Annotated in this window: 51 protein-coding genes and 1 tRNA gene (1 of these 52 cut by a window edge); 22 read left to right on the top strand and 30 right to left on the bottom strand. The window is 67.6% G+C overall.

Features of this window, described 5'->3' with window-relative positions:
- Positions 1-391, bottom strand: the 5' portion of a protein-coding gene (gene mepK, locus ACFPMG_RS03960; RefSeq protein ID WP_376993919.1) for a peptidoglycan L,D-endopeptidase MepK. 197 nt of this gene lie to the left of the window's left edge; only the first 391 of its 588 coding nucleotides appear in the window; the start codon lies at positions 389-391; its stop codon lies off the left edge, out of view.
- 383 nt (positions 392-774) lie between these two features.
- On the opposite strand from mepK, the gene ACFPMG_RS03955 reads away from it, so the two are divergent.
- The 4 genes from ACFPMG_RS03955 (at position 775) to ACFPMG_RS03940 (ending at position 3,610) form a co-directional block, all read left to right on the top strand.
- Complete coding sequence (locus ACFPMG_RS03955; RefSeq protein ID WP_376993918.1) at positions 775-2,082, top strand: pentapeptide repeat-containing protein; 1,308 nt, start codon at positions 775-777, stop codon at positions 2,080-2,082.
- A 97-nt stretch (positions 2,083-2,179) separates the two neighbouring features.
- Complete coding sequence (locus ACFPMG_RS03950) at positions 2,180-2,461, top strand: rubredoxin (protein WP_376993917.1); 282 nt, start codon at positions 2,180-2,182, stop codon at positions 2,459-2,461.
- Positions 2,462-2,511: 50 nt separating this feature from the next.
- Positions 2,512-2,967 (top strand): Lrp/AsnC family transcriptional regulator, encoded by a 456-nt coding sequence (locus tag ACFPMG_RS03945; protein WP_376993916.1) that lies wholly within the window; start codon positions 2,512-2,514, stop codon positions 2,965-2,967.
- 19 nt (positions 2,968-2,986) lie between these two features.
- The gene (locus tag ACFPMG_RS03940) at positions 2,987-3,610 is read left to right on the top strand and encodes a LysE family translocator (RefSeq protein WP_376993915.1); all 624 of its coding nucleotides are present in this window, start codon (positions 2,987-2,989) and stop codon (positions 3,608-3,610) included.
- Between the two features lie 32 nt (positions 3,611-3,642).
- On the opposite strand, the gene ACFPMG_RS03935 is transcribed toward ACFPMG_RS03940, so the two are convergent.
- Positions 3,643-3,771: a hypothetical protein gene (locus tag ACFPMG_RS03935; RefSeq protein ID WP_376993914.1), complete on the bottom strand. Its 129-nt coding sequence runs from the start codon at positions 3,769-3,771 to the stop codon at positions 3,643-3,645.
- Positions 3,772-4,085: 314 nt separating this feature from the next.
- On the opposite strand from ACFPMG_RS03935, the gene ACFPMG_RS03930 reads away from it, so the two are divergent.
- Positions 4,086-5,141 (top strand): patatin-like phospholipase family protein, encoded by a 1,056-nt coding sequence (locus ACFPMG_RS03930; RefSeq protein ID WP_376993913.1) that lies wholly within the window; start codon positions 4,086-4,088, stop codon positions 5,139-5,141.
- A 6-nt stretch (positions 5,142-5,147) separates the two neighbouring features.
- Here ACFPMG_RS03930 and ACFPMG_RS03925 read toward each other — a convergent pair whose 3' ends face one another.
- On the bottom strand, positions 5,148-6,107 hold the full coding sequence (locus tag ACFPMG_RS03925) for an SAM-dependent methyltransferase (protein ID WP_376993912.1): 960 nt from the start codon (positions 6,105-6,107) through the stop codon (positions 5,148-5,150).
- 9 nt (positions 6,108-6,116) lie between these two features.
- Positions 6,117-7,094 (bottom strand): alpha/beta hydrolase family protein, encoded by a 978-nt coding sequence (locus ACFPMG_RS03920; RefSeq protein ID WP_376993911.1) that lies wholly within the window; start codon positions 7,092-7,094, stop codon positions 6,117-6,119.
- Between the two features lie 201 nt (positions 7,095-7,295).
- Between ACFPMG_RS03920 and ACFPMG_RS03915 the strand changes: the two genes are divergently transcribed.
- Positions 7,296-7,562 carry a (2Fe-2S)-binding protein gene (locus ACFPMG_RS03915; protein WP_376993910.1) on the top strand — a complete coding sequence of 89 codons (267 nt, stop codon included), beginning with the start codon at positions 7,296-7,298 and terminating at the stop codon, positions 7,560-7,562.
- 537 nt (positions 7,563-8,099) lie between these two features.
- Positions 8,100-8,420, top strand: coding sequence for a hypothetical protein (locus ACFPMG_RS03910; RefSeq protein WP_376993909.1), 321 nt, complete (start codon positions 8,100-8,102; stop codon positions 8,418-8,420).
- Positions 8,421-8,438: 18 nt separating this feature from the next.
- Here the strand turns inward: ACFPMG_RS03910 and ACFPMG_RS03905 are convergent, their stop codons facing one another.
- The 3 genes from ACFPMG_RS03905 to ACFPMG_RS03895 form a co-directional block, all read right to left on the bottom strand.
- Complete coding sequence (locus tag ACFPMG_RS03905) at positions 8,439-10,202, bottom strand: sensor histidine kinase (protein WP_376993908.1); 1,764 nt, start codon at positions 10,200-10,202, stop codon at positions 8,439-8,441.
- Between the two features lie 132 nt (positions 10,203-10,334).
- Positions 10,335-10,937, bottom strand: coding sequence for a response regulator transcription factor (locus tag ACFPMG_RS03900; RefSeq protein ID WP_376993907.1), 603 nt, complete (start codon positions 10,935-10,937; stop codon positions 10,335-10,337).
- A complete protein-coding gene (locus tag ACFPMG_RS03895; RefSeq protein ID WP_376993906.1) occupies positions 10,930-12,960 on the bottom strand; it encodes a sensor histidine kinase in 2,031 nt (676 codons plus the stop codon). Before ACFPMG_RS03895 ends, ACFPMG_RS03900 begins: the two co-directional genes overlap by 8 nt.
- A gap of 150 nt (positions 12,961-13,110) precedes the next feature.
- Here ACFPMG_RS03895 and ACFPMG_RS03890 point away from each other — a divergent pair, with 150 nt between their 5' ends.
- The 3 genes from ACFPMG_RS03890 to ACFPMG_RS03880 all read left to right on the top strand — a co-directional run bounded on the left by ACFPMG_RS03890 (position 13,111) and on the right by ACFPMG_RS03880 (position 16,222).
- The gene (locus tag ACFPMG_RS03890; protein ID WP_376993905.1) at positions 13,111-14,121 is read left to right on the top strand and encodes a TRAP transporter substrate-binding protein; all 1,011 of its coding nucleotides are present in this window, start codon (positions 13,111-13,113) and stop codon (positions 14,119-14,121) included.
- A gap of 119 nt (positions 14,122-14,240) precedes the next feature.
- Positions 14,241-14,927, top strand: a complete 687-nt coding sequence (locus tag ACFPMG_RS03885) for a TRAP transporter small permease (protein ID WP_376993904.1) — start codon at positions 14,241-14,243, stop codon at positions 14,925-14,927.
- Positions 14,924-16,222, top strand: a complete 1,299-nt coding sequence (locus ACFPMG_RS03880) for a TRAP transporter large permease (RefSeq protein ID WP_376993903.1) — start codon at positions 14,924-14,926, stop codon at positions 16,220-16,222. The genes ACFPMG_RS03885 and ACFPMG_RS03880 overlap by 4 nt, the downstream gene beginning before the upstream one ends.
- A gap of 91 nt (positions 16,223-16,313) precedes the next feature.
- On the opposite strand, the gene ACFPMG_RS03875 is transcribed toward ACFPMG_RS03880, so the two are convergent.
- The 3 genes from ACFPMG_RS03875 to ACFPMG_RS03865 form a co-directional block, all read right to left on the bottom strand.
- The gene (locus tag ACFPMG_RS03875) at positions 16,314-16,670 is read right to left on the bottom strand and encodes a zinc ribbon domain-containing protein YjdM (RefSeq protein WP_376993902.1); all 357 of its coding nucleotides are present in this window, start codon (positions 16,668-16,670) and stop codon (positions 16,314-16,316) included.
- Positions 16,671-16,789: 119 nt separating this feature from the next.
- Positions 16,790-18,373 (bottom strand): methyl-accepting chemotaxis protein, encoded by a 1,584-nt coding sequence (locus ACFPMG_RS03870; protein ID WP_376993901.1) that lies wholly within the window; start codon positions 18,371-18,373, stop codon positions 16,790-16,792.
- A 70-nt stretch (positions 18,374-18,443) separates the two neighbouring features.
- Positions 18,444-19,187: a hypothetical protein gene (locus ACFPMG_RS03865; protein WP_376993900.1), complete on the bottom strand. Its 744-nt coding sequence runs from the start codon at positions 19,185-19,187 to the stop codon at positions 18,444-18,446.
- Positions 19,188-19,410: 223 nt separating this feature from the next.
- Between ACFPMG_RS03865 and ACFPMG_RS03860 the strand changes: the two genes are divergently transcribed.
- Both ACFPMG_RS03860 and ACFPMG_RS03855 read left to right on the top strand, forming a co-directional pair.
- Positions 19,411-21,462, top strand: coding sequence for a molybdopterin oxidoreductase family protein (locus ACFPMG_RS03860; protein WP_376993899.1), 2,052 nt, complete (start codon positions 19,411-19,413; stop codon positions 21,460-21,462).
- A gap of 48 nt (positions 21,463-21,510) precedes the next feature.
- Positions 21,511-22,674, top strand: coding sequence for an NAD(P)H-dependent flavin oxidoreductase (locus ACFPMG_RS03855; protein ID WP_376994019.1), 1,164 nt, complete (start codon positions 21,511-21,513; stop codon positions 22,672-22,674).
- Positions 22,675-22,684: 10 nt separating this feature from the next.
- On the opposite strand, the gene ACFPMG_RS03850 is transcribed toward ACFPMG_RS03855, so the two are convergent.
- The 3 genes from ACFPMG_RS03850 to ACFPMG_RS03840 form a co-directional block, all read right to left on the bottom strand.
- Positions 22,685-23,722, bottom strand: a complete 1,038-nt coding sequence (locus ACFPMG_RS03850; protein ID WP_376993898.1) for a GGDEF domain-containing protein — start codon at positions 23,720-23,722, stop codon at positions 22,685-22,687.
- Positions 23,723-23,841: 119 nt separating this feature from the next.
- Positions 23,842-24,354: a pentapeptide repeat-containing protein gene (locus tag ACFPMG_RS03845; RefSeq protein ID WP_376993897.1), complete on the bottom strand. Its 513-nt coding sequence runs from the start codon at positions 24,352-24,354 to the stop codon at positions 23,842-23,844.
- Positions 24,355-24,434: 80 nt separating this feature from the next.
- Positions 24,435-24,929 carry a thioesterase family protein gene (locus ACFPMG_RS03840; RefSeq protein ID WP_376993896.1) on the bottom strand — a complete coding sequence of 165 codons (495 nt, stop codon included), beginning with the start codon at positions 24,927-24,929 and terminating at the stop codon, positions 24,435-24,437.
- Between the two features lie 181 nt (positions 24,930-25,110).
- Between ACFPMG_RS03840 and ACFPMG_RS03835 the strand changes: the two genes are divergently transcribed.
- Positions 25,111-25,521, top strand: coding sequence for a hypothetical protein (locus ACFPMG_RS03835; protein WP_376993895.1), 411 nt, complete (start codon positions 25,111-25,113; stop codon positions 25,519-25,521).
- A 66-nt stretch (positions 25,522-25,587) separates the two neighbouring features.
- On the opposite strand, the gene metH is transcribed toward ACFPMG_RS03835, so the two are convergent.
- The 4 genes from metH to ACFPMG_RS03815 are packed head-to-tail and all read right to left on the bottom strand — an operon-like array spanning position 25,588 to position 31,528.
- Entirely contained in the window at positions 25,588-29,079 is a 3,492-nt protein-coding gene (metH, locus tag ACFPMG_RS03830) for a methionine synthase (RefSeq protein WP_376993894.1), read from the bottom strand.
- Positions 29,080-29,139: 60 nt separating this feature from the next.
- Positions 29,140-29,613 (bottom strand): DUF29 domain-containing protein, encoded by a 474-nt coding sequence (locus ACFPMG_RS03825; RefSeq protein WP_376993893.1) that lies wholly within the window; start codon positions 29,611-29,613, stop codon positions 29,140-29,142.
- A 53-nt stretch (positions 29,614-29,666) separates the two neighbouring features.
- Positions 29,667-30,548, bottom strand: a complete 882-nt coding sequence (gene metF / locus ACFPMG_RS03820; RefSeq protein ID WP_376993892.1) for a methylenetetrahydrofolate reductase — start codon at positions 30,546-30,548, stop codon at positions 29,667-29,669.
- Complete coding sequence (locus tag ACFPMG_RS03815; protein WP_376993891.1) at positions 30,545-31,528, bottom strand: ArsR/SmtB family transcription factor; 984 nt, start codon at positions 31,526-31,528, stop codon at positions 30,545-30,547. Before ACFPMG_RS03815 ends, metF begins: the two co-directional genes overlap by 4 nt.
- Positions 31,529-31,936: 408 nt before the next feature.
- Here ACFPMG_RS03815 and ACFPMG_RS03810 point away from each other — a divergent pair, with 408 nt between their 5' ends.
- From ACFPMG_RS03810 to ACFPMG_RS03800, 3 genes are all read left to right on the top strand, one after another.
- Positions 31,937-32,713: an MlaA family lipoprotein gene (locus tag ACFPMG_RS03810; protein WP_109069698.1), complete on the top strand. Its 777-nt coding sequence runs from the start codon at positions 31,937-31,939 to the stop codon at positions 32,711-32,713.
- 93 nt (positions 32,714-32,806) lie between these two features.
- Positions 32,807-33,424, top strand: a complete 618-nt coding sequence (locus tag ACFPMG_RS03805; protein WP_376993890.1) for an MlaC/ttg2D family ABC transporter substrate-binding protein — start codon at positions 32,807-32,809, stop codon at positions 33,422-33,424.
- Positions 33,425-33,661: 237 nt separating this feature from the next.
- On the top strand, positions 33,662-35,143 hold the full coding sequence (locus tag ACFPMG_RS03800; protein WP_376993889.1) for a pentapeptide repeat-containing protein: 1,482 nt from the start codon (positions 33,662-33,664) through the stop codon (positions 35,141-35,143).
- Positions 35,144-35,194: 51 nt separating this feature from the next.
- Here ACFPMG_RS03800 and ettA read toward each other — a convergent pair whose 3' ends face one another.
- Positions 35,195-36,871 (bottom strand): energy-dependent translational throttle protein EttA, encoded by a 1,677-nt coding sequence (ettA, locus tag ACFPMG_RS03795; RefSeq protein ID WP_376993888.1) that lies wholly within the window; start codon positions 36,869-36,871, stop codon positions 35,195-35,197.
- Between the two features lie 123 nt (positions 36,872-36,994).
- Between ettA and ACFPMG_RS03790 the strand changes: the two genes are divergently transcribed.
- On the top strand, positions 36,995-37,462 hold the full coding sequence (locus tag ACFPMG_RS03790) for a YaiI/YqxD family protein (RefSeq protein ID WP_376993887.1): 468 nt from the start codon (positions 36,995-36,997) through the stop codon (positions 37,460-37,462).
- 19 nt (positions 37,463-37,481) lie between these two features.
- Here ACFPMG_RS03790 and ACFPMG_RS03785 read toward each other — a convergent pair whose 3' ends face one another.
- Positions 37,482-38,744: an exonuclease domain-containing protein gene (locus ACFPMG_RS03785; RefSeq protein ID WP_376993886.1), complete on the bottom strand. Its 1,263-nt coding sequence runs from the start codon at positions 38,742-38,744 to the stop codon at positions 37,482-37,484.
- A 149-nt stretch (positions 38,745-38,893) separates the two neighbouring features.
- Positions 38,894-39,577: a hypothetical protein gene (locus tag ACFPMG_RS03780; RefSeq protein WP_376993885.1), complete on the bottom strand. Its 684-nt coding sequence runs from the start codon at positions 39,575-39,577 to the stop codon at positions 38,894-38,896.
- A 404-nt stretch (positions 39,578-39,981) separates the two neighbouring features.
- On the opposite strand from ACFPMG_RS03780, the gene ACFPMG_RS03775 reads away from it, so the two are divergent.
- Positions 39,982-40,422, top strand: coding sequence for a hypothetical protein (locus ACFPMG_RS03775; protein ID WP_376993884.1), 441 nt, complete (start codon positions 39,982-39,984; stop codon positions 40,420-40,422).
- Positions 40,423-40,939: 517 nt separating this feature from the next.
- Here the strand turns inward: ACFPMG_RS03775 and ACFPMG_RS03770 are convergent.
- From ACFPMG_RS03770 to ACFPMG_RS03760, 3 genes are all read right to left on the bottom strand, one after another.
- Positions 40,940-41,015, bottom strand: a tRNA-Glu gene (locus ACFPMG_RS03770).
- Between the two features lie 123 nt (positions 41,016-41,138).
- Positions 41,139-42,938 carry a single-stranded-DNA-specific exonuclease RecJ gene (gene recJ / locus ACFPMG_RS03765; RefSeq protein WP_376993883.1) on the bottom strand — a complete coding sequence of 600 codons (1,800 nt, stop codon included), beginning with the start codon at positions 42,936-42,938 and terminating at the stop codon, positions 41,139-41,141.
- A gap of 265 nt (positions 42,939-43,203) precedes the next feature.
- Entirely contained in the window at positions 43,204-43,488 is a 285-nt protein-coding gene (locus ACFPMG_RS03760) for a helix-turn-helix domain-containing protein (RefSeq protein ID WP_376993882.1), read from the bottom strand.
- 210 nt (positions 43,489-43,698) lie between these two features.
- Here ACFPMG_RS03760 and ACFPMG_RS03755 point away from each other — a divergent pair, with 210 nt between their 5' ends.
- Entirely contained in the window at positions 43,699-43,983 is a 285-nt protein-coding gene (locus ACFPMG_RS03755) for a hypothetical protein (RefSeq protein WP_376993881.1), read from the top strand.
- Positions 43,984-44,150: 167 nt separating this feature from the next.
- Here ACFPMG_RS03755 and ACFPMG_RS03750 read toward each other — a convergent pair whose 3' ends face one another.
- Positions 44,151-45,155, bottom strand: coding sequence for a sensor histidine kinase (locus ACFPMG_RS03750; protein ID WP_376993880.1), 1,005 nt, complete (start codon positions 45,153-45,155; stop codon positions 44,151-44,153).
- A 119-nt stretch (positions 45,156-45,274) separates the two neighbouring features.
- On the opposite strand from ACFPMG_RS03750, the gene ACFPMG_RS03745 reads away from it, so the two are divergent.
- Entirely contained in the window at positions 45,275-45,565 is a 291-nt protein-coding gene (locus ACFPMG_RS03745; protein WP_376993879.1) for a transposase, read from the top strand.
- A gap of 126 nt (positions 45,566-45,691) precedes the next feature.
- Positions 45,692-46,786 carry a glycerol dehydrogenase gene (locus tag ACFPMG_RS03740; protein ID WP_376993878.1) on the top strand — a complete coding sequence of 365 codons (1,095 nt, stop codon included), beginning with the start codon at positions 45,692-45,694 and terminating at the stop codon, positions 46,784-46,786.
- 81 nt (positions 46,787-46,867) lie between these two features.
- Here ACFPMG_RS03740 and glpX read toward each other — a convergent pair whose 3' ends face one another.
- The 6 genes from glpX to ACFPMG_RS03710 all read right to left on the bottom strand — a co-directional run bounded on the left by glpX (position 46,868) and on the right by ACFPMG_RS03710 (position 53,192).
- A complete protein-coding gene (glpX, locus tag ACFPMG_RS03735; RefSeq protein ID WP_014240259.1) occupies positions 46,868-47,860 on the bottom strand; it encodes a class II fructose-bisphosphatase in 993 nt (330 codons plus the stop codon).
- Positions 47,861-47,903: 43 nt separating this feature from the next.
- Complete coding sequence (locus ACFPMG_RS03730) at positions 47,904-49,211, bottom strand: homoserine dehydrogenase (RefSeq protein WP_137102830.1); 1,308 nt, start codon at positions 49,209-49,211, stop codon at positions 47,904-47,906.
- On the bottom strand, positions 49,211-50,485 hold the full coding sequence (locus ACFPMG_RS03725) for an LL-diaminopimelate aminotransferase (protein WP_145701796.1): 1,275 nt from the start codon (positions 50,483-50,485) through the stop codon (positions 49,211-49,213). Before ACFPMG_RS03725 ends, ACFPMG_RS03730 begins: the two co-directional genes overlap by 1 nt.
- A gap of 154 nt (positions 50,486-50,639) precedes the next feature.
- Entirely contained in the window at positions 50,640-51,986 is a 1,347-nt protein-coding gene (locus ACFPMG_RS03720; RefSeq protein ID WP_376993877.1) for a multidrug effflux MFS transporter, read from the bottom strand.
- Positions 51,983-52,435 carry a MarR family winged helix-turn-helix transcriptional regulator gene (locus ACFPMG_RS03715; protein ID WP_376993876.1) on the bottom strand — a complete coding sequence of 151 codons (453 nt, stop codon included), beginning with the start codon at positions 52,433-52,435 and terminating at the stop codon, positions 51,983-51,985. The genes ACFPMG_RS03720 and ACFPMG_RS03715 overlap by 4 nt, the downstream gene beginning before the upstream one ends.
- A gap of 361 nt (positions 52,436-52,796) precedes the next feature.
- Positions 52,797-53,192: a hypothetical protein gene (locus tag ACFPMG_RS03710; RefSeq protein WP_376993875.1), complete on the bottom strand. Its 396-nt coding sequence runs from the start codon at positions 53,190-53,192 to the stop codon at positions 52,797-52,799.
- A 233-nt stretch (positions 53,193-53,425) separates the two neighbouring features.
- Between ACFPMG_RS03710 and ACFPMG_RS03705 the strand changes: the two genes are divergently transcribed.
- A complete protein-coding gene (locus ACFPMG_RS03705) occupies positions 53,426-55,225 on the top strand; it encodes a PHA/PHB synthase family protein (protein ID WP_376993874.1) in 1,800 nt (599 codons plus the stop codon).
- Positions 55,226-55,319: the final 94 nt, after the last annotated feature.

Genomic DNA, 55,319 nt, shown 5'->3' with positions numbered 1-55,319 from the left:
GCAGCCAGGCGTTGGACTCGGGGGAGCGGTAGCCGGAAATGATGTGCACCGGCGTCTTGCCGCCGACCTTTCGGGTCAGCGCGTGCAGCAAATCCAGAAGCTTCGGGTCGATGGGATGCACGGCACCGGTGCGGTGGTCACGCAGCAGGTGGTTGATCTCGCGCAGGCCGTCGCGCTGGTAACGGCCCTTGGACCAGTATTCCGCCCGCACCCGCTCGCCGGTGTGAAGATTGAGCAGGACCAATTGCCGCGGTGGGGCGCGCAACGCCGCCTCCGATACCTCCGGCACCATCACCATCCCGGCGGCGGCCGTCGCCAGACCGATGCGCAACAGTTCCCTCCGGCCGAGCGTGGCAGCTGGGGTCGGTTGGAATTTGGCCTCGGTCATCATGCCTCCATGGGGTCCCGAACGGGGCGGCGCATAGAGCACCCCCTTTTTGTCCGATGACTTTTGGCGGCAGAGCCCCCGCTTCTGTCAAGAAACCAATGGTTAACGTCTTTAAAAGGCCCGTATTTCCTGAACTTGCCAGGGCGGCCATGCGCGCGTCGGCAAGGCAGGGCACCACGTTACAAGGGTGAAACACAACGGCTCGCATTTCCGATTCGCCCCCTGATTCGCCATGCCCCCGTGCCCCCGGAATCGATCGTGACAAGGGCAGGGTAAAAAACAGCAACCATAAGAGGTATTGCCATGGCTTTTACCGTTTAGTCTTCGGTAAGGAATCTACCTCCATAGTTTGGGTAGTGAGAACAGCCCCCGACAGATTGCTGCCCGTGCCCCCCGTCGCCACAGCCCCCGCGCCGGCCCACTCCTATCTTCGGCCCGATCAACTGGCCGAGGTTCTGGACCGGCATGCCCGCTGGATCAAGGGGCAACCGGGCGGCGCGCGCGCCAATCTGGCGCTGGCGGACCTGGAGGGCGCCGACCTGTCGCAGCGCGACCTGCGCGGCGCGCGGCTGGTCGGGGCGAAACTGGCGCGCTGCCGGCTCAGCGGCACCAACCTTGCTGGCGCCGACCTGTTCGGCGTGGACCTGCGCGACGCGGACATCACCCGCGCCAATCTGATGCAGACGGATTTGCGCGGCGCCCGGCTGCGTTCCGCCGACTTCTCGAACGCCAATCTGCGCGACGCGGACCTGCGCGCGGGCACGCTGGAACCGGGGGGCTGCGCCCGCCGCGGCACCGGTCCGGATGCCCAGGACGCCGAGTCCACCCGGCAGACCCACCGGACCGCCCTGGCCCGCCTTCAGGGCGGCGTTACGGTGGAGGGCGGAATCCCAACAGATCTGACCGGCGCGGTGCTGGCCGGCGCCAACCTGACGGAAGCCGACCTGTGCGGGGCGGTGCTTCAGAACGCCGACCTGACCGGCGCGGTGCTGACCGACGCCAACCTGTCCGGAGCGCGGCTTAACGGGGCCAACCTGACCGGCGCCCTGCTGGACGGCTGCACCTTCGACAACGCCGATCTGGTCGGCACGCGGATGGTCGATTGCGATCTTTCGCAGGCCAAGCTCGGCTCCGCCTGCCTGACCCGCCCGATCGACAGCATGGGCTCGGAAATCCAGCGGGCGATCTTCGACCACGAGCGCTGGATCGACAGCGTCGGCCAGCGCGGGGAGCGCGCCGAGTTGGACGGCACCGACCTCAGCCGCGCCGACCTGCGCGGCGTCAATCTGAGCGCGGCCTCGCTGCGCGGCGCCAACCTGTCCGACGCAGCGCTCACCGGCGCCCGGCTGATGATGGCCGACCTGTCCGGGGCCAACCTGGAACACGCGAACCTGATGGGCGCCGACCTGTCCGGCGCTAACCTCAGCTTCGCCCGGCTGACCGGGGCCGACCTGACACGGGTCAACCTCGGCCCGGCGGAGATCAAGGACCCCAGCGGACGGCCCACGGGCCGCTCCTGGGCCGCCAATCTGATGGGCGCCGATCTGCGGCAGGCCATGCTGACCGATTCCCGCATGGTCCAGGCCAACCTGACCGACGCCGATCTGGAGAACGCCGATCTGGACGGCGCGGATCTGGCCGGCGCGAAGCTCCAGCGCGCCCATTTCAAGGGCAAGGCGCCGCGGCGGCGCTGACCCGCTTCCCTTCGTTTCCCTACGCTCCACGACCGTCATCATCCCGCAAAGGATCCCGGGGCATAGTGCGGCACCTCGATCCGCCGGACGGTCCGCCATGCCCACCCTTCTCCGCCCCTTTCAGCGGCGTGGCGCCTTGCGCCTGATTCCCGCCGCCATCCTCGCCCTGTTCGTCCGCCCCACGCGGGCCGAGGACCCGCGCCTGTCCGAAATCTGGAGGTGCGGCGGCGGCGACTGCCCCGGCTACGAGTATCACCCCCGCGACGGCGACCCGGAGCACGGCGCGCCGGCGGGCACCGCCTTCCAGGATTTGCCGGCGGACTGGTTCTGCCCACGCTGCGGCGCCGGCAAACCGGATTTCCGCCGGATGGGCGGTTGATCAGAAAATTGACATTGCCATACCCTGTTACTTCAGCAATTATTGCTGTCATGGACGATACAGACCGCAGAATCATCGCGCACATCCAGCAGGACGGACGCGCTTCCTACGCCGACATCGGAACGGCGGCCGGACTCTCGGTGTCCGCCGTGAACGAGCGGCTGAAGAAGCTGCAGGCCAACGGCGTGATCCAGGGTTGGGGGGCGCGGCTGTCCCCCAAGGCCGCCGGGCTGGACGTGCTGGCCTTCGTCGATGTGCTGCTCGACCGTCCGGAGCATGACGCGCCCTTCCGAGACGCCATGCGCGCCACGCCGGCGGTCCAGGAGTGCCACCACGTCACCGGGGACTGGTCCTATCTGCTTAAGGTGCGGGTAGCTGACACGGAGGCGCTGGAGCGCTTCCTGTCCGACCGGCTGAAGGCCCTGCCCGGCGTCGTGCGCTCCCACACCGTGATCGCGCTCTCCTCGGTCAAGGAAACGCCGATCCTTCCCATCGATTCAGACTGACCCACCCGGAGCATCCGCCATGGAGACGCTGCCCGCCCTGCTGAAGGGCCTGATCATCGGATTCAGCATCGCCGCCCCGGTCGGACCGATCGGGCTTCTGTGCATCCGGCGCACCCTGGCCGACGGGCCGGCGCATGGCTTCGTCAGCGGGCTGGGTGCCGCCAGCGCGGACGCGGTCTATGGCGCCATCGCCGGCTTCGGGGTGGTTCTGGTCACCGACGCGCTGCTGGGCGCGCAGGTGGCGCTGAAGCTGGTCGGCGGACTGATGCTGCTGTGGCTGGGCTGGAGCACCCTGCGCGCCCGTCCGGCGGAGCGCGCCGCGGACGCCCGCGGCGGCGGCGGTCTGGCCGGGGCCTACGCCTCCACCTTCGCGCTGACGCTGGCCAACCCGGCGACGATCCTCAGCTTCGCCGCGGTGTTCGGCGGGCTGGGCGTGTCGGCGGGGGACGGGAGCAGCACCGGCGTGGCCGCCCTGCTCGTCGCGGGCGTCTTCACCGGGTCGGCGATGTGGTGGTTGGGGCTCAGCGCCTCGGTCGGGGCGTTCCGGCGCCGGGTCACGCCCGCCGCCATGCTGTGGATCAACCGCGTCTCGGGTGCGGTCCTGGGAGTGTTCGGGATCGCGGCCCTCGCCTCCCTCCTGTGAGGGGACGGGATACGCTGGTCACCCGGAGCAAATCAGAACAGAATGGTCACCGGGCCGCCCAGCGCGACCGCGGCGGCGATCAGAATGGCCACCGCCGTCAGCTTCTCCGCCGCCGACCAGCGCTGCCAATCCTTTTTGAAACTCTTGAGATCCTGGGCCATGGCAACCTCCGCCATCCCTGACTGTCCGTGTTGAGAGCGACATTGGACGCTTCCAGTTGATGTTTGGTTAACGTCGCCCGGAAACTCTTTCATCCATCGCAATGCCACAGGTAATCGGAAGAAAAACTGATGCAAGTCAAATAGAGGGCAAAAGCGGGTACAATTTTCGGCATCCCCCATGAGGAGGCCCCCTGGCGCGTCCCGCGTCCCCCGGATGGAAGGGTTTCCACCGACGGTCCGATGCCCCAAATCCCTTTGGACACCCATCGACGCGTCGGCGCCGGACAAGCCTGACCAAGCCCACAAGACATGAGGTGCTGGCGGTGAGCGGACTGAAGATCGGACTGGCCCTCGGCAGCGGGGCGGCGCGCGGCTGGGCGCACATCGGCGTTCTGCGCGCGCTGGAGGAGATCGGGGTCGAGCCCGACGTGATCTGCGGAACCTCCATCGGCGCGGTGGTCGGCGCGGCCTACCTGACGGACCAGCTGGACGAGTTGCAGGCCTGGGCGCAGAGCATGGGCTGGCTCGGCATGCTCGGCATCATCGACCTGACCTTCCGCCGCGGCGGGCTGCTGGCCGCCGACCGCACCTTCGACCGCTTCCGCAACCATCGCACCGAAGTCACCATCGATCAGCTGCGCAAGCCCTTCGCCGCGGTCGCCACCGACCTCAGCACCGGTCGGGAGATCTGGCTGCGCGACGGGCCGATGCTCAGCGCGGTTCAGGCGTCGGCTGCCATGCCCGGCCTGTTCCCGGCGGTGCGGCGCGACGACCATTGGCTGGTGGACGGCGCGCTGGTCAACCCGGTGCCGGTGTCGCTCTGCCGCGCGCTGGGCGCGGACGTGGTGATCGCGGTCAACCTGAACAGCGAGCTGTCGCCGCTGAGCCGCCCCTCCGGTCGCGGCGCCGCCAAGCTGCGCAAGGCGGCGGAGGCGAAGCCGGCCCAGATGCAGGCGTCTCAGATGCAGGAGGCCCGGATGCAGCAGGCCCAGCCCGTGCCGGAGGTGGCGATGGCCCCGGCGGGGGACGCGACCTCGCCCGTCTTCTCCACCCTGACCTCGCAGATCGCCTCCTGGATGGGACGGCGTCCGGCGGCGCGCACGCGCTTCCTCGCCGACCAACTGACGCGCGCCCCGGCCTCCGACGTGCCGCCCAACGTGATGGACGTGATGGCCGGGTCCATCGACATCATGCAGGACCGCATCACCCGTTCCCGCCTGGCCGGCGAGCCGCCTGACGTGCTGATCGCGCCGCGCCTCGCCCACATCGGCATCCTGGAGTTCGACCGCGCGGAGGAGGTGGTGGAGATCGGCTACGGCGCTGCCTCGATCCTCAAGCCGGCGCTGGAACTGGCCCTGCGCCGGGCGTAGCCGCATTCAGACGGGAGCCGCCGGCCACATCCAGGTCAGCTCGTGCTTGTTGTGGTTCAGGTGCAGCACCCGCCCGCCGGGGATTGCGGCGAAGGCGCGGGCCGTCTCGTGGTCGGTCTCGGCTTGGAACTTCAGCGTGCAGATGAAGCGCTTGGCCAGCCCGCTCTCCATCCACTGGTTCACCAGCCGCAGCAGACGCGTGGGGTAGCAGATCACGTCGCAGCACAGCCAATCCACCGGCCCGACGTCCTGCGGCTTCAGGCCGAAGGCGCTTTCCTGGCGGAACTCGATGCGCGGCAGGGCGGCGATGGCCGGGTCGAGTGGCGCCTTGTCGACGCTGACCACGCTGGCGCCCAGCTCGTGCAGCACCCAGCTCCAGCCGCCGGGGCAGGCGCCGAGGTCGATGCAGCGGTCGCCCGGCCCCGGCTGTTCGCCGAACAGGGTCAGCGCTTCCCACAGCTTCAGATAGGCGCGGTTGGGCGGCACCGTCCGGTTCTCGATGAAGGTGACCTCGCCATGGCGGTAGGGGCTGGAACAGCGCGCCGCCGCGACGATGGTGTTCTCGTCCAGCAGCGTCCAGGAGCCCAGCGGGGCGGTCGGCAGCGGCGACGGGAAGACCACCGGCTTGGCCGAGACGTGGGGCAGGTTCTCCTGGATCAGGCTGGCCCGGCGGTGATGGCGCAGCGTCCAGAGCGCCCAGTTGCGTTGGATGGAGCGGAGCGCCCGCGCGCCCTCCTTGATCGACGCGAACTCGATCCGCACCGGGTCGTACCAGATGTTCTGCGCCCAGGCCGCCGGACGCGCCGGCCCGTCGGCGAAGACCAGCCGGTCCTCCACCGCCGCCACGTCGCCCAGTTCGGCCACGAGGTCCTGAACAAAGCCTTCGGGCGCCAGATAGATGGTCTGCCCCAGTGGGGTCTGCGCCGGGGTCGGGCGGGCGGGCGAAGTGTCGGATGAGTCGCTCATGCCGAGGGGCTAGCGCCCCTGGCGTTCGATTGCAAGAGCGCGGTCGAAGAAATCGGCGATCTCCGCGTTCAGTCGCTCGTGGAAGGCCGTCCGGTCGAAGCCCGGCGGGTCCCAGGCGGGCGGTCCGACCTCCGCCGCGATGGCGGCCGGAAAGGGCATCAGGAAGGCGAAGTGCCCGGCGTCGCGCACGACCTCGTATTCGGGTGGCACGGGCAACCGGTCACGCAGGCCCTCGACCTGGGAAGCCGCGATCTGCTCGTCCCGTTCCGCCCGGTACAGGCGGATGGGGATCGTCACCCCGGCGAGGCCGTCCTTGGAGAAGGGAACGCCGACCGGCGCCATCAGGACGGCGGCACGGATGCGCGGGTCGCGCGCCTCGATGCGGGCCTGCGTCTCCTCGTTCCCGAGATGGCAGAAACGCTCACCGGCGGGCGGGGTTCGGCAATGGGCGGCGATGCGCCCCAGCTCCGCCACCCCGCCGGCGGCCACCAGAACCGTGTATCCGCCCGCCGAGAAGCCGAGGGCGCCGACGCGTTCGCCGTCGAGGCGGTCGGCCAGCTCCGGTTCTGCCAGGAGGTGATCGAGTGTGGCGGACAGCTGGGCCGGGCGCTTGCGCCACATCCGCTCGGTGCCGGCGTCCCGGTCGTCGTCGAAGGCGTTGCCCCGGTGATGAACCGCCGCGACCACGTAGCCCCGCCGGGCCAGAGCCATGGCGGTGTCCGCGTGGCCGAAGGCGCTCCCCCCAGACCCGTGGGACACGACCACCAGCGGGTGGCTCCCCTCGGCCACCGGCCCGCCCTCCGCCACCTGGAACCTGAAGGGGCCGCGCCGCACCGGCGTTTCCGGCGCGTCCGTCGGATACCAGACCACCGCGCGGGCCATGCCGCCGTCCGCCGGATCGGTGAAGGCCAGCGCGCGCATGCCCACCTCGGCCGCGGCAGCACCAGCCCAGAGGATCGCGACCCCGGCGATCGGCAGCCACCCCATTCGCAGCACCGTATCCTCCCACCGCTTGAAGAAAGGCATCGACTTCCGAGGTAGCCGCATCCCCCGTTCGCTTGGGCTGTGACATTCCGCCGCAATCCGCTCAAATTTGGCTGTCATGATTCAGATCAATTGACAATCATTCTCAGTCGCAGCACATTGCCCCCAGCAAGACCGCACAACATGCACCGCTGCCGGGGGCCCATGTACGTCTGCATCTGCCACGCGCTGAACGACAAGCAGGTTACCAAGGCGCTGGAGAACGGCGCCCGCACCCCGGCCTCCGTGTTCCGGCATTATGAGCGTCAGGTCCAGTGCGGCAAATGCGTTCCGATGATGCGGGAGATGGCCCAAAGCCATTGCGCGAACCAGTGCCAAGCCTGCCCGAGCCACGCCGCAACGCAGCAGCCAGCCCTGCTGCCGGAGCCGGCCAACGCAGAAAGCTTCCCCTACGGCGTCGCGGCGGAGTGACGGGCTTCGCCCCCTACCCCACCAAGTCTCTTCAACAACACCTCGCAGTCCCGCGCGGCGGAAGAACAGCAATCGGCGCCTGATAACCGTAGAGCGCCTTTTTAATCCGGAATCCGCGCGGGCTATTTCGGGAATGAACGGTCATTTGCGCCGTTCTTTTCCGCTTTCCGTAAACCAGACTCTCCCTTTCGGCTGCGACAAATCGCCATAGACTTATACTCCTGACCCGCTTGACGGGGCAGAGCCGATCGTGCAGAAAGAGTCCAACCGGATTCAAGAAATCCGAAGCATTCGGAGCGGCGCGGAACGCTCCTGACTGGACAGGACACAAAAAAAATCAAGTCTTCTGGAACTGGAATTGCTTTTCATATGTCTATGAAAGGCAACCGGTTGGTTTTCTTATTTAGGCGATGCAGCAATGAATTTTTGCAATGCACATACTTTTGAAAACACGATGCAGGTGCGCAGAGCCAACCTGGAACGCCGCCTGGACATCCGGCTGAAGGACCCCGAGCGATCCGAAAGGAGGAGCGAGAGATGAGCCGCCGCAACCGGCACGCCCACGACGCCAAATGCCGTACCCTGCTTCAGGCGACCGCCGACCGGCTGGACCGGTTGCGGTCGCAGGTGGAGCGGTTCGGCCTTGAGGGTCACCAGGGCGTGAGCCGGGACGAGTTGGAGCGCACGCTGGACACCCTGCGCGGCCAGCACAACCGCCTGTCCGCTCGCGTCGAGGCGGCGCGCATCGCCACGGATGACGCCTGGACCTTCGCCCGGGCGATTGCCGACCAGGCGGCGGCGGAATTGACGGACGGCCTCGACGGCATGGAAGCCCGCCTGAAGCGCGTGGCGGCTTGACGCGGCGGCCGGGCCGGTTTACTCGGCCTTGAGCAGCATGACGGCACCCGGCCCGGCCGCCGGAGCGGCCGGCGGCACACCGGGCAGGATGATGCGAACCACCGTGCCCTCCCCAGGGGCGCTGCACAGGTCCAGCCGCCCGCCATGAGCCTCGACGAAGCGTTTGGCGAGCGGCAGCCCCAGCCCGGTGCCGGAATGGGCCTTGGTCATGTAGCTGTTCACTTGGCGGAAGGGCTCCAACGCGATCTGGATGTCCTCCGGCGACATGCCGATGCCGGAATCGGCGACGGTCAAAACCACGCAGCCCCCCTCGTCGCGCACCGCATCCGCGCGCACGCAACCGCCTGCCGGCGTGAACTTGATGGCGTTGGACAGCAGGTTCAGCACGGCCTGCCGCAGACGGATGGCGTCGGCCATCACCGTCAGGCCGGTTTCGACGGGCGCGCTCTCGACCCGCACGCCCTTCTGACCGGCCAGCGCCTCCATCAACTCCAGGCATTCCCCCAACAGCACGGCGACGCGCACCGGCTCCGGATAGAGTTCAAGTCGCCCCGCCTCGACCTTCGCCATGTCCAGCACGTCGTTGACCAGCGACAGCAGATGCTGGCCGGAGGCGTGGATGCTGGCGATGTAATCCTGGTGCTTCGGCGGGCTCGGGCCGAACAGGCCGGACAGCAGAGCCTCGCTGAAGCCGATGATCGCGTTCAGCGGCGTGCGCAGTTCGTGGCTCATGTTGGCGAGGAAATCGGATTTGGCCAGATTGGCGGCCTCGGCATGCTCCTTCTCGGCCTCCAGCCGGCGGCGCTGTTCCGCCAGCATGGCTTCGCGGGCGATGCGGGCCTCGCGTTCCGCGTGGCGGCGGCGGCGGACATGGCGCGTCACCACCAGCGACAGCACCAGCGTCGCCAGACCGGCGCCCGCCGCACCGGCCAGGATGGTGGTCCGCGTCCGGTTCAACTGGCTGCTGATCTGCTCGAACGGGACGGCCACGATGATCGACCAGCCGGTCTGCTGCGACCGGTGAACGAGAACCAGCGCCTCGTGCCCCTCCCGCGTCGTTGCCGAAAACAGCCCCGGAGTCTGCCCCATCAGCCGGGGGACCATCATGTCCCTCACCCTTTGGCCGACATGCCGATCCGGATCGTGGGACCGCGCAGCGATGACCATGGCGGGATCGACGACCGACACCGTCCACGCCGCGGGGATTCCGGACCCGCGCAGCACGGCGTCCAACCCGTCCAGCCCGACCGCCAGCGACAGCACATGCCGGACTGGTGTTTCCGCGGGGTTGTCCGGGTCCAGGATCGGCGTGCGGACGATCAGCGCCGGACGCCCCGGCGGCCCGCCCGGAGGCAGGACACCGCCGACCACCATCCGCCGCAGGTCGGCCGCCTGCCGCGTCACATCGTCCAGACGCGGCGGCGGCAGGGACGCGCCCAGCGGGTACTGGGTATGGAACAGGAAGGACATGTCCTCCACCGCCACCAGCCCCATCGCCAGCCAGCCGGGTTGACTGCGCACGGCCTCCGCGGCTTCCGATTTCAGCAAGGCGAGATCGTTCACCGTTTTGCGGCTCAGCGCGGCCAGAAGTTCAAGAGGACGGGCCTTGCTTTCCAAGTCCCGGTCGATGGCAACCATCACCGAACGGGCCTGCGCCGCCAGTTCCGCCGCCAGCACGTCCTGCTGCCGGAGATCCAGAATCCAGACCACCACCGCCAGGAACAGCAGCAGCGGGGCGATGGCGGCGAGCCCCAGACCAAGCGTCGATGAGGGCAGTCGCAAGACACTCTCCGACCGTTGACGGAAACGGACTGGCGTTAGGACTGGAAAGGGAAAGGCGGCGCGCCTCCCCCTCCAATGGGTCGCGCGCATCCGCCCTCCTGTCAAGCCCGCCGGTTGTCCGTCCCCCCGCGCTCACCCCACCGCCGCGAGAATGCGGGCGAGTTCCACCGCCGTCTTGACCCCCATCTTCTCGAAGACATGGGCGCGGTGCACCTCGACGGTCCGCATGCTGATTCCCAGCTCGTCGGCGATGACCTTGTTCAGTTTGCCGGCCACCACCAGACCCATCACCTGCCGTTCGCGCTGGGTCAGTGTCGCCAGCCGGGCGGCCACGCCGGCCTGCCCGGCCTGCCGCGCCCGCTCCCCGGCGTCGAAGGCCAGCGCCTCGATCACCCGGTCGACGAGGTCGTTGTCGTTGAAGGGCTTCTCCACGAAGTCGCGGGCGCCCTTCTTCAAGGCCGACACGGCGATGGGCACGTCGCCGTGGCCGGTCAGGAACAGCACGGGCATCCGGCAGCCCATGGCGGTCAGCCGGTCGAACAGCTCCAGCCCGCTCATCCCCTCCATGCGGATGTCCAGCAGAAGACAACCGGTCATCGCAGAGTCGTAGTCGGCAAGGAACGCCTCCGCCGACGGCCAGGAGGCCACCGGGACGTTGCGCGACTGGAACAGCCAGCCCATGGCGTCGCGGATCGCCTCGTCGTCATCGACGATGTGCAGCTTCGGCTCACACATCGGCGGCTCTCTCGTTGTGGGAATTCGCCACGCCGGTCATCGGCGGTTCGGACAGGACCGGCAGGGAGAAGAGGAACACGGTGCCGCCATCCGGCGCGGGCTCGAACCACAGGCGCCCCTGGTGGTGCTCGATGATGGACCGGCAGATGTTCAGGCCCATGCCCATGCCCTCGGTCTTGGTGGTGAAGAAGGGAGAAAACAGTTTTTCCGCATTTTCGGACGAAATGCCACAACCGCGGTCCTGGATGCGCGTCAGGACGGCCCCGTCCTTCGCCTGCACCGTCACGCTCAGCCGGCGGCGGTCGCGACGGGTCGCCGCCATGGCTTCGATGCCGTTGCGCATCAGGTTCATCACCACCTGCTGCAACAGGATGCGGTCGGCCATCACCGCCGGCAGGCCGCGCCCCACCTCCAGCACCAGCTTCACCCCCTGCTGGCGGGCATCGGCCTCCATCAGCGCCACGCAATCCTCCAGCATCTCCGACAGACAGCAAGGGGCGACGTTCGGTTCGCTTTTGCGCACGAAGTCGTGAATCCGCCGGATGATCTGGCCGGCCCGCCTGGCCTGCCCGGACAGCTTCTCCAGCGCCGTCGCCAGCTCGTCCGGCCGGATGCTGCCCGCTTGAAGGCGGTTGAGGCAGCCGGTGCAATAGCTGGCGATGGCGGACAGCGGCTGGTTCAGCTCATGCGCCAGGGTCGAGGCCATTTCACCCATGGTGATGAGCCGTGCGGTCTGCTGAAGCCGTTCCTGCTGCTGGCGGGCCAATTCCTCCGCCCGCTTGCGCTCGGTGATGTCGAGGACGGAGCCCATCCAGCCGGTGTGCCGCCCCTTGGCGTCGATCAGCGGCGCCTCGTAGATCAGCGCGTCGAACCGCTCGCCGTTGGCCCGGCGGAAACGCAGCTCGAAGCCGTTGGCCGGCGCGTTGCCGGCCAGCACGGCGCGGAAGACCTCCTCGGTGTGGACCAGATCCTCGGGCAGCCAATAGGGCATGACCGGCCCGGCCCCCACCAGCTCCTCCGCCGACCAGCCGACCATGCGGCAGAAGGCCGGATTCACATAGATGATGCGCCCGTCCAGATCGCGGGCGCGCATGCCCACCGTCAGGCTGTCCTCCATCGCCTTGCGGAAGGCGTGCTCGGCGCGCAGGGCCTCCTCCGCCCGGATGCGCCGGGCGATGTGGCGGCGCACCGCCCACAGGCTCCACAGGGCCGAAACGGTCAGCGCGAAGATGGCGGCGATCAGGATGTTGCGCCCGAGATTGCCGGAGAGCTGATGCAGCGTGGCGACCAGGGTCAGGCCGTGCCCAGGCGGATCGAAAGGCACGATGTGGCTGCGCCGCGGCTCCGGCATCGCGATGCGCGACTTGGTCCCCAGCACCGCCCCATAGGGGTCGATGACTTCCAGCTGGTAGCGCTGGGCGAACCACCAGGGGACGTGATGGGTCAGCAGGGCGTCGATCGACAGCACCCCGGCGAGTGCGCCCGCGAACTCCTGCCCACGGAAGATCGGGATGACGATCTCGAAGGCGGTGTCCGCGGCCCCCAGCCGGTAGGGCGCCGAATAGGCCCGGCGGCCCGAGGAGCGGGCGATCAGGAAGGCGTCGGCGCGCGGGCTGGGGCCGAAGGCGTCGTCCAGCGCCGGCCCGTCCTCCACCGGCGGCTCCGACCGCACCGGCCGGCCCTGCGGGTCCAGCCGCACCACGCGCTGGATCGCCGGATTCACCGTCACGATGTGGCGCGCCATCACCGAGTAGTTCACCGGTGTGGTGTCCTCGCGCCCCAGCGATTCGGCGAGATACTGCAGCTTCTCCTCGTCGGAGGTGAGTTGGAAGTGGAGATTCTGCTCCACCCACAGCACGTCCTTGATGAGGGTGAGCGTCTCCTCCTCCCGCTCGCTGCGGTGGAGCACCCACAGGAAGACGCCGAACAGAAGGACGACCAGCGCCATCGCCACGATGGGCATGGCCTGCACCGGGCCGCGCTGGCCGAGGCCATGGGCGGCGCTGGCCGCACCACCGGTCATGGGCGGGAGAGGTGTTGGCACGGCAACCAATATGTCACGTTCACAGCTACGGATTTCCACAATAGCGTCGGGGAGGAAATTATCGAACAATGAAAGAATATCAAAGGCCGGACCATCAGTCTGACCAACAACAAGTGGAGGATGACCCCTATGAAGTTCGTTTCGCTGCTGTGCGCCACCGTCGCCGCCGGCTGCCTGATGGCCGCCACCGCCGCCACCGCGCAGGAGCCGATCGTCATCAAGTTCAGCCACGTCGTCGCTCCGGAGACCCCGAAGGGCAAGGGCGCCGAGAAGTTCAAGCAGCTGGCCGAGCAGCGCACCGCCGGCAAGGTGAAGGTCGAGGTCTACCCGAACAGCCAGCTCTACAAGGACAAGGAGGAGCTGGAGGCCCTGCAGCTCGGCGCCGTGCAGATGCTGGCCCCGTCGCTGGCCAAGTTCGGCCCGCTGGGCGCCAAGGAATTCGAGATCTTCGACCTGCCCTACATCTTCCCGTGCAAGGCCGCCTTGGTGAAGGTCACCACCGGCACGATCGGCAAGCAGCTGTTCCAAAAGCTGGAGAACAAGGGCATCACCGGTCTGGCCTATTGGGACAACGGCTTCAAGATCATGAGCGCCAACAAGCCGCTGCACGCCACGGCGGACTTCAAGGGCCTCAAGATGCGCATCCAGTCGTCGAAGGTGCTGGACGCGCAGATGCGCGCGCTCGGTGCCCTGCCGCAGGTGATGGCCTTCTCCGAGGTCTATCAGGCGCTGCAGACCGGCGTCGTCGACGGCACCGAGAACCCGCCGTCCAACATGTACACCCAGAAGATGCACGAGGTGCAGAGCCACGCCACGCTCTCCGACCACGGCTATCTGGGCTACGCGGTCATCGTGAACAAGAAGTTCTGGGACGGCCTGCCGGGCGACGTCCGCACCCAGCTCGACGGCGCGATGAAGGAGGCGACCGAGTACGCCAACAACATCGCCCAGGAAGAGAACGACAAGGCGCTGGAGGCGATGAAGGCCGCCGGCAAGACCAAGTTCTACGAGCTGACCAAGGACGAGCGCGCGTCGTGGCGCCAAGCCATGCTGCCGGTCCACGAGGACATGGCGTCGCGCGTCGGCAAGGAACTGCTGGCGAGCATCAAGACCGAGACCGACGCCGCCAAGTGCGAGTGATCAAGAGCGTCTGATCGGGCGGCACCGCCGCCCGGTCCAATCAAGCAAGACCAACGCACAGCCCTCGGCAAGCGCCCGCTCACTCGACGCGGGCGCTTCCTCCTGCGCGCGGAGCCACCATGCCCATGAAAATCCTAGACCATCTGGAGGAGATTCTTATCGCCTTCCTGATGGCAGCGGCGACGACGATCATCTTCATCTCGGTCGCCCACCGTTACGCCGCCGGCTTCCCCATCATCCAGGACTACATCCTCCACTGGAATCTGGCCTGGGCGCAGGAGCTGTGCATCTACATGTTCGTCTGGATGGCGAAGTTCGGCGCCGCCTACGGTGTCCGCACCGGCATCCATGTGGGCGTGGACGTCCTCATCAACAAGCTGTCCACGCCCCTGCGCGCGAAATTCATCGTGTTCGGCCTGCTGGCCGGCGCGACCTTCACCGGCGTGGTCGGCACGATGGGGTCCACCTTCGTCTGGCACATGTCGGACACCGAACAGGTGTCGGCCGACCTGGAATGGCCGATGTGGATCATCTATCTGGCGATCCCGCTCGGCTCCTACCTGATGTGCTTCCGCTTCCTTCAGGTGATGGTGAACTTCCTGCGCACCGGCGAGTTGCCGCACCACGACCACGGCCATGTCGAGGGTCTGGAAGAGGACACCACCGACCCGCAGCGCGCCGCGCAGGACGTCAACTGGTACGAGATGGACGACAACCTGCACCCGCACGACATCGCCCATCACGAGGGCCGCAAGCCCGGCAACGGCCCTGTCATTGATAAGGGACCGAAGGAGAACGACCGATGAACGCCGCCATCATCTTCGGCCTTCTGCTGGTTCTTATGCTCACCGGCATGCCGATCTCGATCTCACTCGGCCTGACGGTTCTGACCTTCCTCTTCACCATGACCAACGTGCCGATCGAGGCCGTGGCTCTGAAGCTGTTCACCGGCATCGAGAAGTTCGAGATCATGGCGATCCCGTTCTTCATCCTGGCCGGCAACTTCCTGACGCACGGCGGCGTGGCCCGGCGCATGATCAACTTCGCCACGGCGATGGTCGGCCACTGGCACGGCGGCCTCGGCCTTGCCGGCGTGATGGGCTGCGCCCTGTTCGCGGCGGTGTCCGGCTCCAGCCCGGCGACGGTGGTGGCCATCGGCTCCATCGTGCTTCCGGCGATGGTCGCCCAGGGCTTCCCGAAGCAGTTCGGCGCCGGCGTCATCACCACCTCGGGCGCGCTGGGCATCCTGATCCCGCCGTCCATCGTGATGGTGATGTACTGCGTCGCCACCAGCGGCACCGCGCACTCCGCCTCCGTCGGGCAGCTCTTCATGGCGGGCGTCATCCCCGGCCTGATGCTGGCCTTCGTGCTGGGCGGCGTCACCTGGTACCGCGCGCGCAAGTTCGGCTATCCGCGTCTGCCCAAGGCCAGCCTGGGCGAGCGCTTCAAGGCCTTCCGCGAAGCGATCTGGGGCCTGTCGCTGATCGTCATCGTCATCGGCGGCATCTATTCCGGCGTCTTCACGCCCACCGAAGCCGCGGCGATGAGCGCCGTCTACGCCTTCATCATCGCGGTCTTCGTCTACAAGGACATGCCGCTGCGCGGCGTGCCGAAGGTTCTGCTGTCCTCGGCCAGCATGTCGGCGATGCTGCTCTACATCATCACGAACGCGGTGCTCTTCTCGTTCGTGCTGACGTCGGAGAACATCCCGCAGGCGATCGCCGACTGGATCGTCAACCAGGGTCTGGGTGTGATCGCCTTCCTGCTGGTGACGAACATCCTTCTGCTGATGGCCGGCAACTTCATGGAGCCGTCGTCCATCGTGCTGATCATGGCGCCGATCCTCTTCCCGGTCGCCATGAAGCTGGGCATCGACCCGGTCCATTTCGGCATCATGATGGTCGTGAACATGGAGGTCGGCATGTGCCACCCCCCGGTGGGCCTGAACCTCTACGTCGCGTCGGGCATCACCAAGATGGGCATCACCGAACTGACCGTGGCCGTCTGGCCGTGGCTGCTGGCGATGCTCGGCTTCCTGGTGCTGATCACCTACGTGCCGATCATCTCCACCTGGCTGCCGCGCGCTCTGGGGATGATGTAATCCCCCGTTGCCGGGCAAAAGCCCCTAAGGAAAACCCCTCGCCGGAGCGATCCGACGAGGGGTTTTCCTTTTCCGGGGAAGCCGAAGGACGTCACGCCTTCTTGACGAATTCCGACTTCAGGTTCATGGCGCCGATGCCGTCGATCTTGCAGGCGATGTTGTGGCCGTCGGCCCCATCGACCAGACGGATGTTCTTCACCTTGGTGCCGCCCTTGACGACCAGGGACGAGCCCTTGACCTTCAGATCCTTGATGACCGTCACCGCGTCGCCGTCGCTCAGCGCGTTCCCGTTGGCGTCCCGCACCCCCTGATCCGCCGCCGCGTCCGCACCCGCGCCGCCTTCGGCCTGCGGGCTCCATTCATGGGCGCATTCGGGGCAGATCCACAGCATGCCGTCCTGATAGACATGCTCGGAGTTGCATTTCGGGCACTTCAATCCGTCGTCCATATCATCCTCGCCTTTCGGGAGCGGCATCCTAGTGCGGCGAGGCGAAAAGCGGAAACGCAACTTGCCCGCGGCGGGCATGCGCGCCCATCGCAGGCAAGTTGCGTGTCGTCACGGGCCGCTTACGCTGCCTTGATCGAGGCCAGGAACCTCTGCACCTCGTCGCGCAGATCGACGAAGCGGGCCTGAAGGGTCTGGGCAACCTCCACCGACTCGCGGGCCGCCGTCGCCACCTCCGACGAGGCATCGGAAGCGACCGCGATGCTGCGGGTCACGGTGTCGGCCTCGCCGGCCACGGTGCGGACCTTCTCGGCGATCTCGCCCGTCGCGGCCAATTGCTGCTGGACCGAGGCGGCGATCTCCGCCGAGCGCTGGCTGAGCTGGCCGATGGTCTCGGTGATGGCGCCGATGGCGGACACCGTTTCCTGCGTGACCGACTGGATGGCCCCGATCTGGGTGGCGATCTCCTCCGTCGCCTTGGCGGTCTGGCTGGCCAGATTCTTCACTTCGCTCGCCACCACGGCGAAGCCCTTGCCGGCCTCCCCGGCCCGCGCCGCCTCGATGGTCGCGTTCAGGGCCAGCAGGTTGGTCTGACCGGCGATGGAAGTGATGAGGCTGGTGATCTCGCCGATCTTGGCGGCGCCGGCGGCCAGCGCCTCCACCGTCTTGCGGCTGGCGTCGGCACGGTCGATGGCCTGGGCGGACATGGCCACCGACTGCTTCACGCTCTCGGCGATGCTGCGGATCGACTGGGTGAGCTGCTCCGCCGCCGCGCTGGCGGTCTGGACGGTGCGGCTGGTCTCGTCGGCGGCACCGGCCACCGAGGCGTTGCACTGGTCGGCGCGCAACGCGCTCTCCAGCATGCTGCCGGCGCTGCCCTTCATCTGCGAGGCGGCGGTGGAGGCCTCGCCGACCGTCGCCTGGACCGAGCGGTCGAAGGCGGCGGCAAGGCGGGTCAGCCGCTCGCCCCGCTGCGCCTCCTCCGCCTGCCGGGCCAGCTTCTCGGCTTCGAGCTGCTGGCGGTGCTGGGCGTTCTGGCGGAGCATGTCGATGGTGCGGGCCATCGCCCCCATCTCGTCGCGGCGGTCCAGGGCCGGCACGGCGACCGCGTAGTCGCCCTGGGCCAGCCGGCCGACCATCGCGGTGATCTGCATCAGCGGGCGCGTGATGGCCGAGACGACGAGGTAGAGCGCCGCCATGATGGCGAGGAAGGCGACCACCCCGACGGCGATCTGAGTCGCCGCGTCGGCGGTCACCCGCGCCTCCACCCGGTCGGTGCGCAGGCGCAGGACAAACTCACCGATGGTCTTGCGCTGCCCGGCCTGCCCGCCGACGATGGGCTTCACCACCTCGATGAAACCCTTCGCGGCCTTGGTGTCACCGACCTCGGCGACCACCTTGGCCTTGTCGTCGCGCACCTGGGCGCCGAGGAAGTCGGGATCGGAGGATGGCGCCTTGGCGACCTCGCGCACCTGCTCGGTGTCGAAGTCATAGAGCGGGATCGCCGCCGCGCGGGCCTGCAGCGACGCCACCATGTCAGCGCGCGCCGCCAGCGTTTCCTTCGCCTGGTTGGCCGAGCTGTGCACGCCCCAGGCGATGGCCAGCACCTGATAGACCAGCAGCACGCCGCCGATCAGAAGCATCGCCCGCAGGCGCAATCCCACACCACCACCCTGATTACCGTCCGCCGAGCCGTTGACCGTCATGATCCGCCCTTTTTCTTTCTGAACAACTGGTTGCCGAACGGTCGGCGCCCAATGCTGCGTGCCGGTGACGTCACTGGGTCGCCTTGAACCCGGCTTCGAGCTTCGCCAGAACCGCCGCGGCGTCCGGAGTCTTCTTGGACACGACGACGTAGACGTCCAGGCTCTGGACCGGCGTGGCCTTCAGGTCGGCAAGCGTCTTTCCACCCAATGCCTGCTGCATCGGCAACGAGTACTGGAGCAGGGTCGGCGCCCGCCCGGCCTGGAGAAGCTGCAGCGCCTGATCGGCGGTGCGCGCGTCGACCAGCTGCACCTTGTTGGCCGGATCCTCCATCCAGGCGCGCCAGCCGCCATAGGAATAGCCGTTCAGCGCGATGACCGCCTTGCCCGACAGATCCTCCTTCGCCTTCACTGCCGGAGCTTCACCGATGCCATAGGCCTTCAGCTCGATCCGGGCGATGGGGGCGGCGCTGATCAGCGTGGATCCATCGAACTCCTTGACCGTGCGGATGCCCAGGAAGATGTTGAACTCGCCGTCCGCGATGCCGGAGAAGAGGCGGCGGGCCGGGGCCGATTCGGCGGTGTAGGCGATGCCGGCCGCCTTGGCAGCCTTGTCGAAGGATTCGATCAGGCTGCCCTTCGCGGCCCCGCCATCGGTCTGGGTATAAGGCGGGAACTCCACATAGCCGAGCTTGACGCCGTCGGCCCGAGCCGGAGCGGCCATACCGGCAACGGCTCCGACCATGGCTCCGATCAGGCTGGCGAACACCCCGGCCCGCAGCGTCCGCCGGGCGCCTCCGGCAACATTCGCGTTCATACGGCTTCCCCTTGTTGCATCGTTCCGTGCTCAAGGCTGCGCAAACGCCACCTTATGCGAGCATTTTCCAAGAAACATACCTCTTTCTGCGACCAGCCTCCACAAGGATAGGGCTGCAATATTGAAATCTGATGGCAGTCCTTAAACAATCCTGACCGGTTGCGGAAAGCCGAACGCCGGACATAAGCTGACCACCGTTTGTCCCTCGCCGAGGCCCCCTTCCGTGAACTCCGTCTTCCTGCCGACCGCCTGCCCGCACGATTGCCCGAGCACCTGCGCCCTCGAAGTGGAACGGGTCGCGCCGGACCGCATCGGCAAAGTCCGCGGGGCCGCCGCCAACAGCTACACGGCGGGCGTCATCTGCGCGAAGGTCAGCCGCTACGCCGAGCGCGTTCATTCCCCGGATCGGCTGAGGACGCCCCTGCGGCGCACCGGCCCCAAGGGGTCCGGCCAATGGGCGGAGATCGGCTGGGACGAGGCGCTGGACCGCATCGCCGACGCCTTCCTGGACGCCGAGCGGGTCCATGGCGCGGAAGCCGTCTGGCCCTACTTCTACGCCGGCACCATGGGGCTGGTGCAGCGCGGCGGCATCCAGCGGCTGCGCCACGCCAAGGGCTATTCCCGGCAGATCAGCACGGTCTGTGACACGCCGGCCAACATGGGCTGGCTGGCCGGCCACGGCGACATCCGCGGCGCCGACCCGCGCGAGATGGCCGACAGCGACCTGATCGTGAACTGGGGCGGCAACCCGGTGGCGACCCAGGTCAATGTGATGACCCACGTCAGCCGCGCCCGCAAGGGCCGCGGGGCGAAGCTGGTCACCATCGATCCCTACCGCACCGGCACGGCGGAGGTGTCGGACCTGCATCTGATGCTGCGCCCCGGCACCGACGGGGCGCTGGCCTGCGCGGTGATGCACGTGCTGTTCCGCGAGGGGCTGGCCGACCGCGCCTATCTCGACCGCTACGCCGCCGGGGCGGACCGGTTTGAGGCGCATCTCGCCACCCGCACGCCCGAATGGGCGGCGGCGATCACCGGACTGACGGCGGAGGAGATCGTCGGCTTCGCCCGCCTCTACGGCGCCACCAAGCGCAGCTATCTGCGGCTGGGCTACGGGCTGACGCGCGCCCACAACGGCGCGGCGCAGATGCACGCGGTGTCCTGCCTGCCGGTGGTCACCGGCGCCTGGGCGCACAAGGGCGGCGGGGCGCTCTACTGTTCCTCGGGCATCTACAGCATCGACCGCACCCTGTCGGAGGGGCTGGACCGTCTGGACACCTCGGTTCGCGGCTTCGACCAGTCGCGCATCGGCGCGGTGCTGACCGGGGAGGACATCACCGGCGGCCCGCCGGTCACCGCCATGCTGATCCAGAACACCAACCCGGCGGCGATCTGTCCGGACAGCGCCCGCGTGCGCCGCGGCTTCCTGCGCGACGACCTGTTCGTGGCGGTGCACGAGCAGTTCATGACCGACACGGCACAACTGGCCGACATCGTCATCCCCGCCACCACCTTCCTGGAACATGACGACCTCTACCGCGGCGGCGGGCAGATGCACATCCTGATCGGCCGCAAGGTGATCGAGCCACAGTTCGAGGCGCGCGAGAACCACTGGGTGATCACCGAACTGGCCCGCCGCGTCGGCGCCGAGCATCCGGGCTTCGGCATGAGCGCGCTGGAGATCATCGACTCCATGCTGAAGACCTCCGGCCTGACCGACGCCGCAACCCTGACGGAACAGCGCTGGATCGACGCCCAGCCGGATTTCGAGACCTCGCATTTCCTGAACGGCTTCGCCTTCCCGGACGGGCGCTTCCGCTTCGCGCCCGACTGGGCGGCGCTCGGCCCCTACGGCGCCGGCCAGTTGCCGGAGCTGCCGGACCACATGGCGCCGGGCCGCCCGGCCGACGCCGAGCATCCCTTCCGCCTCGTCACCGCCCCGGCGCGGCAGTTTCTCAATTCCAGCTTCACCGAGACGGTGACCGCCCAGCGCCGCGAAGGCCGTCCCACCGTGCTGATCCATCCGGAGGACGCGGCGGACCTTGCCCTGGCCGACGGCGATGCCGTGCGCCTCGGCAACGGGCTGGGCAGCGTCGTCGTCCACGCCAAGCCCTTCGCCGGGGTGCCGCGCGGCGTGGTGATCGTGGAAGGCATCTGGCCGAACAGCGCCTTCCTGGAGGGAATCGGGATCAACACCCTGACCTCGCCCGAGCCGATCCCGCCGGCGGGTGGTGCCGCCTTCCACGACACGGCGGTGTGGCTGCGCGCCGCCTGAACTGGCCCCGAAATCCATCACCAGACATGATCCGTCCCATCTGAACAAATCATTTTTCACGATGGCCGGACTGCCCTAGCCTCCCTCCACGGAACATCGAAAGCGGAGGGCGGCGCGATGCCGGTTCACACCACACTGACCCAGCGCCTGGGCCTGTCCCACCCCATCGTCCAGGCCCCGATGGCCGGGGGCGCCGACACGGCGGACCTCGTCGCCGCGGTGGGCGAGGCCGGCGGCATCGGTTTCATCGGGGCGGCCTATCTGTCCCCGGACCAGATCGCCGAGCGGGTGCGGGCGATCCGCGCCCGGACCGCCCGCCCCTTCGGGATCAACCTGTTCGCCCCGCTGCCCGCGCCCGACGCACCGGACGCCGGGAGGATGGATGCTGCGGTCGCCCGCATCACGCGCTACCACGCCGACCTCGGCCTGCCCGCCCCTGGCGCACCGGCTTTGGGGGCTGACGGCTTCGCCGCCCAATTGGCCGCGTCGCTGGACTGCGGGGCCTTGGCCTTCAGCTTCACCTTCGGCCTCCCGCCTGCCGACGCGCTGGCTGCCATCAAGGCGCGGGGCATGCTCCTGATCGGCACGGCGACCACCGTCGAGGAGGCCGTCGCACTGGAGCAGGCGGGGATGGACGCCGTGATCGCCCAGGGGGCGGAGGCCGGCGGACACCGCGGCAGCTTCGCAACGGGCCCAGGCGGGGTTGACTTTGCCGCCGGTCTGGTCGGCACCATGGCGCTCATCCCACAGGTTGTGGACGCGGTGAACCTGCCGGTTTTAGCCTCCGGCGGCATCATGGACGGGCGCGGCATCGCGGCGGCACTGGCTCTGGGCGCCGCCGGCGTGCAGATGGGCACCGCCTTCCTGACCTGCGCCGAAGCCGGCATCCCCGAGGCGCACAAGCAGGCGATTCTCGATGCCCGCGAGACGCAGACGCGGGTGACGCGTGCCTTCTCGGGCCGTCCGGCACGCGGGATCGTGAATCGGGTCATGGAGGACATTGCGGACGACGACGCCCTGCCCTTCCCCCTGCAGAACACGCTGACCCGCCCGATGCGCACCGCCGCCGCTCAGCAGGGCCGGGCGGAATTCCTGTCGCTGTGGGCCGGACAGGGTGTCCGTCTGGCGCGACGGCAAACGGCGGCGGAGCTGATGGCGCGGCTGGTGGACGAAACCGACGCCGCGGTCCGGCGCCTGACCGGCATCATCTGACGGGTGGCGGTCAACCCGCCATCGTGGCTTCGGCGCAGACACGGTTGCGCCCGCCGCGCTTGGCGGTGTAGAGCGCCTCGTCAGCGCGGCGCAGCAGGGCCAGCAAATCCTCGCCGGGACGGTATTCCGCGGCGCCGACCGACAGGGACACCGATCCGTAATTGGCGTTGCGCGTCCGGTTGATGATCTGCCGCGACCCCACGGAGGCGCGGAGCTGCTCGGCCACCTTCACCGCGTTGGCGAGGGCGGTGTGAGGCAGGATGACGCTGAACTCCTCCCCGCCATAGCGGGCGACGGTGTCGCGGCCCTTCACCCCCTCGGTCAGCACCTTGGCGACCAGCTTCAGCACATGGTCGCCGACGAGATGGCCGTGAGTGTCGTTGAAGCGCTTGAAATGGTCGATGTCCACCATCAGGAGGGTCATCGGCATTCCGGTCTGCACCGCCTCCTCCGCGGCGGAGGCCAGCGCCAGATCGAAGCCGCGCCGGTTGACGATGCCGGTCAGCCCGTCGGTCATCGCCTCCCGCCGCGCGGAGTCCAGAACGACGCGCAATTCGGCCAGTTGCTGGCTGGATTCGAGAAGCTGACTCTGCAGGCGGGTCTGGCGGTCGACGATGGCGGTCGTCTCCGCCGCAATGGCCGCCACCATGGCGCGCAGCTCGGCCAAGCTCATCGGCTGGTCCAGTTCCCCCCGGAAACCGGCCAACGCCTGCCCATAGCGATCGGTTTCCGAGCCGACGGTGCCCAACTGGTCGAGAATGCGTCCCAAAGCGACGCGCGCGCGCTCCGACGTTTCCCGGATGGCCTGGGCTTCGGCGTCGAGCGTGAAGAAGCGCTTGTACAGCTCGTCGCAATGGCCTTGCGACAGCGTGGCCCCGTCGCGCTGGGCCAGTTCGATGGCCCGAGTCAGGTCCGGGTTCTGCCCGCCGAAATAGGCGTACCAGAGGGTGAAATTTTCCGGATTCGGCAAAAGTCCATGCACGGCGATCCGATCCATGGCGCGGCTCGCGAGAATCCGCGCCGTCTCGAAATCCTGATCGCCCGCCATCACGCCCGCCTTTCCACCGCGCTTTTGAAAAAAGCTACCGCAGCGGGAAAGAGACGGGCAAGCAACTTTCCAGTCGGGTTATTATATTACAACCGAAGGGAAAGTTACTTGCGCTTTCCTCAGTTGCACTGACCCACGGATTTCTCGGCGCAGACCGTCGTGCCGTCGATCCAGGTGGCGCCCGACAGATCGGCGTGCCGCAGGTCCGCCCCGCCCAGCCGCGCCCCGGTGAAGTCGGCCTTCTGCAGAATGGCGTTCACCAGCTTGGCGTTGCGCAGGTCCGCCTCCTTCAGAGAGGCCCCCGTCAAATCGGCACGCGTGAAATCGGCCTCGATCAGGCGGGCGCCGTCCAGCTTCACCCCCGGCATGGTGGCGCTGAAGAATTTCGCGCGATAGCCGTCGGTCTCCGACAGGTCGGCGTCCTTCAGCGTGGCCCGCTGGAAGGTGGCGTCGCGCAGCATCGCCCCGGCCAGCTTCACAGACGACAGATCACGCCCATCGAAATAGCAGCGGCGCCAGTTCACCTTCGGCTGCGCCGGGTCGGTGCATTCGGCCAATGCGGCGGAGGGGACCAGGGCGGTGCCCAGGAAGGTGGAAAGTACCGCGAAGGCGGCGAAAATTGTCGTCTTCATGGGCCAACAGATAGTGTCGCAGGAGCCCAATAACAAAGGGTCCGGCGCAACAAAAGGCGGTGGCGGGCAGCGACTTACCGTCACGCCCCCTTCGGCGCCCGCAACCCGACCGACCGACCGGCCTGAGGCGGTACGGGCAGAACCGCGTGCTCCGCCGCAGCGTGGACCAACCGTTCTGCAGCCTCCGGCGCCAGTGGCACCGACCGGCGCTCCGCCAGATCGACATGGACCAGGACGAATTCGGCCGTGGCGGCGAGAAAGCCGTCCTCCTCGTGGCGCATTTCGTGGAACAGATGCAGCCGCTTGGCGTCCGCGCCCAGAACCAGGGAGGCAAAGGTCAGCCCGTCGCCCTCCGTTACCTCGCGGGCATAAGTCAGGTGCGCCTCCACCGCGAACATCGACCGCCCCTCACCCTCCGCGTAGGCCTTCCCGATCCCGAAATGGTCGAGAACGGCGTCGGTCGCGTGATCGAAGGCGAGCAGATAGTAAGCCACGTTCATGTGGCCGTTGTAGTCGATCCACTCCGGGCGGACCGTTTCCCGATGCAGGCGAAGCGGGGTGGGCGAATGGTTCATGCCCTCAAGGATAAGCGATGCCGCCACGCTTTGGGAACCGGCTTGCACAAGGCAACCACTCACACGCTCAGGTTTTTCAAGCTCTGAACAACCATCCTTCACGAGTGCCGCGCGCGCCTCGTTCCATAGGATGGAGACGCGACGAACACGCGCCTTCTCCTTGCAAAACGTAGAGGTGACCATGTTGACATTGGCTCAAAACGCAAACAGCAAGACTGATTTTGCCAAAGCTCACGAAAAGGTGCCCAACTTGATCGTCGACCTGGAGAATGTGGCGCTGGCAACGCTTCAAAAATATGTCGACACCACTTTCAGCAACAGGCGCCAATATGATTTCACCGGCCGGAACGGCGACCGTGCATTGAGCGCTTTGGAAAAGGCCGCCTCCAGCGGAACCCCCACCTGCACGGTCCTGTGGAACATCCACCAGCACCAGACCCGTCCGCTGAAAGCCGCCGGCAACTGCAAGCACTTCACCGTTCGGGTGCCGGGCGAACCGAACGATCTGCATTTCTATGTCAACACCGACGGCAGCCGGATCAGCTACATCAGCTTCGACGCCGACACCTATTATCAGATCAAGAAGTTCTAAAGCAGGCCACAATCAGCATCGGACTCCGTCGCCTCCGCCAGTCGCGGAAGCGACGGTTCCTCACCCTCACACGCTGAAGTACTTCGCCCGCGGGTGGTGGAGGACGATGGCGGACGTGCTCTGCTCCGGGTGGAGCTGGTGCTCGTCGGACATCTCCACGCCGATCCGCCCGGCGTCGAGGAGCTTCAGAAGCTGCTCCTGGTCGGCGAGGTTAGGGCAGGCCGGATAGCCGAAGCTGTAGCGGCTGCCGCGGTAGGCCTGCTGGAGCAGCTTCTCCTTGTCGCGGCTGTCCTCGGCGCCGTAGCCCAGCTCGGCGCGGATGCGGGCATGGACGTACTCCGCCATGGCCTCGGTCATCTCCACCGACAGGCCGTGCAGGTAGAGATAATCCTGGTAGCGGTTCTCCGCGAACCACTCCCGCGCCACCTCGGCGCAATGCTGGCCCATGGTGACGATCTGCAGGCCCAGCACGTCGCGCTCGCCGTCGTTCACGTCGCGCAGGAAGTCGGCGATGCACTCGCCGTCCTCCTTGGCCTGACGCGGCAGGGTGAAGCGGGCCACCTCGCTGGTCCCGTCCTCGGCGAACAGGATGACGTCATCACCGTCGGCCGCCGCCTTCCAGTAGCCATAGACCGCCTGAGGCCGCAGGATCTCCTCCTTCGCGGCGATCTGGAGGATGCGGTCGAGCACCGGGCGAAGCTCCTTCCTCGCCCAATCCTTGAACTCCTCGAAGGACTTGCCGTCCTTCCGGTAGCCCCACTGGAGCTGGTAGAGCATGCGCTCGTTCAGGTAGGTCACCAGCGTCTTCAGCGGCACATGCTCGATGACCTTCGGCCCCCAGAAGGGCGGCGTCGGCACCGGCACGCCCTCGGCCAGACGGGCGCGGCGGGCGCGGGCGGCGTCCTTGTCCACCGGGCCGACGGTGGCGCTCGTCGCCTGCCCGAGCACGCGGCGGCGGTTGACCGCCCGGCCCGCCCGCTTGGCCTGCTGGATGGCGAGCTGCTGATCGAAACTGCCGCCCACCACCTGATCCATCAGGGTCAGCCCGTCGAAGGCGTCGCCGGCGTAGGCCACGCGGCCCGAGCCGTAGGAGGCCACGCAGTCCGTCTCCACATAGGCGCGGGTCAGCGCGGCGCCGCCGAGCAGGACCGGAACCTCCAGCCCCTCGCGGGTCATCTCCTCCAGATTCTCGCGCATGACGACGGTGGACTTCACCAGCAGGCCGGACATGCCGACGGCGTCGGCCCTGTGCTCCTTCGCCGCCTGGATGATCGCGCCGACCGGCTGCTTGATGCCCAGGTTGACGACCTTGTAGCCGTTGTTGGTCAGGATGATGTCGACGAGGTTCTTGCCGATGTCGTGGACGTCGCCCTTCACGGTGGCCAGCACCATGGTGCCCTTCTGCTGGCCGTCCAGCTTCTCCATGTGCGGCTCCAGCCACGCCACGGCGGCCTTCATGGTCTCCGCGGACTGGAGCACGAAGGGAAGCTGCATCTTGCCGGCGCCGAACAGCTCGCCCACCACCTTCATGCCGTCGAGCAGGTAGGTGTTGATGATCTCCAGCGGCGGGTGGGTCTTCATTGCCTCGGCGAGATCGTCCTCCAGCCCGGTGCGGTCGCCGTCGACGATGCGCTCCTTCAGCCGCTCCTCGACCGTCTCGGCGCGGGCCTTCTTCTTGGCGTCCGCGGCCTTGCGGCCCTCGAACAGCGCGATGAAGGCCTGGAGCGGGTCATACCCTTCCGCGCGGCGGTCGAAGATCAGATCCTCGGCGGTCTTGACCTCCTTCTCGGGGATCTGGTGCAGCGGCATGATCTTCGACACATGCACGATGGCGCCGGTCATGCCGCGCTTCACCGCATGGTCGAGGAAGACCGAGTTCAGGACGTGGCGGGCCGCCGCATTCAGGCCGAAGGAGACGTTGGACAGGCCCAGGATGATCTGGCAGCCGGGCATCTCGCGGCTGATCGTCTCGATGCCCTCCAGCGTCCAGATCGCCAGCTTGCGGTCGTCCTCGTTGCCGGTGGCGATGGTGAACGTCAGCGGGTCGAACAGCAGGTCGTGGGCCGGCAGACCGAACTCGTTGACCGCGAGGTCATAGAGGCGCTTGGCGATGGCGAGCTTGCGCTCCGGCGTCTTCGCCATGCCCTCCTCGTCGATGGTCAGCGCGATCACCGCCGCGCCGAACTTCTTGGCGAGCGCGAGGCGCTTGCGGGCCGGCTCCTCGCCGTCCTCGAAGTTGATGGAGTTGAGGATGGCCTTGCCGCCGTAGAGCGCCAGCGCCTTCTCCAGAACGATGTATTCAGTGGAGTCGATGACCAGGGGGGCGGTGACCGAGCCGGCGAAGCGCTGCACGACGGCCTTCATCTCCGCCACCTCGTCGCGGCCGACGAAGGCGGTGCAGACGTCCAGCGTGTGCGAGCCTTCCTTCACCTGCTCGCGGGCCATCTCGACGCAGCCGTCCCAGTCGTTCTTCTCCTGAAGCTCGCGCCACCTCTTGGAGCCGTTGGCGTTGCAGCGTTCGCCGATGGCGAAGAAGGCGTTCTCCTGGCGCAGCGTGACCTGCGAGTAGAGCGAGGCCACCGCCGGCACCCAATGAACCGTGCGGCCCTTCGGGTTCGGGCGGTGCGACCCGGCCGGGGCCAGCTTGCGCAGCATCTGATTGGCCGCCGCGATGTGCGGGACGTTGGTGCCGCAGCAACCGCCGACGAGGTTCACCCCGTCCTCGGTCACGAACCGCTCCAGCCAGTGGGCGAAGTCGTCGGCGCGCAGCGGGTAGTGCGTCTTACCGTCGACCAGTTCCGGCAAGCCGGCGTTCGGCTGCACGGAAACGAGGCCCGGCCAGTTCTGGGTCAGCCACTTCACATGCTCGCTCATCTCCAGCGGGCCGGTGGCGCAGTTCAGGCCCATGAGCGGCACGTCCAGCGCCTGGATGACCGTGGCCGCCGCGGCAATGTCGGTGCCAACCAGCAGCGTCCCCGTGGTCTCCACCGTCACCTGGACGAAGACGGGCGTGTCGGATCCGGCCTCGGTGCGGGCGCGCTTGATGCCGTTGACGGCGGCCTTGATCTGCAGCGGGTCCTGGCAGGTCTCGACCAGGATGGCGTCGGCACCGCCGGCGATCAGACCGGCCGCCTGGACGAAGAAGCTGTCCTCAAGATCCTGATAGGGGATGTGGCCCAGGCTGGGCAGCTTGGTGCCCGGCCCGACCGAGCCGATGACGAAGCGCGGCTGCCCGTCCGTGAAGGTCTCCGCCGCCTCGCGCGCCAGCTCGACCGCGCGCTGGTTGATCTCGAACGCCTTCTCCGAGATGCCGAACTCGCCCAGCGTCACCGGGGAGGCGCCGAAGGTGTCCGTCTCCACCATGTCCGCGCCGGCCTCGAAATAGCCGCGGTGGATCTCCCGCACGATGTCCGGACGCGAGAGCGGCAGGATGTCGGTGCAGTTCTCGTGCCCCCAGTAGTCCTTCTCCACGTCGAGATCGAGCGCCTGGATGCGGCTGCCGAACCCGCCGTCGCAGAGCAGGACGCGGTCACGGAGAGTGTCGAGAATGTGCGGCATGGGAAGATCGGGTCCGTTTCGGAAGGAAGGTCGGGCGGAAAGGTTCAGGAAGTCGGCGATTTACTCAAGGCCGTGGCGGTTCGTCGGCCACCAGTCGTGGTCAAGCACCTGCTCCAGCGTGTAGGGGCAGTCCTGCGGGACGGCGTCATCGGAAACTCCATCCCGGGCAAGACCAAGGACGGCCAGACGGCGGGCATCCCGGTGGGCACGCCCAAGGTCGATTTTCCTGCGCAGGCTGGGGCTGGTGTCGATCTCGTCCCAGGCGGCGATGCGGTGATTGACCACCGACTCCCGCCACCCCAGCCGGGGGTCGGGCGCGGGCGAATGTTCGAGCTTCAGAAGATGCTCGAACACCCGCTTCAAGGCGCTGCCAAGCGCCTTGGCATCCGAACGCCCCATGTCCTCGATCTCTCCCGCCACATGCTCCCAGTCGATGGGCGTGTTGAGGCGTTCGCGGGCGGCTTCGCGGAGAAGGCGGGCCTGTTCCTGGGTCCAGGCGTAGAAGTCGTCGTCGTAGCCGATCCGGCTGTCCATGGCCTTTCCTCCGCGACCGCGATCATCCGCAACACCCTAGCACAGGGGGGCGGTCAGGACACCGCCGGCTGCTTCGCCTTCACGCCCAGCATCCGGCAGATGGCCACCGTCAGCTCCGAGCGGTTCAGCGTGTAGAAATGGAAGTCCTTGATCCCCTGGGCCTGGAGCGCCTGGCACTGCTCCGCCGCCATGGTCGCGGCAACGAGTTGCCGGGTCTCCGGATCGGCGTCCAGCCCTTCGAAGGTCTCGGCGAAGCGCTGGGGCATCGCCGCCCCGCACTTGCCGGCGAACTCCACCGCACGGGCGAAGTTGGTGATCGGCAGGATGCCGGGCACGATCGGCACGGTGATGCCGGCAGCGGCGCAGCGGTCGAGGAAGCGGAAATAGGCGTCGTTGTCGAAGAAGAATTGGGTGATCGCCCGGGTCGCCCCAGCGTCCACCTTGCGCTTCAGGTTGTCCAGGTCGAATTGCGCGCTCGGCGCCTCCGGATGGGACTCCGGATAGGCGGCGACGGAGATCTCGAAATCGGCGACCTTCTTCATCCCCGCCACCAGATCGGCGGCGTAGGCGTAGCCGCCGGGATGCGGCACGTAGCGCCCGCCGACCCCGCCCTCGGTCTCCGGCGGATCGCCGCGCAGGGCCACGAGATGGCGGATGCCGGCATCCCAATAGGTGCGGGCGATGGCGTCGATCTCCTCGCGCGTCGCGCCCACGCAGGTGAAGTGGGCGGCGGCGGGGATACCCGTCTCCTTCTGGATGCGCGTCACCGTGTTGTGCGTGCGCTCCCGCGTCGAGCCGCCGGCCCCGTAGGTCACCGAGACGAAGGACGGGGCGAGCGGGGCCAGGCGCTGGATCGCCTGCCACAAACTCTGTTCCATCTTCTCCGTCTTGGGCGGGAAGAATTCGAAGCTGACCGACGGGGTGCCGGACGTCATGACTGGGCTCCGCTGATGGAGAGGATGGAGGGATCGGCCGGCGATGCGCCCTTCGCGGCGCGCACCGCCGGCCAGATGGAGACGGTAAGCGGTTCGCCCGGCAGATGCACCACGGCTCCGCAGTCCAAACCGGATTGGCGGCACCAGGCGGCGACCTCGGCGTCGGAGAAGCCCAGCCGGCGGTGCGCGTGCTCCGCCCGCAGGGACTCCAAGGCGTGGGGAGCGAAATCAACCACCAGCAGCAGTCCGCCGGGCCGCAGCACCCGCGCCGCCTCGGCCAGAAGATCGGCCGGCGCCTCCGCGAAATGCAGCACCTGGTGGACGACCGCCGCGTCGAAGGACCCGGACGGAAAGGGGAGCTGGTACATGTCCGCCTGCCGGACGTGGCAGTGGCGGAGCGCTGTGTCCTCCAGCTTGGTACGGGCGATCGACAGCATCTCGCGTGACTGGTCCACGCCCACGGCGCGCCGGGCTCGCGGGCCAAGCACCTCCAGCATGCGGCCCGTGCCGGTGCCGATGTCCAGAAGATCGCCGATCCCGTCGGCGGGGATCAGACGCAGCAGCGCCTCCTCCACCTCGCGTTCCGGGACATGGAGGGAGCGGATTTCATGCCAGCGGGCGGCATTCTCGCGGAAATAGCTCGCGGCCGCCTCGGAGCGGGCGCGCTTGATCGCGTCCAGCCGCTCCAGGTCCAGCGTCAGCGTCGGGTCGTCGGATGGGATCGCGTCCACCAGCACCCGCGCCAGTTCCGCCGAGGCGCCGCGCTCCGTCAGCCGGTAGAAGGCGAAGGTGCCTTCCCGGAAGCGGTCCAGAAGACCGGCATCGCACAGCAGCTTCAGATGGCGGGACACCCGCGGCTGGCTCTGACCCAGGATCTGGGTCAGCTCGGTCACCGTCAGCTCGCCATGAGCGCACAGCGCCAGCAGCCGAAGCCGCGTGGTTTCCGCCGCCGCCTTCAATGTCGCAAGCAGTTCGTCCATGACCGCCGCCACCGTCCCCAATGGCCCCGCAGGACCGGCAAGCCACCGCGGCCCGCCATGCGGGATACAGATATAAAGATATCTTTATGCAGCGTAAACACGTTTTCACCGCACCCCTTCCAATCGGGGGAACCGGCTGGCGGGACACCCGGACGCAACGCGAAGGGCGCGGCAATCCTACCACATAAGGCGGTGTCCGTACGGTGACCTCGCGTGGCGCGCTGGTCAAAAGGCAGCACCTGTGTTAGGCACGGAACAAAGGGATCGCACGGATTTTCCGGGCGATGTCCTGTCCGGCAGCGTCCGTCGCCGCCCGACGGAGGGGTCGCCCCCTTCCGACGTGGCGCGACAGGGCTGCGGAATCGGATGCCCCGCCCAAAGTCGTGTCCCCAGAAAGAGCCGTCGCCGATGAAGCTGGCCAACCTCTCCCGCTCCCTTCTTCGCTCGGCCGCCGTGGCCGTCGTCGCCCTCGGCATGGCGGGCTGCGCAACCGCGCCCGGCAGCAACGAAGCCGATGTCACGGTCAGCGATCCCCTGGAGATTCCCAACCGATTCGTCTTCGCCGTCAACGAGACCGCGGACATCCTGCTGATCCGCCCGGCGACGGAGGTGTATGTGGGCGTCGTCCCCGACCCGCTGCGCCAGGCGGTGCACAACTTCATCCAGAACCTGCTCGGCCCGCTCTACATCGCCAACAACCTGTTGCAGGGTGATTTCGAGGGTGCCCAGGTCGCCACCGGCCGGTTCATGACCAACACCATCCTCGGCATCGGCGGCCTCGCCGATGTGGCGACGGAGGCCGGAATCGGCGACCGTCCGGAGGATTTCGGCCAGACGCTGGGCGTCTGGGGCGTCGGACCCGGCCCCTACGTGGTGCTGCCGTTCCTCGGCCCGTCGAACGTCCGCGACACGCTGGGCTACGGCGTCGATACGCTGGCCGACCCGTTCCGCATCGGCACCAACGCCGCCGGGGCGGACAACGCCATGTACGGGCGGACCGCCGCCGCGGGCCTGGACCGCCGCTCGCAACTCCTGCGCGAGATCGACGACCTGCGCAAAAACTCCCTGGACTTCTACGCGACAGCCCGCAGCCTCTACGCGCAGCAGCGCCGCGCCGCGATCGCCAACGACATCGCGCCGGCGACGCCGGAATTCCCCGATTTCGACGAACCCGCCAAGAAATAAGGAGGAGGTCTGCCGCGGCGCAACCGTCCGCGCTCGATCCTTCATCCGATTGAGTGTTGACAAAGCCCCCGCGGCAGCCACTTTTGCCTTGCCATGCTGACACGTCGCCTGTTTCTCGTGTGCGCGGCCCTGCTCGCGGTGAGCAGCTGGGCCGCCCGTCCCGCAGCCGCACAATCGGCTGATCCGGGCGCGACCGCGTTCATCCAAACCCTGGGGAACGAGGCCGTCGCCACCTTCTCGAACAAGAGCCTGTCGCGCGAACAGGCGGTGCAGCGCTTCCGCACCCTGCTCTACCAGGGCTTCGACGTGGCCTACATCGGGCGCTGGGTGCTGGGCCGCTACTGGAGCTCCGCCACGCCGCAGCAGCACGACGAATACCAGAAGCTGTTCGAGCGGCTGATCGTCAACACCTACGCCGACCGCTTCGTCGAATATTCGGGCGAGACCTTCCGCATCACCGGATCCCGCGTGGAGGGCGAGGCGGACACCATGGTCACCACCCAGATCGTCCGCCCCAACGGCCCGCCGGTGAATGTGGACTGGCGCGTGCGCAAGCGCGACACCGCCTACAAGATCATCGACGTGGTGGTCGAGGGCGTCAGCATGGGCGTGACCCAGCGCCAGGAGTTCGCCTCCGTCATCGGCCAGAACGGCGGTCGGGTGGAAGGGCTGCTCCAGGCGCTCCGCCAGAAGGTCGGCAGCGCCGGCTGATCCGTCGCTCCGTGCGTCCCGGAAAGACCGGACCATCTCAAGGGCTGCCTTCGGGCGGCCCTTTTTCATGGCCCCTTTTTCATGGCCCCTTTTTCATGGCCCCTTTTTCATGGCCCCTTTTTCATGGCCCCTTTTTCACGATGGTCCAAACGGCGATTCCGTGACGAACACCGCCGGAAGGGGTATGGTCCCGCCCGAAGCCTCTCTTGTGTGTTGCAGCAGCGGGCGCCCCATCCGATGGCCGACCGGACTCCGAACGAGATCGACGAGATCAAGGCGATCATCCTCGCCCACCAGACGTGGCTGACGCGCCGCGGCGGGCGGCGGGCCGACCTCAGCTTCCGCGACTTGTCGGGCCTCAACCTCGACCGGGTGAACCTGAACGGGGCGAAGCTGGCCGGGACCAACCTGGTCGGCTCCCGCCTCGTCCGGGCCGACCTCTCGCAGGCCGACCTGTTCGGCGCCGATATGGAGGGGGCGAACCTGACCGCCTCGACGCTGATCGGGGCGGATCTGCGCGGCGCCAACCTGCACCGGGCCATCCTGACCGACGCCAACCTGCGCGGCGCCGACTTCCGCGCCGGATCGCTGATGAGCGGAACCGACGACAAGCCGCGCAGCGACGGCGTCACCCGCCTGACCGAAGCGAAGATGGAACGCTCCATCCTGGCCGGCGCGAACTTCACCGGCTGCGACCTCAGCGGCGCCGACCTGAACGACGCCGACCTGACGGGCGCCGACATGACAGCGGCTGTCCTGGTCGGCGCCGATTTCTGGGGCGCCACGCTGGACGGCGTGACCTTCGACGGGACAACCATCGACGAGGCGACGCTCGACCGCAACTACCTGCCCGCCTCCCTTCCCAAGAACGCCATCGTCAAGCCAGCCTACAAGCCGATGCCGTCGGGAGCGTTCCTTGAGGCTGTCGCCGAGCATGAGCGGTGGGTGAACAGCCAGGGCGCGGAGGGCCGCCACCTCGATCTCGACCTCGTGTCGGTGATCGGGGCCGACCTGACCGGCCGCGTGCTCGCCGCGGCGCGGCTGCGCCGCTGCCGCCTGATGGGCGTCCGCCTGCGCAAGGCGAGCCTGGAGATGGCCGACCTGTCCTACACCGAGATGATCGGGGCTGACCTGACCGAGGCCTGCCTGAACGGCACCAACCTGCGCCGCGCCGGGCTGTCCCGCGCCGTCCTGGCACGCGCCGACGCCCGCCCCGCCCGCCTGTCCGGCGACCGTCCCTGGCCGACCAACTTCGACGGTGCCAACCTGACCGGCGCTGACCTGCGCGACGCACGGATGGAGGATGCGGTGCTGCGCTCCGCCAAGCTGGGCGGGGCGAAGCTCGACGGCACGGGGATCACGGTGGCCGTGGACACCGCGCCGCCGCCGCCGCCGGCGCCGGAGGAACGGCGGGCGCAGAAGCGCTACGCACAGCCCTGCCTGATCGTCCAGACCGATCGCGGCGCCCACTCCTCCCGCAACTGGTCGATCGGCGGAGTCTGCCTCTACGCGCCGGACGATCTGTTCGAGGAGGGCGAGACGATCGAAGGTCGCCTGTCCATCACCGGACGGGACGACATCGTGGCCACCGCGCGGATGGTCGTGGTGCACAAGGGCGCGGGGAAAGGGCAGGTGTCCGTGCGCTTCCACCAGTATGGCGACGATCTCAAGCAGCTCTTGAAGACCGCCTTCCTGGAGCATCAGAAGCTGGAAGGGTAACGGAAGAAGGCTCCCCCTCCCGGATGGGGAGAGGGAGCCTGCCGGAGCCAATTAGGAACGGACCAGCGGCTTGTACTTGATGCGGTGCGGGTTCACCGCATCCTCGCCCAGACGGCGCTTCTTGTCGGCCTCGTAGGCTTCGAAGTTGCCCTCGAACCACTCCACATGGCTGTCGCCCTCGAAGGCCAGGATGTGGGTGGCGAGGCGGTCGAGGAACCAGCGGTCGTGGCTGATGACCACGGCGCAGCCGGCGAAGCTCTCCAGCGCCTCTTCCAGCGCGCGCAGCGTGTCGACATCCAGATCGTTGGTCGGTTCGTCGAGCAGCAGCACGTTGGCGCCGGACTTCAGCATCTTGGCGAGATGGACGCGGTTGCGCTCACCGCCGGACAGTTGGCCGACCTTCTTCTGCTGGTCCGGACCGCGGAAGTTGAAGGACGAGACGTAGGCGCGGCTCGGCATCGACTTCTTGCCGAGGTCGATCACGTCCAGCCCGTCGGAGATCTCCTCCCACACGGTCTTGTTCGGGTTCAGCGTATCACGGCTCTGGTCGACATAGCCCAGCTTCACCGTGTCGCCGACGCGGAAGGCGCCGGCGTCCGGCCCATCCTGCTCGGTGATCATGCGGAACAGGGTGGTCTTGCCGGCGCCGTTCGGGCCGATCACGCCGACGATGCCGCCCGGCGGCAGGCGGAAGGACAGGCCGTCGATCAGCAGACGGTCGCCGAAGCCCTTGTTGATGCTCTCGGCCTCGATGACGACGTTGCCCAGGCGCGGCGGCGTCGGGATGACGATGCGGGCCTCGCCCGTCGCCTCCTTGCCGCTCTCGGCCAGCAGCGTCTCGTAGGCGGAGATGCGGGCCTTGCTCTTGGCCTGACGGGCGCGCGGGGACTGCCGGATCCATTCCAGCTCGGTGGAGAGCTGCTTCTGGCGGGCCTCCTCGGCGCGGCCTTCCTGCTCCAGCCGCTTCTGCTTCTGCTCCAGCCAGGAGGAGTAGTTGCCCTCGTAGGGGATGCCGGCGCCGCGGTCGAGTTCGAGAATCCAGCCCGTCACGTTGTCGAGGAAGTAACGGTCGTGGGTGACCAGGACGACGGTGCCCTTGTAGTCCTCAAGGTGCTTCTGCAGCCACGCCACGGACTCAGCGTCCAGGTGGTTGGTCGGCTCGTCGAGCAGCAGCAGGTCGGGCTTTTCCAGAAGCAGCTTGCACAGCGCCACGCGGCGCTTCTCACCGCCGGACAGCTTGGTCACGTCGGCGTCGCCCGGCGGGCAGCGCAGCGCGTCCATGGCGATCTCGACCGTGCGGTCGATGTCCCAGGCGTCGGCGGCGTCGATCTTCTCCTGAAGCTCGGCCTGCTCGGCCAGCAGCGCGTCGAAGTCGGCATCGGGTTCACCCATCGCCTCCGACACGGCGTTGAAGCGGTCCAGCAGCCCCTTGGTCTCGGCCAGGGCCTCCAGGACGTTCTCCTGCACCGTCTTCGTCGGGTCGAGCTGCGGCTCCTGCGGCAGGTAGCCGACCTTGGCGCCCTGCGCGACCCAGGCCTCGCCCGAGTAATCCTTGTCCAGACCGGCCATGATCTTCATCAGCGTCGACTTACCGGAGCCGTTGACGCCGAGAACGCCGATCTTCACGCCGGGCAGGAAGGACAGCCAGATGTTGTCCAGAACCTTCTTGCCGCCGGGGTAGACCTTGGACAGGCCCTTCATCACATAGACATATTGATAGGACGCCATGCGCCGCTCCGCCCCTTCTGCACAAAAAGGAAAAATTCAGGACGCCACCGGCGGCGCCACTTCGCTCGCCCAGGGTTTTAGCGCATAAGGACGCGGCATGAAACGGCGAAGGAGGGAGGCCGGGTGGTCGAGATTTATGTGGATGCCGATGCCTGCCCGGTAAAGTCGGAAATTTACCGGGTGGCCGGGCGCAGCGGAATCAAGGTCTGGATCGTCAGCAACGGCCCGCTCCGCCTGCCCAACGAATGCCTATCGGAACTGGTCGTCGTCGGGTCGGAGTTCGACGCCGCCGACAACTGGATCGCCGAGCACGCGACCGAGACCGACATCGTGGTCACCGCCGACATCCAGTTGGCGGACCGCTGCGTCAAGAAGCGCGCCGTGGTGATCGGCCCGACCGGCCGCCCCTTCACGGAGGACAGCATCGGCTCGGCCATCGCCACCCGCGCGCTGATGCAGGACCTGCGCGACATGGGTGTGGTCAGCGGCGGCAACAAGCCGATGAGCCAGCAGGACAAGTCGAAGTTCCTGCAGACGCTCGATCAGGCGGTGCAGGCGCTGAAGGCCGGGCGACGGCCGAAATGGCGCTGACCCTTCATTCGGGTGGCGCTCACTCCGGCAGCGCGCCGGCCTGACCGGCGGCGAAGGCGCGCGCCTGTCCGTGCGTGGCGATCCCCCGCTGCTCCAGCCGCGTCAGCAAACCCGCGGCCAGCTCCGCCTCGACCAGGGCGGGGGCGAAGGGACCCAGGCGGCGGTCGGTGGCGATGCCGAAGGCGGCGGCCAATTGCTCCAGCGATGCCCCCTCCAGCGCCGGATCGAGCGCCGCGGCGAGCCGGGCGAGGTCGAGCGTCGGCGGCGCCTCCGGCTCCGGCAGGCCGGTACCGCGGCAGGCGCGGGCCAGCGTGCCGAGCGATGCATCAACCCCCACGCCGACCACCGCGCAGCCGCGCAGGGCGTCGGCGATCACCGGCCAAGCGGCGGCGAAGGGGCGCGCGCCCTCCACCATCTCCGTGGTCACGCCATGGATTGCGGTGCCCTCCGCAGGAATGGGCGCGCCGGGATCGATGAACAGCTCCAACGACAGGCTGCGAAAGACGCGCGGCCCAACCATCCGCACCGTGCCCACCGCTATGAGCGGCCCCTCCTCCGCCCGCCCGGTGGCTGTGGCGACCCACAGGCTGACCATCGGCAGGGCCGGCAGCGGGTCCTCGTCGCCGAGATGGGCGGGACGGGCGTTCGGGCGCAGGAGCAGCCGCTCGCCGGACAGCCGCGGCTGCGCCTCCCCCGCCTTCGCCGGGAAGACCAGGGCGACCCCCGACTGAAGCCCCAGATCCTTGACGCGCACCGGCACCTCGCCCCCTTGGGCGCGGCGCAGCAGGGCGGAGACCATCTGGCCGTCCTCGCGCGCCCGCTCGATGGCGCGGAACAGCTCGGGGCGCGACAGGTGATCGTAGATGTCGGCCCCTGCCGACAGCCCAAAATGAGCGGAGGCCGCGGGGTTCAGCGTGTCGATCCGCCCGAAATCGTCGAGCACCACCACCGGCTCCTCCAGCGCGGCGATCACGCCGGCCAGCCGCTCGCCCGGGCGGTGCTCCCCATGGCGGCCATGGCGCAACGCCTCCGCCACCGCCCGCGCGAGATCGCCGGCCTCGTCCTCCTTCGCATCGGCGGCAAGAGAGGCGGCGCTGCGCCCGCGCCACGCCGACAGGGTCTCGCGCAGCCGACCCAGATCGCGGAAATGGCGGTTCAGCCGGGCGAAGGCCATCCACAGCGCCAGCACGCCGAGCCCGACCGCTCCCATGTCCAGCAAGGAACGCTCCGGGTCGGCGACGGCCAGCCGCCCGATTTCCACCCCCAGGAAAGCGAGCGCCATGCCCGCCACCGCAAAGCCCAGAACCGCCGAACACCACGCCCCGCCCCGCATCGGGCCGCCTCCACACACCTTACGAATGACGCGACTGTAACGCTCCCGGATGCCGGCGGAAAGGGAGCGGGCGGGTCAGCCCTCCCGCTCCTGCCCTGCTAATCCGCCGCGAAGCAGTAAAGCAGCCCCGCGCCGCCCGTGCCCTTCAAGGCGTCCTGGCTGCAACCGCCCCGCGTCAGGTGGGAACTGTTCCAGGATTTCGCCGACGGGTCGTCGCCGAGCCCCATGCGGTCGTGATGGCCGACCATGGCGGCGCCCTCCGTCCCGCCGCGGGTCCAGTTGCCGCAGGTCCGGTCCTCCGCACCGGCGAAGGTTGTACCGTCCGGCTGGCTGCCGGTCAGGATGTCGTGGGTGTTGGGGGTGTCGCCTCGGCCTTTGACAGTCTCGCCGGCTTCGGTCAGCCCGGTCTGCTTGGTCAGACCGTTGGTGGCGTGCAGATCCTCAACGCTGCGGGCGATCACCTGCCCCTTCGCGTTCTGCCAGGGGCCGGCGCCGATGCGGTCGCGGGCGTTCACCGCAGGCAGGCCGTCGGCCGCCTGGGTCGACAGATAGGCCTTCCAATCGCGGTTCCCCGCCCCGACGGCCTGCGCCAGTTGACGGCAATGGCGGTCCGCACCCTCCAGACCACCAAAATCGGCGCCTTTTCCTGATCCGACGCTGGTGATGAAGAAGCTCATGCCCGCGGAACCGCCGGACGTCTGCGCCGGTGCCGGCGCCGCCGTCAACAGAACAGCCGATGAGATCGCCATGCCGATTCCAGCCCCAAAGATGGTGAGAAACATGGGTGTCCTCCCTTGCCTTGTTGTTCGGACGATGCTGGTTCGTGGACGCCGGAACGGACGGCTTTATTCCTGCATCCTTTCAGCGCACGGCCCAGGCGCATGGCCGATCCTTCTTTTTCCCCCTTCCGATGCGGCGCGGAATCCCTATCGTGTCTGGCGGCCCCACCATGCTGGACCAACCATAGGATTTAGTACGAATTTCGAACCATTTTATCCTCATAACAATAAAAAGCTTCGCTCAACTCAAAATAATAATGAGAAGAAGCGTGAACGAACACACGCTCTCGTTATCAAGGCTTTAAACATTCAAAGACTTATTCGACCCCTGTTAATCGCTCATTAAGGCAAACCCGGCATATTTGGTCTTGCGTTCTCCTTCACATTTTTTGGGTCTGGCGATGGTGATGGTCTACCAGCCTTACGCGCTCCAGCATCGGCAGGAACGGCGGTCCGGGCGCAGGCTTGCGCTGGCATTGATCGTCGCGCTCGGCCTGCCCTTGACGGTGGGCGCCGGCTACACCCTGGAGACCGTGCGCGGCTACGCGGTTCAGGCCCGCTTGGCGCAGGCGGTGGACGCGGCGGCCCTGGCGGGCGGGCGGGTGATGTTCGACGATCAGCGGGACGGCCACATCCGCAGCTTCTTCGACAACGCCTTTTCCAAGAGCTTTCTGGGTGCCCACGCCGCAGCGCTGAAAATCGAGGACGATACGCGCAGCGGCGTGCTGACGGTGCATGGTCAGGCGACGGTAAAGGCGCTTTTCACCCGCGTCCTGGGCGGCAGCGATCTGGTCGTGGAAGCGCAATCGATCGTCCGCCGCAACGTCCGGGGCCGTAAGGGGACTTAGGGTCCGTACTCGTAACCAGGAAGCAACGACTGTTGCGATGTGGGTTGCTGCCATGAAGTCGGCGGCAGAACGCTCATGACGGGTGAATATGTGGCGAAAGTCATGAGGCGTCCGAACCAGCGCTCGATGATCTTCCGATGCCGGTGGAAATAAGGAAAGAAAGCCGTTTTCAGCGTTAGTTGCAGCGTAGCGGAATGTTGGGGGCAGCCCAAGGCTCCCTCAACTTTCTGGCGGACAGCAGCATTTCGCAGCCCTTGCCGCCATGCAGGAAATTGGTGGCGGGCAATCGAAGCGGCTGTCCTTGCCGTCACCCTCGCATGGCGACGCACCAGCGCAGAGAAAATCAATCCAGCGCGGATTTCATAAACCTATGCGATGTCCTCAAAGGCGTCGAATTCGTAGCGCACTGAGATGCTGTCAGCGCCACTCTTCGTAGTGTTTGCTATGCGATAAGGATGCACCACAACGGTAACGGTGAGCTGCGCTGAACCGTTAATCTTACCCACTTCTAAGGAAGTGGCGTCCCCAAGGGGATTCGAACCCCTGTCGCCGCCGTGAAAGGGCGGTGTCCTAGGCCTCTAGACGATGGGGACGTCGTTGGCGTGGCGGGATTACTAATGGGATGACGGGCCGAGCGCAAGCGTTTTTTCCAACTCCTTTCTACCCCGTTCGCGTATGCCCCCCATGCACCCTCACCGCCACGAATTTGTTTGCATTCACATGGTTTGGGAGGGTGCGGCGTCGTCGATCAGGAGCTGGACTCCCTCCGCCCCGTTCCAGCGATCGATGCGCAGGACACCGGCGATGTGGAAGGGCGATCCGCGGCCCATCAGCAGGGCTTTTCCCATCTCGCTCTCCAGCGCGCGGAAGGCGATGGCCTTCAGCCGGGCCCCGTCGCTGCCCTGCAGGATGCAGCGGACGTGATTCGCCCCGACCACGTCGGCCCGCACCACACGGGCGTCGGTGACGGCGAAGCGCGGCTCCGCGTTGCCGGTGCCGAACGGGCCGAGCTGGTTCAGGCGGTCCACCAGGGATGTGTTCGCCGCCCCCACGGACAGCGCGCCGTCCAGCTCCAGCGTCGGCACCAGCGGGGCCGCGGCCACCTGTTCGGCGACGCGGCCAGTCAGGAAGGCCTGCAGGTCGGCCAGCTTGCTCCCCGCCACGGTGAAGCCCGCCGCCATGCGGTGCCCGCCGCCGGCCATCAGCAACCCCTCCTGCCGCGCGGCGATCACCGCCGCCCCGAGATCGACCCCGCGCACCGAGCGGCCCGAGGCCTTGCCGATCACCGTGCCGTCCGCCCCCTCCTCCAGGGCGATGACGCAGGCGGGGCGGCTGTAGCGCTCCTTCAGACGGCTGGCGACAATGCCGATCACGCCGGGGTGCCAGCCCTCCCCCGCCACGAAGACCAGCTCGGCCAGCTCCTCGGCGCGCTCCTCCAGCCGGGCCATTGCGTCGGCCAGCACGCCCTGCTCCACCGCGCGGCGTTCGGCGTTGTGGGCCTCCAGCTTCTGGGCCAGTTCCATCGCCTCCATGGGGTCGTCGGTGGAGAGCAGCCGCGCCCCGAGGTCCGACGCGCCGACGCGCCCGCCCGCGTTGACCCGCGGGCCGAGCACGAAGCCGGCGTGGTAGGCGTCCGGCTTCTCCTTGACCCCGGCGACGTCGGACAGGGCGGACAGGCCGGGGTTGGCGCGCCGCGCCATCACCTTCAGCCCCTGCGCCACCAGCGCTCGGTTCAGCCCGGTCAGGGGCACCACGTCGCACACCGTGCCCAGCGCCACGAGGTCGAGCCACTCCATCAGGTTCGGCTCGTTGCGGCCGGCGTAGAATCCGGCGCTGCGCAGCGCCCGGTTCACCGCCACCACGGCCAGGAAGGTCACCCCCGCCGCGCACAACGTGCGATAGGTGCCGTCCTCGTCCAGCCGGTTCGGGTTGACCAGGGCGACGGCCGGCGGCAGGCGCGGTTCCGCCGCGTGATGGTCGAGCACCACCACCTCCAGCCCGGCCTCCGCCGCCGCCTCCAGCGCCGCGAAGGCGGAGATTCCACAATCCACCGTCACCACCAGCCGCACGCCCTCCGCCTTCAGCCGCAGCAGCGCCGGGCCATTGGGTCCGTAGCCCTCCTTCATGCGGTCGGGCACGTAGATGCGCAGGTCCGCCCCCACCGCGCGGAAAAAGCGCCGCAGCAGCGCGGAGGAGGTGGCGCCGTCCACGTCGTAGTCGCCGAAGACGGCCACCGGCTCGCCATCCATGACGGCGCGGGCGATGCGCTCCGCGGCGATGTCCATGTCCTTGAAGCGGGAGGGGTCGGGAAGCAGCGCCTTCAGCGTCGGGTTCAGGAAGCCGTCGCACGCTTCCTCCGTGACCCCGCGGGCGGCGAGCACCCGCCCGACGATCTCCGGCAGCCCCCGCCCCTGCGCCAGCCCCCAGGCCAGCCGCTCGTCGTAGGGCCGCGCCTGCCAGCGCTTGCCGGACAGGGAATGGGCGACGTTCAGGAAGGGGGGAACGGTGTCGGTCATGCTGCCCAGAATGCCACGGATCGGAAAGGCCGAAGCCATAGCAGAAGTGGGGCAGCGGGGGCCAGCGGGTGGGGGTGGCCCTGCACCTCGGGCAGCTCCGCCAAGCATGGCGCAGTCTTCCGAAGGGGCTGCCCCCACCCCGGCCCTCCCCCGCTGGGCGGGGGAGGGAGGCAGGAGTTTTGCCGACGTGCGGCGGAGTTCCCTCCCCCGCCCAGCGGGGGAGGGTTAGGGTGGGGGCAGACCGGGAAGCAGATGCTCTACCCCTTCAGCCCTCGGGCTCAGTGGGAAATGGCTGCTGGAACCGCAGCCCCGGTCCCTTCCCGTCCGCCTCGCCAATGAATTCGATGCCGCCGGCCTCCAATGCCTGGCGCAAGGTTAAAACGGTTCGCGGGAGCAAACGGTCGCCACGTTCGAAACGGGCAACCGTACTAGCCGACACATCCGCTTTCTGTGCCAGATCACGCACGCCCCAGTTCAATGCGACACGGGCAAGCTTGCACTGGATCGGGAAAATTGACAACCCTGTTCCGATTTCGGCACTTGACTGCATTCTTGGCTATCGGCAGTATGGCGTTGAAGGTGAAACAAGCCGCACACCGGCTCGATCGCTGCACCACCCCTTTGCTCACTTACAGAGGCTCAGATCATGGTGGATTCTGAGGATAGCACAGCTTTGCCCGCGTTATCCCACCCCGCCCTCGGTCCGGGCTTTGTTCGCCTGCCCGTGCGGACGGACTCGCCGGGATTGCGGGATTTGGACGTGCTGACAGCACCGCTCGCTCACTGGGACCGGGTGCCGGAGGCCGGAGCCGTGCGGGCCATGGCGGCGGCGAAGGAGCGACTCCAACGGTTGGAACCGCGCTGTCTGGGCGACGCCGTGGCGCTGCTGATGACCGTCACAGTGGCCGGGGGTGATTGCACGCCGCCGGAAACAGTGGCGATGATCACGCGGTCGGTGGCTTTCCTCACGGCTGACGCGCCCCACTTGCGGCGCCCTGAGTTGGAACATCTGGTGCTTGCCTACGCCACGCACATGCATCGGTGAAGAACGGCGCCCCACCACTGCCGCCCACTATTTGTTAGAGCGCTTCTGCAAACCGGTGTCGGGTTGCGAATGCTTCTGCCTGGGAGACCTGTTGGCGGTTGAGCGCCGCTGTTAGCGTACGGGCTTTCCATTCTTGCAAGGCGGGAAAGCGCAGTGTCGACTGGAGCCTAGCCTGGACGCGGAACAGGAAAACGGAGCATTGCCTGAATCCCACCTTCCGTTCGGGACTGTATGTCCAGCTTGCCTCGAAGCTGCAACGCCAGCTGCTGCACGATCTGACGCCCGAGACCCGTCCCTTTCGGCTGGTCCGAGGTGAACCCGACGCCGTTGTCGCTGACGCACAGAATGTACTCGTCTGCCTCCTGCCGAAACGAGAGATCAACCCAGCCTGCCTGCGCGTCGGGGAAGGCGTACTTGACCGCGTTGGTAACGAGTTCGTTGGCAATGGTGCCGACAGCGACAGCCGTGTTCATGTCCAAGTCCACGCTGTCCGCGCGGGCGCTCAAGGCAATCGGTCGCACGCCCACCATGCCCAGCTGGAGGTCCTCCACCAAGCTCTCCAGAAACTCCCTTACGTTCACGATGCTCGCCCCATCGACACGGCGCAGGCGGCCATAGATGCGCGCCAACACACCAATGCGCTCGATGGTCCCTTGCATCATCGCTTGGGCGTTTTCCGGCCGCATGGCCGCCAAGGTCAGCTGGGCGGAGATCAGTTGGAGATCGTTGCGGATGCGGTGATGGATCTCCTGCAGCATGAGATCCTTTTCCTGATCTGACGCAGCCAGCTTTTCCCAGGACTGGCACAGCTCCTCGAGCGTCGTGCGCAGCATTTCCGTGATCGCGGCGATACCAAGCCCCAGGCCGACATAGATCATGAAGGCCAACTGGTCGCCATGATCGGCGATCCAGAGATCACCCCGCGGTTCCATGAACAACCACGCCGCGAAACCACCAGATAGGAGAACGGCGATAAAACCAGACGCGCGGTCGAACAGCAGTGAGACCAGAAAAATTGCAGGGATGTATAGAAGAAAGGGGTATTTGCTTAGGATGGGCTCAAGGACGTAACGCAACAGCGTTGTGATAGCAATGATCACGGCTGAAACCCCGTATCGCACCCAGATCGATTGTGGGGCCTTGGGGAGGAACTGAAGAAGCAGGTTTTCCATACCTTAATCCGATCAAGCCGGCAGACGGGTATGGACAACACCTGAGGGCCGTCTTCGGTCACAGAACGGATGCTCCGGAAAACGGTGGGCCTCGGTTTCCTCGCCCCCATCTGGTTCGGATGGTACGCCTTGAGTTGACGAAACCGGAACGGCTGGCCGCCGACAAAGCCTGCAGCAGCAGCGTGATTTGCCGCGCCCTGCACCGCCGCGGCATCCAGCCAGCGATCCCGACCAAGAGAAACGAGCGCCCGGAGCCGACGTTTGATTGCACCGCCTATCGCGAGTGTAACCGTGTGGAGCGCCGGATCGGCCGGTTGAAGCAGTTCCGCCGGACCGCCACTCGGTACAAGAAGCGCGCCGCCAACTACCTCGCTATGATCACCGTCGCCGCCATCCTTCTATGGCTCTGACCTTTGCAGAAGCGCCCCAACACAAAGGCAGTGGATTTATTTGCTGCACCGCAACTTGAGACAGGTCATTGCGGGTGGAGAAGCGTCCTGCTCCACTGCGGTCATCACCATGCGGAGGAGGGAACCATGATCACCACGGCAATCTTTCCGGCCCGCTACGTCCAGGGCAACGGCGCCCTCGACAGCCTGGGCGAGGATCTGGCCCGGCTGGGCAAGACGGTTCTGGCCGTCACCGACAGCTTCGTCCTGAAGACGCTGAAAGGCCGGCTGGTCGAGACCGCCGCCGGGCGCGTCGAGATGAACATCCAGGAATTCCGTGGCGAGTGCTCCGACGAGGAGATCGAGCGGCTGACCGGCCTCGCCCGCGCCATGGGCGCCGACGTCGTGGTCGGCATCGGCGGCGGCAAGGCGCTCGACACCGCCAAAGCGGTCGCCCACGCGCTGGACGCTCGCACCGCCATCGTCCCGACGCTCGCCTCCACCGACGCGCCGTGCAGCGCGCTGTCGGTGATCTATACGCCGGAGGGGGCGTTCAAGCGCTACCTCTTGCTGCCGCGCAACCCCGACCTCGTGCTGGTCGACACCGGCGTGGTGGCGAGCGCTCCGGTGCGCTTCCTCGTCTCCGGCATGGGCGACGCCCTGTCCACATGGTTCGAGGCAGAGGACTGCCGCATCAAGCGCGGTGGCAACATGACCGGGCGCGTCGGCCCGATGACCGCCTTCGCCCTGGCCCGGCTGTGCTACGACACGCTGCTGGAGTATGGCGTGCTCGCCAAATCGGCCTGCGAGCATGGCGTGGTCACTCCGGCGCTGGAGCGCATCGTCGAGGCCAACACGCTGCTGAGCGGTCTGGGCTTCGAGAGCGGCGGGCTGGCGGCGGCCCACGCCGTCCACAACGGCCTGACCGCGCTGGAGGAAACGCACCATTACTGGCACGGCGAGAAGGTCGCCTTCGGCACGCTGACGCTGCTGATCCTGACCGACCGGCCGCCGGCGGTGCTGGACGAGGTCTACGGCTTCTGCAAGGCGGTGGGGCTGCCGACGACGCTGGCCGAAATCGGCCTTGGCGACGTGTCGGACGAGCGGCTTCTGCTGGCGGCGGAGCGGGCCTGCGCGGAGGGCGAGACCATCCACAACGAGCCGCACGAGATCACCCCGCAACGCGTCCTGGCCGCCATGAAGGCCGCCGACGCCGAGGGACGGCGGCGGAAAGGCCTGTAATCTCCGAAGAAGGAGAAATCTTCAAAAAGAAAGGGGCGCGCGGTGGAATGCCGCGCGCCCCTTTTTCTTGCGGCCTCGGCCTTACGCCATGGACGGCTTGCGCTGCAGGTTGTGGTGCGCCTCGACGTAGCGCACGGTGCCCGACTTGGAACGCATGATCACCGAGTGGGTGGTCGCGCCGCCGGGGAAGCGGCGGACGCCGCGCAGCATGGCGCCGTCGGTCACACCGGTCGCGGCGAACATGACGTTGCCGCTGGCCAGCTCGGTCAGGCTGTACTTCTTGTTCAGGTCCTTGACGCCCCAGCGGGCGGCGCGGGCCTTCTCGTCGTCGTTGCGGAACAGCAGACGGCCCTGGAACTGGCCGCCGATGCAGCGCAGCGCCGCCGCGGCCAGAACGCCTTCCGGCGCGCCGCCCGAGCCGACATACATGTCGACGCCGGTGCCGGCCTGGCTGGTGGCGATCACGCCCGACACGTCGCCGTCGTTGATCAGCATGATGCGCGCGCCGGCCTCGCGGACGCGGGCGATCAGCTCGGCGTGGCGCGGACGGTTCAGGATGCAGACCAGCAGTTCCTGCACCTCGGTGCCCTTGGCCTTGGCCAGGGCCTTGAGGTTGTTGGCCGGCGTCTCGTCGAGATCGACCACGCCTTCCGGCAGGCCGGAGCCGACGGCGATCTTGTCCATGTAGACGTCGGGGGCGTTCAGGAAGCCGCCCTCGTCCGCCATGGCGATGACGGCCAGCGAGTTCGGGCCGCCGGTGGCGCAAATGGTGGTGCCTTCCAGCGGGTCGAGCGCGATGTCGACCTTCGGCCCGCGGCCGATGCCGGCGCCGACCTTCTCGCCGATGTAGAGCATGGGCGCCTCGTCGCGCTCGCCCTCTCCGATCACGACGGTGCCGTCGATGTAGAGGGTGTTGAGCGCTTGGCGCATGGCGTCGACCGCGGCCTGGTCGGCAAGCTTCTCGTCACCGCGGCCCATCAGCAGCGACGCGGACAGCGCGGCGGCCTCGGTGACGCGGACGGCTTCCAGAGCCAGGTTCCGGTCCATACCGGACAGGTCGACATGAACGGACATGGTGTTCTCCCCCGAATCGATGCTCGGTTCTTCTATGGTTCGGTCAAAACTGTTCGATGCGGATCATGCGCGGCGGCTCGACCACCGACTCCTTGTCGGCGATGGTGGCAAGCGCGCGCTGCATGGCCGCCTCTTCGGTGTCATGGGTGGTCAGGACCACCGGCACCGCTTCACCGGGGGCGCGCCCGCGCTGCAGGAACTGCTCCATGGAGACGTTCTGGTCGCGCATCGCCGCCGCAACATCCGCTATCACGCCGGGACGGTCCACGACCATCAGGCGTACGTAGTACGACCCCCGGCGGGCCTCCATCGGCGACGGCTGCGCCTCGGAAAGCTGGGCCGCCGGCACGCCGAAGGTGGGGGTGGAGCGCCCGCGGGCGATGTCGATCAGGTCGGCGACCACGGCCGAGGCCGTCGGCCCCTCGCCGGCGCCACGGCCGACGAACAGCACGCGGTCCACGAAGTCGCCCTGGGCGATCACGGCGTTGAACACGCCGTCCACCGCCGCGATGGGCGCCGCCTTCGGCACCATGCAGGGGTGCACGCGCTGCTCGATCCCGTGATCGGTGCGCCGGGCGATGCCCAGCAGCTTGATCCGGTAGCCGAGCGCGTCGGCATAGTCGAAATCCACCGCCGAGACGTGGCGGATGCCCTCGACATGGACGCTCTTGAAGTCCACCGGCGTGCCGAAGGCCACCGAGGTCAGGATCGCCAGCTTGTGCGCCGCGTCCACGCCGTCGATGTCAAAGCTCGGGTCGGCTTCCGCGTAGCCAAGCTTCTGCGCGTCGGCCAGCACGTCCGCGAAATCGCGGCCGGTGGTGCGCATCTCGGTGAGGATGTAGTTGCAGGTGCCGTTGAGGATGCCGTGCACCTCCGACACCCGGTTGCCCGCCAGCCCTTCGCGCAGCCCCTTGATGATCGGGATGCCGCCGGCCACCGCCGCCTCGAAGCCGATGGCGAGGCCCGCGGCCTCCGCCTTGGCCGCGAGCGCGGTGCCGTGATGGGCGAGCAGCGCCTTATTGGCGGTGACGACGTGGCGTCCCCGCTCCAGCGCCAGCTCGACGGTCTCCTTTGCCGGCCCCTCGGACCCGCCGATCAGCTCGACCACCACATCCACGCCGGGATGGGCGGCCAGCGCCACCGGGTCGTCGTACCATTCGGCCGTCGACAGGTCGACGCCGCGGTCCTTGCCGCGCGAGCGGGCGCTGACCGCGACCACCTCGATGCGGCGGCCGCAGCGCTGCTCGATCAGGTCGGCCTGCCGCTCCAGAAGCTTCAGAACGCCCGCGCCGACCGTGCCCAGGCCCGCGACGGCGATTTTCAGGGGGCCTGTTTTGTGGGAGTCGGACATCAGACTTTCGCTTTCTCCGGATCGAGGAGGGCGGCGCGCGCCGCCGGGTCCTTGCTCGCCGCCGCACCGGCGGCGTTGGAGCGGAAGAACTCCTTGATGTTGCGGGTCGCCTGACGGATGCGGTGGACGTTCTCCACCAGCGCCAGACGGACATGGCCGTCGCCGTACTCGCCGAAGCCGATGCCCGGCGCCACGGCCACCTTGGCCTCCTGCAACAGCAGCTTGGAGAATTCCAGCGAGCCGAGATGGGCGAAGGGCTCCGGGATCGGCGCCCAGGCGAACATCGAGGCCGACGGGCTCGGCACCGTCCAGCCGGCCGAAGCCAGACCCTCGATCATCACGTCGCGGCGCTGGCGGTACATGGTGCGCACCTGCTCCACGCACTCCTGCGGGCCGTTCAGAGCGGCGGTCGCGGCGACCTGGATCGGCGTGAAGGCGCCGTAGTCCAGATACGACTTGATGCGGGCCAGCGCGGTGATGAGCGTCTTGTTGCCGGTGGCGAAGCCGATGCGCCAGCCGGCCATCGAATAGGTCTTCGACATCGAGGTGAACTCGACGGCCACCTCGCGCGCCTCCGGGATCTCCAGGATCGAGGGGGGCGGTTCACCGTCGAAGAACACCTCGGCGTAGGCCAGATCCGACAGGATGTAGATGCCGTGCTTGCGGCAGAACTCGACGATCGGGCGGTAGAAGTCGAGGCCCACCACCTCTGCCGTCGGGTTGGACGGGTAGTTCAGCACCAGCGCCAGCGGCTTCGGCACGCTGTGGCGCACGGCGCGCTCCAGCATGATCATGAAGCTGTCGATGTCGGTGGAGGTGCCGTTGGCCTGCCCCACCGGCAGATGGCGCACCGAGGCGCCGGCCAGGATGAAGCCGAAGGGATGGATCGGGTAGCTGGGGTTCGGCACCAGGATGATGTCGCCGGGGCTGGTGATCGCCTGGGCGAGGTTGGCCAAGCCTTCCTTCGACCCGATGGTGACGATGCACTCCGACTCCGGATCGACATCCACGTTGAAGCGGCGCTTGTAATAGGCCGCGTGCGCCTTGCGCAGGCCGGGGATGCCGCGGGAGTTCGAGTAGCGGTGCGTCTTGGGATCGCGCACGGCCTCGATCAGCTTATCGACGATGTGCTGGGGCGTCGGCTGGTCCGGGTTGCCCATGCCGAGGTCGATGATGTCCTCGCCGGCAGCTCGGGCTCGCGCCTTCATGGCGTTCACTTCGGCGAAGACGTAGGGCGGAAGCCGCTTGATCCGGTGGAATTCTGAATCGCTCATGGACGCTCCGAAGCCTTGTCCGGCCACGCCACGAACCCATATTTGCGGACCGGGACCACTTATCTACCGCCCCGCATCTTCAGAAGCGAGGTAAAATTCGCGTCCGGGCGCATTCCTGCGCTGCCTGAGGCATACCGGACGCCGAAGCCCATCTTCAGCCTCCCTTGCGGCCGGAAGCCCGGCGCTGGTGCAGCGCTTCCTCGATCTCCTCGCCGCCGGCGCCGACCAGGGCGACGGGGTCCACCGCGACCTCCAGATCCTCCGGCCGGGCGGGCTTGGCCGGGTGGCCGCGCCGGGACGCCGGCACGCGCAGCAGCGCGTAGGACAGCAGCGACAGCGCGGCGAGGCCCGGCATGATGGCCGTCGTCGCTGTATAGGGATCGGCGAACAGGGCGGCCACCGCCGTGCCGGCCAGCCCGCCGCCGATCTGCATGAAGCCGATCAGCGCCGAGGCCGCCCCGGCCATGCGGGGGAAGCCGGCCAGGGCGTCGCTGGTCGCTCCGGGCATGACCAGGGCGATGCCGAAGGCCCAGATCGCGGTCGGCCCCATCACGTTCGCCACGGTCGGCTCGCCGGTCAGGGGCGCCAGGGCGAAGCCGAGCCCGCCCACGGCCACGCAGGCCAGGCCGTAGGGGATCAGCCGCATCGCGTCCACCCGGCGCAGCAGCCGCCCGGCCAGGGTCGCCCCCAGCGTGTAGGAACCGGTCTGCAACAGCATGGCGAAGCCGAAGACGGTCGGGCTCAGCCCCACCCGCTCGATCATCACGAAGGGCAGCAGCGCCGCCATGGTGTAGAGGCCGCCCAGCGTCGTGCCGAGCACCAGCCCCGCCCGCATGAAGCGCCGGTCAGTCAGCAGGGTCCGGTAGTTGCGGATCACCGGGCCGGGCCGGGCCGCCGAACGGTCGCGCGTCCGGTTGGTTTCCGCCGTGCCCAGCGCGAACACCGTCAGCACCGCGATGCCGTAGAGCGTCATCACCACGAAGATGGCGTGCCAGCCAACCGTGCCGAGGATCACCCCGCCCAGCGTCGGCGCCACCGCCGGCACGATGGCCAGCATCAGCCCGATCAGGTTCAGGATGCGCGCCGACCGCTGGCCGGTGAACTGGTCGCGCACGATGGCGCGGGAAATGGCGATGCCCGCCGCCGCCCCGATGCCCTGCAGGGCCCGCCCGACCAGCAGCCATTCGATGCTGCCCGACAGGGCCGCCACCACACTGCCCAGGACGTAGGTGACGAAGAAGGCCAGAGCGACCGGCCGCCGTCCATAGGCGTCGGACAGCGGCCCGCAGGCGAGCTGAGAAAAGGCGAAGCCGAAGAAATATACGGAGAGCGTCAGCTTCAGCGCCGCCGGGGTGCTCTGAAAGGCCTCCACCAGCATCGGCAGGGCCGGCGTGTAGAGCGCGAGGCTGAGCGGCCCCAGCGTGACGATCAGCGTTCCGATGACGGCCGTCCGCGTCTCCGTCATGGCGGGCGCGTCGGACTGCGAGGAGGCTTGGCTCATTGGCCGGCCCCGCCGCGGTCGTCGGCGATCATGCGGTTGCGCAGGCGGCCCAGCATGTCCTTGAGCAGGACGATCTCTTCCGCCGAAAGGTCGGCCATGGCCGACTCGCGCTCGGTGCGGAAGGCTTCCAGGACCTGGAGCGCCAGCGGCTCGGCCTGCGGGGTCGGCCGGACGATCTTGGCGCGGCGGTCCGCCGGGTCCGGCTCGCGGACCACCAGCCCGCGCGCCTCCAGCCGGTCGAGGAAGCCGACCAGGGTCATCGGCTCCACCCACATGTGGGTCGCCAGCACCGACTGGCGCGAGCCGGGGTGGCGGCAGACATAAACCAGCGCCCGCGCCTCCCCCGCCGTGAGGCCGAGCCGGGCGTCGTCCAGGGCACGGTCGAACCGCGCGCGCAGAAGCCGCGCGCAGTCGATCAGGATCATTCCGAAGGGGGATTCATCAAGCATCCCTTATTGTAAGGGCGCCTTATAATTTCCAGCAACCACGGGCGGCGCAGGGCGGTCATGCCGCGGCGCCATAGCCGTGCAATGGCGCAATCCGCCGAAGCTGAAGCGAAGCCGACGCGCCAAATAGTCGCAGCATGAAAATCTGTTGCGGACCCGCCGCCGCAAGACGTAGTTTTTCCATCTTGGCAGCAGCAATGGGTGCTCCGTGGTCCGCGCCACCGCCATCGGAACTGCGCATCGACCGGACGAAGACCGGCGCGCCCCTTTCCTTCAATGGAACGCCATCAGAGGCCGAAGGACGCTCCGCATAGGTATACTTACGGATTACTGGCGGCGTCCGCCTTTTGCTACACCCCTGCCCTCAATTGGGCTTTCCGGGAGCGGGCTTCCCGGCGCTTGGCTGTCCAGGCGTGATGTCCGGCGGCGGGGGAACGTCCATGGGGGTCGGCAGCATGGTCTTGGCGGCCTCGCGGTCCTGGGCCAGACGGTCCAGGTCCTGCTGGCGCTGCGCTTCCGTCCGCAGATCGGTGGGGCGCGGCGGAACGGTGCCGAGATTGGGGTATTCCCGGTTCTGGCCGGACATGCCGCGCACCGGCGACTCCTGGCTGGGCACGTCGCGGCCGGTCACGGCGCCGACCAGCCCGGTGTCGAGCACGCGGTCGCTGCAGGCCGGCAGAGCGAGAACAACCAGGACGGACAGCGCCGGACCCAACCGTCCCGCCGTCGCCACCACGCCGCGTCGGATACCCGTTTCCATACTGCGAACCCCACATCCGAACCCATCCGGCCGCTTGAACGGTGGTGGGCGAAATGAAATCTTCATACGAGAGGTGTATGACGGTCCCCGGCTCGAACGGACATGGCATAAGCTGTCCGGGATGCCAGGACCGGAACGCACTCCGACCGAACAGACTTCCGGCAGGCACTGTATAAACCGCACAACGTCCCTCCTGAAGCCTAAAACTCGCCTAAAGAAGAAGGACCGCACCAATGGCCGAAAACCAGGCCCCTGACGTCAAGCTTCCCGATCCGGTGGAGATGTCGCGGGCGATGACCCGCATCGCCGAGCAGAGCCAGCGGCTGGTCACCGAATTCCTGTCCCGTCAGGCCTCGGACGGCGTCGGCGCGAAGAACCCCGACCCGATGGGCGTCGGCCATGCGTTCCTGGAAATGACCACGCGCATGATGGCCGACCCGGCCAAGCTGATGAAGGCGCAGATGACGCTGTGGCAGGACTACCTGACCCTGTGGCAGCGCACCACCCAGCGCTTCTTCGGCCAGGAGGCCCAGCCGGTCATCGCCCCGGCGAAGGACGACCGCCGCTTCAAGGATTCGGCCTGGGACGAGAACACCCTGTTCGACTTCATCAAGCAGTCCTACCTGCTGTCGGCCCGGTGGATGCAGTCCACGGTCAACGAGGTGGACGGGCTGGACGACCACACGGCCAAGAAGGTCGACTTCTACACCCGCCAGTTCGTCGACGCGATGGCGCCCTCCAACTTCGTCATGACGAACCCGGAGGTGCTGCGCACGACCATCGAGACGGGCGGCGAGAACCTCGTCAAGGGGCTTGAGCACCTGCTGAAGGACCTGGAGCGCGGCAAGGGTGAGCTGCGCATCTCCATGACCGACTACGACGCCTTCCAGGTCGGCAAGAACATCGCCGTCACCCCGGGCAAGGTCGTCTTCCAGACCGATCTGATGCAGCTCATCCAGTACACCCCGACCACGCCGGAGGTGAACAAGCGGCCGCTGATGATCGTGCCGCCCTGGATCAACAAGTACTACATCCTCGATCTGCGCGAGAAGAACAGCTTCATCAAGTGGGCGGTCGACCAGGGCCACAGCGTCTTCGTCCTGTCCTGGGTGAACCCGGATGAGAAGCTGGCCCAGAAGGGCTTCGAAGACTACATGTTCGAAGGCGTGCTCGCCGCGCTGGACGCCATCGAGAAGGTGACCGGCGAGAAGGACGTGAACGCCATCGGCTACTGCCTGGGCGGCACGCTGCTGGCCTCCACCCTGTCCTACATGGCCGCCAAGAAGGACGACCGGATCAAGTCGGCCACCTTCTTCACCACCATGCTGGACTTCACCGAAGCCGGCGAGCTGTCGGTCTTCATCGACGAGGAGCAGCTCACCATGATCGAGAGCCAGATGGCCCAGCAGGGCTACCTGGACGGCTCGAAGATGGCGACCACCTTCAACATGCTGCGCGCCAACGACCTGATCTGGTCGTTCGTGGTGAACAACTACCTGCTCGGCAAGGACCCGTTCCCGTTCGACCTGCTCTACTGGAACAGCGATTCGACCCGCATGCCGGCGGCGATGCACAGCTTCTACCTGCGCAACATGTACCAGAAGAACCTGCTGGCGCAGCCGGGCGCGGTGACGCTGGGCGGCGTGCCGATCGACCTGCGCAACGTGAAGACCCCGTCCTTCTTCCTGTCGGCCCGCGAGGACCACATCGCGCCGTGGAAGTCCACCTACATGGGCGCCCACCTGTTCTCCGGCCCGGTGAAGTTCGTGCTGGCGGCCTCCGGCCACATCGCCGGCGTGGTGAACCCGCCGGCCGCCGGCAAGTACTGCTACTGGACCAACGCCAAGCTGCCGAAGGCCTCGGACGACTGGCTGGCGTCGTCGGAGCAGACCCCCGGCTCCTGGTGGCCGGAGTGGAACAACTGGGTCTCCACCTTCTCCGAGGGCAAGGTCCCGGCCCGCGATCCGGCAAAGGGTGGCCTGCCCGTTCTGGAAGACGCCCCCGGCTCCTACGCCAAGGTGCGCATCGTCTGATGCCCCGAATCCGGAGGGCGGTCCGCCGCCCTCCGGATGCCCGCGGCCGTCGGCGCGGCGGACCACAAGAGATGGCCCATAAGAAAAGGCCCCG

The sequence above is a fragment of the Azospirillum himalayense genome, from assembly GCF_042657465.1.
Lineage (GTDB): Bacteria > Pseudomonadota > Alphaproteobacteria > Azospirillales > Azospirillaceae > Azospirillum > Azospirillum himalayense.
This window is presented reverse-complemented; position numbering and strand designations above follow the sequence as displayed.

What these genes read in the sequence shown, in the direction of transcription:
- ACFPMG_RS03950 (WP_376993917.1), top strand. Translation starts at nt 2,180, where the DNA reads ATGCCCACCCTTCTCCGCCCCTTTCAGCGGCGTGGCGCCTTGCGCCTG.
- ACFPMG_RS03945 (WP_376993916.1), top strand. Translation starts at nt 2,512, where the DNA reads ATGGACGATACAGACCGCAGAATCATCGCGCACATCCAGCAGGACGGA.
- ACFPMG_RS03940 (WP_376993915.1), top strand. Translation starts at nt 2,987, where the DNA reads ATGGAGACGCTGCCCGCCCTGCTGAAGGGCCTGATCATCGGATTCAGC.
- ACFPMG_RS03935 (WP_376993914.1), bottom strand. Translation starts at nt 3,771, where the DNA reads ATGGCCCAGGATCTCAAGAGTTTCAAAAAGGATTGGCAGCGCTGGTCG.
- ACFPMG_RS03925 (WP_376993912.1), bottom strand. Translation starts at nt 6,107, where the DNA reads ATGAGCGACTCATCCGACACTTCGCCCGCCCGCCCGACCCCGGCGCAG.
- ACFPMG_RS03920 (WP_376993911.1), bottom strand. Translation starts at nt 7,094, where the DNA reads ATGGGGTGGCTGCCGATCGCCGGGGTCGCGATCCTCTGGGCTGGTGCT.
- ACFPMG_RS03915 (WP_376993910.1), top strand. Translation starts at nt 7,296, where the DNA reads ATGTACGTCTGCATCTGCCACGCGCTGAACGACAAGCAGGTTACCAAG.
- ACFPMG_RS03910 (WP_376993909.1), top strand. Translation starts at nt 8,100, where the DNA reads ATGAGCCGCCGCAACCGGCACGCCCACGACGCCAAATGCCGTACCCTG.
- ACFPMG_RS03900 (WP_376993907.1), bottom strand. Translation starts at nt 10,937, where the DNA reads ATGTGTGAGCCGAAGCTGCACATCGTCGATGACGACGAGGCGATCCGC.
- ACFPMG_RS03895 (WP_376993906.1), bottom strand. Translation starts at nt 12,960, where the DNA reads ATGACCGGTGGTGCGGCCAGCGCCGCCCATGGCCTCGGCCAGCGCGGC.
- ACFPMG_RS03890 (WP_376993905.1), top strand. Translation starts at nt 13,111, where the DNA reads ATGAAGTTCGTTTCGCTGCTGTGCGCCACCGTCGCCGCCGGCTGCCTG.
- ACFPMG_RS03885 (WP_376993904.1), top strand. Translation starts at nt 14,241, where the DNA reads ATGCCCATGAAAATCCTAGACCATCTGGAGGAGATTCTTATCGCCTTC.
- ACFPMG_RS03880 (WP_376993903.1), top strand. Translation starts at nt 14,924, where the DNA reads ATGAACGCCGCCATCATCTTCGGCCTTCTGCTGGTTCTTATGCTCACC.
- ACFPMG_RS03875 (WP_376993902.1), bottom strand. Translation starts at nt 16,670, where the DNA reads ATGGACGACGGATTGAAGTGCCCGAAATGCAACTCCGAGCATGTCTAT.
- ACFPMG_RS03870 (WP_376993901.1), bottom strand. Translation starts at nt 18,373, where the DNA reads ATGACGGTCAACGGCTCGGCGGACGGTAATCAGGGTGGTGGTGTGGGA.
- ACFPMG_RS03865 (WP_376993900.1), bottom strand. Translation starts at nt 19,187, where the DNA reads ATGAACGCGAATGTTGCCGGAGGCGCCCGGCGGACGCTGCGGGCCGGG.
- ACFPMG_RS03850 (WP_376993898.1), bottom strand. Translation starts at nt 23,722, where the DNA reads ATGGCGGGCGATCAGGATTTCGAGACGGCGCGGATTCTCGCGAGCCGC.
- ACFPMG_RS03845 (WP_376993897.1), bottom strand. Translation starts at nt 24,354, where the DNA reads ATGAAGACGACAATTTTCGCCGCCTTCGCGGTACTTTCCACCTTCCTG.
- ACFPMG_RS03840 (WP_376993896.1), bottom strand. Translation starts at nt 24,929, where the DNA reads ATGAACCATTCGCCCACCCCGCTTCGCCTGCATCGGGAAACGGTCCGC.
- ACFPMG_RS03835 (WP_376993895.1), top strand. Translation starts at nt 25,111, where the DNA reads ATGTTGACATTGGCTCAAAACGCAAACAGCAAGACTGATTTTGCCAAA.
- metH (WP_376993894.1), bottom strand. Translation starts at nt 29,079, where the DNA reads ATGCCGCACATTCTCGACACTCTCCGTGACCGCGTCCTGCTCTGCGAC.
- ACFPMG_RS03825 (WP_376993893.1), bottom strand. Translation starts at nt 29,613, where the DNA reads ATGGACAGCCGGATCGGCTACGACGACGACTTCTACGCCTGGACCCAG.
- metF (WP_376993892.1), bottom strand. Translation starts at nt 30,548, where the DNA reads ATGACGTCCGGCACCCCGTCGGTCAGCTTCGAATTCTTCCCGCCCAAG.
- ACFPMG_RS03815 (WP_376993891.1), bottom strand. Translation starts at nt 31,528, where the DNA reads ATGGACGAACTGCTTGCGACATTGAAGGCGGCGGCGGAAACCACGCGG.
- ACFPMG_RS03810 (WP_109069698.1), top strand. Translation starts at nt 31,937, where the DNA reads ATGAAGCTGGCCAACCTCTCCCGCTCCCTTCTTCGCTCGGCCGCCGTG.
- ACFPMG_RS03805 (WP_376993890.1), top strand. Translation starts at nt 32,807, where the DNA reads ATGCTGACACGTCGCCTGTTTCTCGTGTGCGCGGCCCTGCTCGCGGTG.
- ACFPMG_RS03800 (WP_376993889.1), top strand. Translation starts at nt 33,662, where the DNA reads ATGGCCGACCGGACTCCGAACGAGATCGACGAGATCAAGGCGATCATC.
- ettA (WP_376993888.1), bottom strand. Translation starts at nt 36,871, where the DNA reads ATGGCGTCCTATCAATATGTCTATGTGATGAAGGGCCTGTCCAAGGTC.
- ACFPMG_RS03785 (WP_376993886.1), bottom strand. Translation starts at nt 38,744, where the DNA reads ATGGCGCTCGCTTTCCTGGGGGTGGAAATCGGGCGGCTGGCCGTCGCC.
- ACFPMG_RS03780 (WP_376993885.1), bottom strand. Translation starts at nt 39,577, where the DNA reads ATGTTTCTCACCATCTTTGGGGCTGGAATCGGCATGGCGATCTCATCG.
- ACFPMG_RS03775 (WP_376993884.1), top strand. Translation starts at nt 39,982, where the DNA reads ATGGTCTACCAGCCTTACGCGCTCCAGCATCGGCAGGAACGGCGGTCC.
- recJ (WP_376993883.1), bottom strand. Translation starts at nt 42,938, where the DNA reads ATGACCGACACCGTTCCCCCCTTCCTGAACGTCGCCCATTCCCTGTCC.
- ACFPMG_RS03760 (WP_376993882.1), bottom strand. Translation starts at nt 43,488, where the DNA reads ATGCAGTCAAGTGCCGAAATCGGAACAGGGTTGTCAATTTTCCCGATC.
- ACFPMG_RS03750 (WP_376993880.1), bottom strand. Translation starts at nt 45,155, where the DNA reads ATGGAAAACCTGCTTCTTCAGTTCCTCCCCAAGGCCCCACAATCGATC.
- ACFPMG_RS03745 (WP_376993879.1), top strand. Translation starts at nt 45,275, where the DNA reads ATGGTACGCCTTGAGTTGACGAAACCGGAACGGCTGGCCGCCGACAAA.
- ACFPMG_RS03740 (WP_376993878.1), top strand. Translation starts at nt 45,692, where the DNA reads ATGATCACCACGGCAATCTTTCCGGCCCGCTACGTCCAGGGCAACGGC.
- glpX (WP_014240259.1), bottom strand. Translation starts at nt 47,860, where the DNA reads ATGTCCGTTCATGTCGACCTGTCCGGTATGGACCGGAACCTGGCTCTG.
- ACFPMG_RS03730 (WP_137102830.1), bottom strand. Translation starts at nt 49,211, where the DNA reads ATGTCCGACTCCCACAAAACAGGCCCCCTGAAAATCGCCGTCGCGGGC.
- ACFPMG_RS03725 (WP_145701796.1), bottom strand. Translation starts at nt 50,485, where the DNA reads ATGAGCGATTCAGAATTCCACCGGATCAAGCGGCTTCCGCCCTACGTC.
- ACFPMG_RS03720 (WP_376993877.1), bottom strand. Translation starts at nt 51,986, where the DNA reads ATGAGCCAAGCCTCCTCGCAGTCCGACGCGCCCGCCATGACGGAGACG.
- ACFPMG_RS03715 (WP_376993876.1), bottom strand. Translation starts at nt 52,435, where the DNA reads ATGCTTGATGAATCCCCCTTCGGAATGATCCTGATCGACTGCGCGCGG.
- ACFPMG_RS03710 (WP_376993875.1), bottom strand. Translation starts at nt 53,192, where the DNA reads ATGGAAACGGGTATCCGACGCGGCGTGGTGGCGACGGCGGGACGGTTG.
- ACFPMG_RS03705 (WP_376993874.1), top strand. Translation starts at nt 53,426, where the DNA reads ATGGCCGAAAACCAGGCCCCTGACGTCAAGCTTCCCGATCCGGTGGAG.